Raw genomic sequence first — 57,671 nt, 5'->3', positions numbered from 1 at the left:
ATGAATTATTCCTTAATTGCGGTAACTCGAATAAAGATGAATTATCAGTCTGGCCACCAGGATTACATGAAGATGTAAAGAACGGAGCTGTTCTTCTTGTTGATGATGGAGCAGTAGAACTTGAGATCACTGAGATAAATAAAACAATAATTAAAACAAAGGTTCAATTAGCTGGAAAAATAACTAGTAATAAAGCTGTTGTACCAAGAGGATTACCTTCAAAATTAGACTATTTTACAGAAGAGACTCAAAATGCAATTAATTTTGTAAATTCGAATGATATCGATTACTTAGGTTTATCTTATGTAAGAAATGTCAAAGACATAATTAGAGTAAAGGAAAAAATTAAAGATAAAAATCTAAAGATAATTTCTAAAATTGAACTACAATTAGCTTTAGATAATTTAGAGGAAATAATAGATCACTCCGATTCTATAATGGTTGCGAGAGGAGACCTTGGGGTTCATTTACCAATTTCTCAAGTTCCAGCAGCTCAGAAATTTATTATAAATTTATGTAATCAAAAAGGAAAAGAAGTTATTACTGCAACTCAAATGCTAGAATCTATGACTGAAAATCCTCAACCCACAAGAGCTGAGTCTACAGACGTTCATAATGCCGTTTTAGATGGATCAGATGCCATTATGCTATCTGGTGAAACCTCTATAGGTAAATATCCTATTAGAGCCGTTGATTTTATGAGAGAAATTTCAACAATTGCTGAAAAGGATATAAATCACAAAACTTTAAGAGGTATAAAATTAAATCAAGTAGATTCAAATAATAAAAAAATCATTGATGAATTAATAGCCTATGGTGCAGCAAATATAGCTGATCAATTAGATGCAAAATTAATAGTTGCATTTACTGAATCTGGTTCTACAGCAGCTCGAGTCGCAGCATATAGACCTTCTCAGCCAGTAGTTGCTATATCTCCTGATAGTAATGCAGCAATAAATCTAGGCTTAAGATGGGGAGTTAATACAATAAATGTAGAAAGCTTTGATCATATTGAAGATATGTTCACTTTCTCAGAAAACTTTGTATTAGAGGAAAAACTTGCTTCAATAGGAGATACTATAGTTGTTGTTGCAGGTTTACCAATAGGATTTAAGGGAAACACAAACCTAATAAGAGTTATAACAATAAATTAAACCTTAATAACTTTGTTTACTAATGTTCCAATATTTTCTATTGTGATAGAGATTTCATCTCCTTCTTGCAAAGTAAAGTCTTCAGGTGGTATTGTTCCTGTACCCGTCATAACAGTTGTTCCGTCTGGTATGTCATTACTTCTATGAAGCCAATCATTTAACTCATCACACTTTCTTTTCATTAAGCTAGTACTACCTGATCCTGAAAAGACTTTTTCTGAAATCCTTGTAATAATCATCTCTACTTTTAGGTTATTATAATCAATCAATTCAATAGGAACCCAGCAAGGTCCTATTGATGCAGAATTATTAAATATTTTGGCTTGAGGTATATAGAGAGGATTTGCACCCTCAATTGACCTACTAGACATATCATTACCAACTGTAAAACCAATAATTTTTCCTTGATAAATAATAAAAGTTAACTCTGGCTCAGGCACATCCCAAGTTGAATCTAATCTAATTCCAACTTTATCATTTGGGCCCTTCAATCTTGCAAGGGTACTTTTGAAAAAGGCTTCAGGCCTATCAGCTACATAAACTTTTCCATAAACATCAGGTGTATCAGATTCAGCTTGCCTTTCTTTCATTGAATCTTCATAAGTTACACCAAAAGCCCAAGTTTCTGGTGAATCTATAGGGATTCTTGCATTAATAAGTTCGGACTTAGATAAATTTTCCTTATTTTTAGTTATAGTTTTTCTAATATACTCAGAAACAGTTATATCATTACTCAGAGCAACTTTAATTAAATCTAAGGACGATTTTATAGAAGGTCTTAATTTTGTAATATCACTTATTTTTTCTCCATCATCTACAACAACTTTTTCATCTATTTGATAAATTTTCATCTTATACCCTCTATACTTCTTTGTATTCTCCATCAACAGTATCATCATCACTTGGATTGTCACTATCATTTGGAGGGTTAGTATCATTATTTTCCTGTTGTGGTAAATTTTGTCCAAATGCTTGCAAAGCAACATTCAATTTTTCTAATCCTTCATTGATTACTTCTGCTTCAGATTCTTCATTAGAAATTATTGATTTCAGGTTATCTATTTCTGTTTGCAAGTCAGCGGTTATATTTTCCGGAACTTTGTCTGAATTTTCAGATATTAATTTTTCGGCCTGATAAATAACTGCTTCTGATGAATTTTTTGCTTCAATTTTTGATCTTAATTTTTTATCTTCTTCAGCATTTTTTTCAGCATCTTTGACTATCTTATCTATTTCATCATCAGACATTCCTGATCTTCCAGTTATTGTAATTTGTTGTTCCTTATTAGTTGCTCTATCTTTGGCTTTAACAGTTACTATACCATCAGCATCAATATCGAAAGTTACATCTATTTGAGGAATTCCTCTAGGGGCAGGTTGGATTCCATCTAAGGAAAATCTTCCTATTGAAACATTATCATTAGCCATATCTCTTTCACCTTGAACAACATGAATTTCTACACTAGGTTGATTATCAGCAGCTGTTGTGAATGTTTCAGTTTTTGATGTTGGGATAGTGGTATTTCTTTCAATCAATGGAGTCTTAACCCCTCCAAGGGTTTCTATGCCTAATGTTAGAGGAGTTACATCTAGTAAAAGAACATCCTTAACATCGCCTTGCAATACCCCTGCTTGAATAGCTGCACCTAAAGCTACTACTTCGTCAGGATTAATTGTTTTATTAGGTTCTTTTTTGAATAATTCCTTAACTTTTTCAGCAACTAATGGCATCCTAGTCATTCCACCAACAAGAACAACTTCATTTATTTCTTCAGGTTTCACACCAGCATCCTTAAGTGCATTAAGAGTTGGTTTTACTGTTTTTTCGACTAAAGTTGTAGTAAGTTCTTCTAACTTGGATCTAGATAGAGTCATCTGAAGATGTTTTGGACCATTTGAGTCAGCTGAAATAAAAGGAAGATTAATTTCAGTTTGATTTAATGATGATAATTCAATCTTAGATCTTTCGGCTTCAACCCTAATTCTTTGTAGTGCTGCAGCATCTTTTTTAAGATCTATACCATTTTCACTCTGAAAGTCATCACAAATAAAATCTACTAATGTGTTATCAAAATCATCGCCTCCTAATTGAGTATCTCCATTGGTAGATTTGACTTCAAATACACCTTCTCCAAGTTGCAATATTGTAACATCAAATGTTCCTCCACCTAGATCATAAACTGCTATAGTTCTATCACCTTCTTTATCAAGTCCGTAAGCAAGTGAAGCAGCAGTTGGCTCATTAATAATTCTTAGTACTTCTAATCCTGCAATTTGGCCAGCAACTTTGGTAGCTTCTCTTTGAGAATCATTGAAATAAGCAGGAACTGTAATAACCGCTTGATCAACCTTTTCACCTAACTTATTTTCAGCATCTTCCTTAAGTTTTCTAAGAACCATCGCAGAAATTTCGGCTGGGGCATGATCTTTCTCACCTAACTTTATACCAACGTCTCCATTTCCTCTTTTATTAATGCCATAAGATACTCTAGAAATTTCTTTTTTAAGATCTCCGTCGTTAAATCTTCTTCCCATAAATCTTTTGGCTGAATAAACTGTATTTTCTGGGTTTGTTATTGACTGTCTTTTTGCTGTTTCACCGACAAATCTTTCGTTAGATTTTGTGTTTAATGCAACAACTGAAGGAGTGGTTCTTTTTCCTTCATTATTTTCAATTACAGAAGGTTCTCCTGAATCCATTACAGCCATCGCTGAATTTGTTGTACCTAAATCAATTCCAATTACTTTTGACATTATTATTCCTTTATATTATTTATATTATTTATTTTTCTTATTTATTGCTATCTCAACTAATATTGGCCTCAAGAGATAATCTTTGTGCTTATAACCAGGGGATATTTCTCTAACAATTTCTCCATCTTTATGATTTTCTGAATCAACTCTTGAAATAGCTTCATGTATATTTGGATCAAATATATCGCCTGATTCATAATGTATTTCAGTCATATCAAAACTTGAAAGCATAGAAATAAAATTTCTATTTATAGATCCTATTCCTTCTTTCCAGGATTTATAGGTTTTTGTATTAACTTTTGCTGACATGGCAATAGTGAATTGATCAAGTACTAGTATAAGCTGATGAAAAATTTTTCTGTAAGAACGTTCTTCAGATTCTATAAGGTCTTGAGATGATTTTTTTCTAAAGTTCACTAAGTCTGCTTGTGCTCTTTGAGCAATGTTTAAGTATTTATCTTTTTCAGAAATAAGTTGAGATATTTCATCTTCTAATTCTTTAATTTTCTTAGCCATAATTATATTTTTATCCCTAAATCTAAAAAAAGTTTTCTTAATTCTTTAGAGGCAACTTTTGCAGAATTCTTATAGACTTGGTTACTTACTCCCTGCTCAAGTAAATTTACAACTTCCTTAATTTTCATTGACAATGCTAAAACTAATTTAGCACCTTCTAGGTTTAATCCATATTTTTCTGTTAACAATTTTACAATTTGCAACCTAAGAAGATCATTTTCGGAATACAATCTACGTTTCCCATCAGTTCTTGAAGGTTTAACTATACCATTTCTATCATATTTTCTGAGAGTATTTGGATGCATAGATATAAGTTCAGAAGCAACACTAATTGTATAAACTCCTAGAACAGGGTCGTAATTAAATTGTTCACTTTCAAAACTTTGATCTTGCTTAGTTGAAATTGAAACAGTTTTAGAAATTATCCAACCTCTATTACTAATCATAAAACTCCCTTAAGTTACATAATAATAGTTAACACGCATCATGTCAATTATATAAGAATTGATTTCGTTCAAATAAACATAAAAAAAATTATTGTTTACATTTTGTTAACGATTAAATTATTATTATGCTTGACTTATTACGATAAATGAAGTTATTATATCTTTTGAAAATATTAAATTTTAAATAAAGGAGTACAAGTGATTTATTCTAAGTGCTGCCCATGCAAAGCAAAAGGGGACGTTGAAATAAACACAGACTCGCAAGGAAAATATCATCTTACTTGTATACAATGTAGCCGAGAAATTACTAAGGTAGAAGCTTTAGGCTTATTGAAAAAATTACAATCAAGCAAGGTTGCTTAACAAATAATATAGTTATATATTAGCTAGCTTTTCTATTATTATTGTCAATGTATCATTTGAATTCTCAATAAACCCTGAATCAATTTCGAAATCCGTAACTTTATCTATTTCACTTGTCACAGAAATTTTCCCTTTATTCAAAGTTGAAAGAATCGCGGCGTGGCTGGGTAATATTGTCATTTGGCCTAGCGAGCCGGGTACCTGAACACTTTTAGCTTCACCCGAAAAAACTTCTCCTGAAGGAGACACTATATTTACATTGAGATTATTTGCCATCTATTTACTTTCTATTTGCTTATTCATTTCTTCAGCTTTAGCTACAGCTTCTTCTATACCTCCAACCATATAAAACGCTTGTTCTGGCAGATCGTCATGTTTTCCATCAATAATTTCTAAAAATCCTCTTACGGTGTCAGCTACAGGTACATATTTTCCTGGAATTCCTGTAAAAACTTCTCCTACAAAGAAGGGTTGAGTTAGAAATCTTTGTATTTTTCTTGCTCTTGCAACTATTATTTGATCTTCTTCTGACAATTCATCTATTCCTAAAATAGCTATAACGTCTTGGAGATCTTTATATCTTTGTAGAACTTGTTGGACTCCTCTTGCTGCATTGTAATGATCTTCTCCAACAATTGCTGGTTCCATTATTCTAGAATTAGAAGCTAGAGGATCTACTGCTGGAAATAAAAATTGAGCTGCGAGAGATCTATCTAAAGAAACATTTGCATCTAAGTGACCAAATGTTGTAACAATTCCAGGATCTGTGTAGTCATCTGCAGGAACATAAACTGCTTGAAAAGAAGTAATTGAACCATTTACAGTAGTAGTTATTCTTTCTTCAAGATCTCCCATTTCAGTTGATAGAGTTGGTTGGTAACCAACAGCTGAAGGCATTCGACCTAGTAAAGCAGAAACTTCCATACCAGCAAGAATATATCTATATATATTATCAACGAAGAGCAAAACGTCTTGTTTTTGTTCATCTCTAAAATACTCTGCCATAGTTAAACCTGTAAGAGCTATTCTAGCACGAGTTCCAGGAGGCTCATTCATTTGACCGAATACAAGCGCAGTTGAATTTAGAACACCATAATCTTGCATCTCATGATAAAGATCATTACCTTCTCTCGATCTTTCTCCCACTCCGGCAAATACGGAAACACCAGAGTGCTCTTGAGCAATATTTCTTATCAATTCTGTAATAATTACAGTTTTACCAACTCCTGCACCGCCATATGCTCCAATCTTTCCACCTTTTGCAAAAGGAGTTATAAGATCTAAGACTTTTATACCTGTTTCTAGAACTTCAACAGAACCCGATTGTTGATCAAAATCTGGTGCTTTTCTGTGAATTGGCCACCTTATTGCTTCCTTATTTATAGGCTCTCCATCATCTATAGGGTCACCAATTACATTAAATAATCTTCCAAGAGAATCTTTTCCCACAGGAACAGAAACAGGCGCACCAGTATCAAGAACTTCTACTCCTCTTGATAAGCCTTCAGTTGGACCTAGAGCAAGGCATCTAGCCCAAGAGTTACCTACATGCTGTTCAACTTCTAAAACTAATCTTTCACCTTCGTTTTCAAGTTCAAGTGCGTGAAAAATTTCAGGAAGCTGATTTTGGTCGAACTCAACGTCCACAACAGTTCCAATAACTTGTACAACTTTTCCTTTATCACCTTTAGCCATAGTAAATCTCCTTTATTTGCCTTCTAATGCAGAAATTCCACCTATTAGATCTAATAATTCTGCAGTTATAGTTTCTTGCCTTGCTTTGTTTAGGTCTAATGTAAGTTGACCTATTAATTCATTTGCATTATCGGTTGCATTTTGCATTGCAACCATTCTTGCAGAATGTTCACTAGCAAAAGCTTCCAAAATAGATTGATAAATTTGAGATCTAACATATTTTGGAGTTAGATCAAATAGAACTTCATATGATGAAGGTTCATAAATATAATCAAGGTTTTCATTGATTTCATCATCTGAATCATTTTTGATTGGTAAAATTGTTTGAGATTTAGGAATTTGCGATGTTGTCGTGAAAAATTCACTAAAAACTATATCAACTTGATCCCATTTACCATCAATGAAACCATCAATTGCAATTTCAGATATCTTATATGTATCACTAATTTCTGGTCTATCTGGAATTTCTAGTTGCTCTAAAATTTTTTGACCTCTAGAATTAACAAATCTGTAGCCTTTTTTACCAACAGATAAGATACTATACTTTACATCAGATGAACTAATTATTTCAAAAGCTTTTCTGGTAATATTTCCTACTAATGCTCCCGCTAAACCTCTTTCAGGAGTGATTAGAATCATGAGCTTATTCTTTACCTCACGCTTTTCTAGCAAGGGAATATTACTTTGATCTTGATCAAGAGAACTTGATAAATTCATAAGAAGTTTATGAAGAGTTTCTGAATATTTCTTACCTTTTAATACATTCTGCTGAGCTCTTCTCATTTTTGAAGCTGCTATAAGTTGCATAGCTCCAGTAACCTTTGAAGTGTTACTAACCGATCTGATTCTTGCTCTTAATTCTTTAGTACTTGGCATTTAACTACTTCCCAAATGTTCCTTTGAATGTCTTTAGTGCATCATCTAAGCTCTTTTTGGATGAATCAGAAAGTTCACCTTCTTCAGATATACTTTTCATAACCTCTGGTAAATTTGCAGATACAAAATCATACCATTGATTTTCAAAATCCGGAATTTGGTCTATTTCAACATCATCAAGTGCTCCTTGGTTAGCAGCATAGAAAATTGATACCTGATTTTCAAATGATAGTGGTTGATTTTCATTTTGTTTAAGAAGTTCTGTTAATCTTTCTCCACGAGCCAGTTGTTGTTTTGTAATAGCATCCAAATCATCAGTACCAAACTGAGCAAAAGTTTTTAAGGAATCATACTGCGCCATCTCACCTTTTAATGAGCCTGAAACTTCTTTCATTGCTTTTCTCTGTGCAGATGATCCAACTCTAGTTACTGATAATCCAGCGTTAACTGCAGGCCTTACACCTGAGTTAAACAAGTCTGGTTCTAAATATAGTTGCCCATCAGTAATAGATATAACATTTGTAGGGATGTAACCTGAAACATCACCTGCTTGAGTTTCAATAATAGGCAATGCAGTTATAGATCCACCTCCATATTTTTCATCTAATTTAGCTGCTCTTTCAAGTAATCTTGAGTGAAGATAAAAAACATCTCCTGGATATGCTTCTCTACCTGGAGGCCTTCTAAGCAGAAGTGACATTTGCCTATATGCCCATGCATGTTTACTCAAGTCATCATAAACTATCAAGACATCTTTTCCTTGAGACATAAAGTACTCAGCCATAGTCACTCCAGCATATGGAGCAAGATATTGTAATGCTGCAGAGTCTGATGCGTTAGCGGTAACAATAATTGTATTTTCCAAAGCTCCTTGTTCTTCAAATCTTGTAACAACTTGAGAAACCTTTGAAGCTTTTTGACCTATAGCAACATAAATTCCAATAATATCTGAATCTTTCTGATTGATTAATGCATCAACACATAAAGAGGTTTTTCCAGTAGTTCTATCTCCGATAACAAGTTCTCTTTGACCTCTTCCAACTGGTACCATGGCATCAACAATTTTTAGACCAAATTGAACAGGTTGATCAATTGACTTCCTTTCAACAACACCTGCTGCTATTTTTTCAACAGGCAGTGAATCTGATGTATCTATATCACCTTTCCCATCTAGAGGTCTTCCTAATGGATCAACTACCCTACCTAGTAAATTTTCTCCGACCGGCACTTCAACTATTCTTCCAGTTGAACGCACTTCATCACCTTCCTTAATTCCAAGATAATCACCAAGTATAACTGCTCCTACACTATCTTCCTCTAGATTTAGGGCTAGGCCAATAATATCATTTGGAAATTGAAGTAATTCATTGACTTTAACCCCTGATAATCCATGAATCCTGACAACACCATCTCCTGCTTCTACAACGGTTCCAATATCTACCATTGAGAAGTCCCCTCCAAATTCCTCAATTTGTTTTTTAATTATTGATGCTATATCTTGACTATTTGGTGACATAATATTTCTCCATTATTACTTTAATGTCGTTGATCTTAATAAATATTTTTCTAATCCATTAAGTTTATTTTTTGTTGATGAATCAATTATTGTATCTCCAACCTTGATTATGAATCCTCCAATTATTGACTCATCTTTATGCTCAATTATTTCGACTTCATTTACTTCAAAAATATCACATATTTTCTTGGTCAATAAGTCTTTTTGAGTCCTATCTAATTTCACAGAAGTTGTTATATTTGCTAAAACTTTGCCCTCAAGGATCTTATTCTGATCAAAGAACTCTTCCTTTATAGGCAAGAAAAGCTCAACTTGCGACCTAATTATTAAAACTTTCAAAAAATTAATAAATAAAGTCTCATAATCATTCATCAGAGTGTCAATTGAATTTAATTTCTCTGAAATAGGAACCTGAGGAGAGCTTAAGAAAGAAAATAAATCCTCGTCTAGAATTATTTCTTCAGAATCTTCAAAATTTTTTATCCAACTATCAATTTTTTTAGATTCTAATGCAATTTCTAATATTGCTTTTCCATATCTTTTGACTACTGAACTTACCATATTAATTCTTTTTTATTTCTTCCTCTAAAGCGCTATCTATTATTTTTTTATGATCTTTTTCATCAATTGATTTATCTACTACCTTTGATGCTGCAGAAATAACTAGAGAAGAAAATTCTTTTCTAACAGACTGAATTGCAAGATCTTTCTCTTTTTCAATAGCTTTATTCGCTTTATCAATAATTTCTTGTGATTCTTTTTGAGCTTTATTCATTTCTTGCTCTTTAAACTTTTCAGCCGCTTCCCTAGCGTCACTTATTAGCTTTTGACCTTCTTGCCTAGCTAAATTGATTTCTTTTTCTAATTTCTCGGCAGATTCATCAGCTTCATTTTTAACTCTTTCTGCGGCTTCAAGACTTTCTTGAATTTTTGTAGCTCTACTTTGTAAAACAGAACTTATAGGGCCAAAGAGCAACTTTCTTAGTATTAAAAATAAAACAGTAAAACTAAGTAGTTGGGTTATCAACCCTGATAAGTTTATACCTAATGCATCCATATTTTTATTCTCCTTTTTCAGCTGATAGAATCAGCTGAAAACTTTATAGTAAAAAAAATAATTTACAGTACAAATAATATTAATATGGCTACAACAAGAGAATAAATTGCTATAGCTTCTGTAAAAGCAATAGCTAAAATCATACTCTGTTGAATTGGACCTCTTGCCTCAGGATTTCTTCCTAGAGATTGTAAAGCTCCATTAGCTAGCATTCCTATACCTAATGCTGAACCTATCGCTCCCAGTCCCATGGATAATGCTGCTCCAATTGGTTGATATTCACTTGCCATTTCATGCTCCCTTCATTTGTTTTTTTTTAAAACTTGCTATTCATGCTCCTCATGCTCTGAGTGTGAGGTAATTGCCATCACACCAAAAACTAATGTTAACATCGAAAATATAAATGCTTGGATTACTCCGACAAAAAGCTCTAATCCCATAAAAGGAATCATCCCTATGAGAGGAAGTAAAAATCCCATGGATATTAAAACTATTTCTCCTGCAAACATATTTCCAAAAAGCCTAAAAGTAAAACTTATAGTTTTAGCAAATTCTCCAAATAATTCTAAAATGCCAACAAAGGCATTTATTGGTCCGTGAGAAAAATTGATAAATTTACCTCCGTAACCAGAAAACCCTAATGATGAAAATCCCCAAAATTGAATAGCAATCATAGAAAAAATCGCTATTGCAAGAGTTGTATTTACATCAGTAGATGCCCCTCTAAAAAATGGAATCAGTTCTCCTGTTTTCTTTCCTAGATAAGAATTAGGGCTAATACTTCCATCGTCAGGATTTTTGTAAAGTTTCAATACTTTACCATTCTTTATATTTTCTCTAATTATTGTCAGTTCTTGTACATCTTCAGGTTTAGTACCTGCTGTGATTTTCTTCTTAATATCAATTATATTTTGAACTTCGTAGTCACCAATTGAATGCAGAGGAGCTCTAGTTGATTCTCCTCTACCTAAAGGCATTAAGTTTATTGAACTAAAATCGTCAAAAACAACAAACCCATGGGATGCATCTTCCTCTAATACGCATAGTTCAGCCAATAAATACTTATCAATATTTTTATTTTCCGATCCTTTTGCAACATCATAACAATGACCAGAATGTGAATGATGGTGGACCCATTCTTCAATTGTTTCTACCTTACCGATTGAACCCACACCCGGTAGAATTCCCATCCAGTTGAAAGCCAGAACTCCGAGAAAAATAGTTATTACAACCGGTAGAAATCTTCTTGCTTTTTTACCACCAGCTTCATCTGCAGTATCGATAAAAAATTGGAATAGTAATTCAAATATATTTTGAAGACCTGATGGAATTTCTTTGATATTTCTTGTAGCTCTCCAAGAAATTATTATCAAAACTATCATAGCTATCCAAAGCATCACTGTTGAATTTTTTAGATTATATGAAAATGGAGAAGAAATACTATAAACAGATTCTGCCGCTATTGAAATGAAAGGCATCGGACCGCCTAGAAATCCAAAGCCAAAACTGGCTCCAAGAGCACCACCTAAAACAGATAAAACAAATATTACAGAAATTGAAGAAAATATAATTATAAATTTTGGTTTCAAAAACATACTTTATTACATTTAACTTTTTAAAATTCTAACCGTTCCAATAATACCTATAATTAACCCAATCATCAAACCCATTAAGGTCATTAAATAGCCAAGATTTAACATATTATCCAAAAAATTACCTCCAAAAGTGAAGATTATAGTAGGAGTAATAATTATCCAGCCTAATCCTAAATATTTACCGACAAGAAAAATTGTGGAAAAAATTAATTTTGTTGAAGTTTCATGAGGTTTTATTTTTTTACTCATCTATGTCCAGGGTATCAATAAAAGATTCAAATACTGAAAGACTCTTTCTTTCTTTTTCACCTAATGGTGAATAGTTATCTTTTTCAACATTACCTTCAGAGATTGCATCCGATTCAATAGGATTATCAATATCAAGTTTAGATTTTTTAAACCCAGCTTTTTCCAAAACAGATTTATCACAGAGAATTGGGATATTTAATTTAAGAGCAATAACCATAGCATCAGATGGTCTAGAATCTAAAATCAATTCATTATTTTGAGAATTTTGTTGAATAATTGATATTGAACCATAGAAGGTGCCATTATCAACTTTTTCTATTTGAACTGATTTTATTTTTCCACCTGATTTTTCAATCGCATTGCAAAGCAAATCATGAGTTAAGGGTCTAGGTATTTCTACCTTCTGCATTCTTATTGCTATAGCATCTGCCTCAGCTGCAGCTATCCAAATAGCTAAAAATAAGGAGCCTTTTTTTTGCTTTAATATTAATACTCTCTGCCCCATTGTATTTATTTTTAAGCTGTCTATTATCATTTCATCCATAATAATAGAATATATAATTTAGAATTTAGGTCAATAAATTTTATGACTCTTAAAACGAATATATTTTAGAAATTTCATTATTTATTTCCAAAACTTTAGTCCTTGCCTTTTGTCCGTAATCTCCAATTTTAGATGAAGCATAAATTATTCCTCTAGAGGAATTTAATAATATTATGGGTTTATCCAATATTGACTTATTAAGTACTTCAGCTAAATCTCCCTTTTGATGACCTATACCTGGTATCAGAAAAGGTAGACTAGGAACTAAATTTCTTATAATTTCTAGTTCTTTAGGATAAGTTGCTCCCATTACTAGACCTACATTATCTTTTATATTTAGCTCCGAAGATATTAGTGCAACTTTCTCGTATAAAGTTAGTTGCTCTTTTTCAGAAAATAAGTCTTGAAATTCACCAGCTGATTTATTTGATGATCTGCATACAATGAATACACCTTTGTCTGATCTATTAATGAAAGGTAATATTCCATCTCTTCCGAAGTAAGGAACAATAGTTACAGAATCAAAATCCCAAAATTCAAACATTGCTTTAGAATAAGCTTCACTGGTTGAATCAATATCAGATCTTTTGCAATCACCAATTATAATTTTTTTTTCTGGTAAGTTCTTTATATAGTCTATGGTCTTTTCTAGCGCCTTGAGTCCATCAAAACCATAAGATTCATAAAAAGCCATTTGAGGTTTATAACCAACAACTAAATCATAAGTATTATCAATAATTTCTCGATTAAAATCATATATGTTCTTTGTGGGCATTTTAGCTAAATTAGGATCTAATCCAACTATTAGAAAAGATTTTTTATTTTTTATATTATCTAGAAGATTTTCATTAAAAGATTTCATATGATTAAGTTTTTATAAACAAAGCATTCTACTTGAGAACCTTTAGATAAGTCTAAACTATTAAGTATTTTGTTATCAATTGAAATAAAGTAATTTTTTTTACAATCTATATTTAGTAGTGAATTATTTTTATTATTTATAATTTGATCAATTATTCCAGAAAAATAAAATCCGTGATTGGTATGATCAAATTTCTTTTTTGAAATCATAACAGAGTTTGAATTAAAAAATTTCCCTTCAAATTCTGCGTTATCAACTATTTGATTTAGTACATCTTCTTCTTCCCAATGATTAAAAATATCTTTTTTATTAATTTTTTTATTAGCAGTTCCATTTTCCACTAGCAAAATATCGTTAGATATTTCGAAAATATCTTCTATGTAATGTGTTACAAATAATAAACATAAATTTAGTTCATTGGTTATCTTTTCTATTTTTCCTAAGATATCTTTTCTTGAAAAAGCATCAAGAGAATTAATTGGTTCATCTAGCAAAACAACTCCGGCATTTCGAGAAAAAGCTCTTGCTAATGATACTCTCTGCTTTTGTCCTCCTGATAATTCATTAGGGTATAAATTTAATAATTCTTCTACGTTAAAATAACTAGCACACTCATTTGGGGTTATTTTTTTATCTTTCTCATTAAGAAATTGATACCCAAACTTAAGATTTTCATAAACAGTTAAGTTACTAAAAAGTAGATCATTTTGTTGAACATATGAAATTTTCCGCTTTTCTGGAGGAAGAGACTTTTTATTTTCAGAAGAAAAAATTATTTCATCATTAACATTTATAAATCCCTCACAGTTTTTTATAAATCCTGATATTGAATTTAATAGAGTAGATTTTCCCTGACCGGATCTTCCCCAAATATAGTTTAAGCCTTGAGAAAAATTAGATTCAGATCTAAGCGTAAAATTAGGTAAATTTATTTTTAGTTTAAAATCTATTTTATTCATAAAAATTCAAAGCCTTTTGATTTCTTCTGATTATGTTAAATATTATTATTGAAAATAGAGCCAAGAATATAGAAGATAAGGTCAAAATAAATAGACTATTATCATCACCATTAAGTATTGCAGTGTAAATACCAGTTGAAAGTGTTTGTGTTTCACCTGAAATATTTCCAGAAACGATCATAGTTGCTCCAAACTCTGAAATTGATCTTATAAAGCCTAAAAATATTGAAGTAAAGATACCAATTTTGAGTGTTGGTAATACTACCAAAAAGAATGTTTGTATCCTACTCGCACCAAGAATTCTTGAGGTATTTACTATATTTGCATTAATAGAAGAAATAGAAACAAAAATTGTTCTATATACAAGTGGGAGTGAAATTATTGCACAAGCCAAGCTACCCCCTAGCCAATTAAAAGTAAGATAACCGTTACTTATATATATTATGAAGTACCCAGTTAGTACAGGGGGCAATGCAAGTGGTAAAGTTGTTATTACATCAACTATTAGAATAATTTTTCTATACTTCAGCACTAATAAAGATAGGATTACAGATGAAAGAAAACTGATTAGTGTAGATAAAATTGTGATTTTGAGAGTAGTAAAAATTATTCCTATAATATCCATTTACTTAACTATAAATCCTAATTCTCTCAAGTTATTTTGATTTTTTTTGGATTGCAAAGTCAAAATAAACTCTTCAACGTATTTGCTTTTATTTGATTTAAGAATACCTACTTTATATTCTATTTTATCGTGAAAATTATTTGGTATATTAAATACAATATTAAGATTATTCTTTACCGCTTCAGTCTTGTAAACAATTCCAAACATATTTTTGTTAGTCCTAATAAGATTAGAAACAGAACTTACATCACCTGAAGTCAATATATTTTCTTTTATATAATCATATTCAAATAATTTTTCTACAGCTTGCTTTGAGTAAATGCCAGCGGGAGCAACTTTTGGATCAGCAATTAATAATTTATTTCTAGAACTTTTTACATCTTCTAGGGAATTAAATTTTTTTTCAGAAGAAACAATAACTAGTGAATTATATGCTAATGTAGAAATTGAATCTTCTTTAATAATATTCATATCTTTTATGACTTGAAATGATTCATTAGATGAAAAGATAACTGCCCCTATTTTATTTTGGTTAGTTTCAATTCTTCTTGCTAGACTCAATGACCCTCCATAATTTAAATAAATTTGCTCACTATTAATAAATTCATCTTTGTGATCGTTTAATATTTCTTCTAAAGATGCAGCAGCCATTATTATTTTACTATCTTCATCACATGAAATTATAAAAAATAAAGTCAGTAATATTACTAATGGAATTTTTATCAGTTGATTTATTTTCATCTATACTTTGTTTGAAATATTGATTAATTTAGTCTACTTGGGATACATTAATATATGAAATTATAATATATTTTAATAAAACATAACTAATTTATAAAATGGCAAATCAAACTCAAAGTGAACAATATGCATTTAATGCGTTTGCAAATTTACCCTTCTATAGTTCAATTAACTCTGAATTCATTGAGCTGGCCAATATTTATGATAAAAAATCAATAGTTGATTTAGGTTGTGGGACAGGCAATATTACAAAACTTATTTTAGAAAAAATAATATCAGCTAAAGACTCTGTAATTTATGCAGTAGATAGCTCAAAAAGTGCGCTCAAAACTGCTGCATCTGAATTAGAAAATAGTCCTATTGTAAGATTTATTCATTCTGAAGTTCAAAATCTTACAGATGCTGTTAGGGATAAAGCTGATGCAATGATCTATTGTAATTCCATTCATTACGTACCAAATAAATTAAAATTACTTGAAGACATTGGTGGAAAACTAAATAGTAGAGGTGTACTTGCATTTAATACTTCTTTTTATGATGGTTCGCACCCTGAGGAGTCTCATGAATTTTATAGAAAATGGATGTTTAGGTCACTTAGACTCTTAAGTAAAGATCACAAAATGAGACCTAAGAAATCTGAAAAGGTATCTTCAAGGCAACAATTAAGACCTGAAGATTATGTTTCTCTACTAGAAAAAACAGGCTATAAAATCGAACACATAAAAGCTAAATCATATCAAGTTCCAATAGATGGTTTTCATTACATAAGTGAGTTTAGAGATTGGATTGAAGGAGTTCTACCTGGGGTACCTTTAGATATAGGTAAGAAAACTTTGCAAAAAGCCCTCAAAGAAGTATTTAGTGAGATGTCTCTCACAACAGTACCAAGAAACTGGTTGTCTGTCAGGGCTATAAAAGCATAAATCAATCTAAGTAATCATCAAAGGTACTAACCTTCAGACTTTTTGAAGAACTATTCATAATAGTCGCATAAGCCGTGTCGATAGAAGTATAGCAAGGAATTGAAAATTCTGTAGCTTTTCTTCTTATATGATATCCATCTTGAATTGAATTTCTATTTCCAGTAACTGTATTAAGAACCGCTCCTACTTTTCCTTCATTAATAATATCAATTACAGTTGGTGATTCAGAAAGGATTTTGTTAATCTTAATGGAGTCAAAACCTTTAGATTTTAGAAAATTATAAGTTCCTTCAGTTGCATAAATAGTATTTCCATTAGCTTTTAATTTCTTGATAAAATCTAATGAATCTTCTTTATCTCTATCAGCAATAGACAGTAAAAAACTTGTCTTTTCATTTACTTCTAACCCCGAAGCAATCATTGCTTTTTTCATAGCGTCTGGTAAATTATCATCTATTCCCATAACTTCACCAGTTGATTTCATTTCAGGACCCAAATATGTATCTACTCCTGATAATTTTGACATAGAAAAGACTGGTGATTTTACCGCAAATAATTTTTTTTCTGGTACCAAATCTATACCATAACCAAGATCTAATAGTTTTTTACCATACATTACTTTTACAGCAAGTTTTATCATTGGTATACCAGTTATTTTTGAAATAAATGGTATGGTTCTACTAGATCGAGGATTTACCTCAATAACATATAGCTTTGATTTCTCGTCATTACTATTATGTGAATTATTATCAAAGAAAGATTTTTTTGACCTTTTGACTATAAACTGAATATTCATTAGACCTTTGATTCCCAATGTTATTCCTAGTTTTTTGGTTGCTTCAACTATTTCGCTTTTTTCATTTTCTGACAGATCATAAGCAGGATAAACTGCTGTACTATCTCCAGAATGCACACCTGCTCTCTCAACATGCTGCATAATTCCAGGTATTAGTACATTATCTCCATCACAAATAGCATCAATCTCTATTTCAATACCTGAAATATATTGATCCACTAAAATAGTCTGACCAGGAACATAATTTTGGGCGCGAGTAAAATATCTCTTTAATTCATTCTCTGAATGAACTATTTCCATTGCTCTTCCGCCTAAAACATATGATGGCCTAACCATAACTGGATATGAAACTTTTGATGCGATTTTTAGTGCATCATCTAAATTTCGAGTTGCGGCCCCTGATGGTTGTAATACATTCGCTTTCTTGGCTATATTCTCAAATCTTCCTCTTTCTGATGCATCATTTATAACTTCTGCTGAAGATCCTAAAATTGGCATATTATATTGACCTAAAACTTGAGACATATTAATAGCTGTTTGACCACCAAATTGAACCATAGATTTTATATTTGACTTTCCATCAAACTCATTTTCAATAATATCCAAAACACTTTCAGAATCTAGTGGTTCAAAATATAATCTTGAAGAAGTGTCAAAATCTGTCGACACTGTTTCTGGATTTGAGTTTATTAGTATGGACTTAATATTATCTTCAAGTAAACTCCGAGATGCATGAACAGAACAATAATCAAATTCAATACCTTGACCAATTCTAATTGGACCAGAGCCCAAAACAATAGCTTTATCACCTTCTAATGCAATTGCCTCATTTTCAAATTCATAAGTGCTATAAAAATAAGTAGTGATAGCTTCAAATTCTGCAGCACAAGTATCAACCATTTTATAAGTTGGAATAATTCTATTTTCTTTTCTAAATTTTCTTATATCAGATTCACTGCATTTCTTTAGTTTTGCAATATAGTTATCTGAAAATCCTTTAGTTTTAGCATCAAGAATTATTTCACTTGATAAATCGCTATCAATTAATAACTTTTCAGTCTCAATTATTTTTTCTATAGCATTTGTAAACCAGTAATCTATAAATGTTCTTTGGGTTTCAAGCAAAGCATTCGAACCGTTTCTAATTCTCTTTGCGATATCCCATAATCTATCATCCATTGGCAAATTAGTATTTTCATTATCAGGAGATGATAGTAAATCTGGTTTATTATTTTCTAATGATCTAATAGACTTTAGAAGAGCTGCTTCAAAAGTTCTTTCGATGCCCATAACTTCCCCTGTGGCTTTCATTTGTGTACCTAAAGTTCTATCTGCATCAGGAAATTTATCAAATGGCCATCTAGGTATTTTTACAACACAATAATCTAAAGAAGGTTCAAAAACAGAAAATGTTTTTCCAGTCACAGGATTAGTTATCTCATCTAAATTCTTCCCAACAGCTATTTTTGATGCAATTCGAGCTATTGGATATCCAGTAGCTTTTGATGCTAAAGCAGAAGATCTTGATACCCTAGGATTTACTTCAATTATGTAGTAGTCTGGGTCATTATTAAAGTCATTCCCTAATTGATCTTTCACTATTTGTGAAGGTTTTAGTGCTAATTGAACATTGCATCCTCCTTTTATTTCTAATTTAGAAATTATTTCTAGACTCGCAGTTCTTAACATCTGATATTCTTTATCATTCAACGTTTGAGATGGGGCAACAACAATTGAATCTCCAGTATGTACTCCCATAGGATCTAAATTTTCCATATTACATATTGTTATGACATTTCCTGCGTTATCTCTCATAACTTCATATTCAACTTCTTTCCAACCTACAAGAGATTTTTCTACTAATACCTGACCAACTCTTGATAAATTTATACCTTGATTTGCAATATCTAATAATTCTTCTTCATTTTTGGCAATTCCACCACCTGTTCCACCTAATGTATAAGCAGGCCTTATTACAACTGGAAAGCCGATTTTGATTGCTGCTTTTTTAGCATCCTCTAAATTATTTACAGCTATAGAAGGAGGAGTTGGTTGATTTATATCCAACAAAAAAGACCTGAATTTATCCCTATCTTCAGCTGTTTCAATAGAATTAATATCGGTACCAAGTATTTCAACGTTATGTTTATCTAATATTCCTAGATTATTTAACTCAGATGTTAAGTTTAATCCTGTTTGTCCTCCTAAAGTCCCCAAAATTCCAAAAGGTTTTTCTTTCTTGATAATTTTTTCCACAATTTCAGGAGTAATTGGTTCTATATATATTCGATCTGCCATTTCAGTATCTGTCATTATTGTTGCTGGATTAGAATTTATAAGAACAACTCTATAGCCCTCTTCTCTAAGTGACTTACAAGCTTGAGCTCCTGCATAATCAAACTCAGCAGCTTGTCCAATTATAATTGGGCCTGACCCTACAACTAAAACTGTCTTGTTCATTAATTATTCCTTTTCATCATTTATTTTTTTTATAAATTCATCAAATATATATTCTGAATCTTTTGGCCCGGGAGAAGCTTCTGAATGATATTGAATTGAAAACACAGGCAATTTTTTATGTGATAGTCCTGAAACTGTCCCATCATTCATATTGATATGAGTAACTTCTAGATCTTTATGTTTCTTTATATTAGAAACAGCATATCCATGATTTTGAGCAGTTACATAAACTCTATTTTTTTTGATATCTTTTACAGGCTGATTCCCTCCCCTATGACCAAAAGGTAATTTGAAAGTTTCTACACCCAAAGATTTAGCTATTAATTGATGCCCTAGACAAATTCCTAAAATGGGTATTTGGGAGTCAATTAATTCCTTAATGCCAGGTAAAATATTTTCAAGATTATTAGGATCACCTGGTCCAGGTGATAAAACAATTCCATCAGGATTACTAGATAAAATATCTTTTGAAGTTGATGTGTAGGGAAAAATCTTTACAGAACAATTTCTAGATTCTAGCAACCTAATAATATTATTCTTAACTCCTAAGTCTAATAATGCTATATTAAATTTTGAGTTATTATTTCGTTGGTATATTATTTTTTTAGTTGATACTTCAGAAACAAAATTTTGATCATCATAGGATTCAATTGAATTTATTTTTGCTATAATTTCATCAATATTATTACCAGAAGAAATTGATCCCATCATTACACCTGCATTTCTGATTTTTTTAACTATTGACCTAGTATCTAGACCAAATATTCCAGGAATTTTATTTATCTTCAGATATTCATCAAGATTCATGATTGAATTATTATGAGATGGTTCTTCACAAAATTGTCGTACAACAAATCCCTCAACTTGTATATTTGAAGATTCAACATCAGTAGAACTTATTCCATAATTACCGATCAAAGGGTAAGTAGGTATTAATATTTGCCCCCTGTAGGATGGATCCGTTAGCATTTCTTGATATCCTGTCATAGATGTATTAAATACAACTTCTCCATATACATCCTTTTGAAATCCAAAAGAAATTCCAGAATAAAAAGTTCCGTCTTGTAGAACTAAATTTATATTTTTAACCATGGACTATTTTACCTCCTAATATGGTCATTTTTACCTGACCAATCATTTCATTTCCAATAAGTGGAGAATTTTTACTTTTTGAAATAAAAAAATCTTCTGTTATTTTATTTTTTTTATCATTATCAATTAATGTAAAATCAGCTTGAAAATTTTTCTTTAATTTTCCTATATTTACATCAAGCAATTTATTTAAGATTTTTGCAGGATTATTACTCATAGTTCTTATAACGTCAGTGAGATGTAACTCTCCTTTATTAACTATAGTAAGCAGTGTAGGCAATGCAGTTTCAGCACCATTTATTCCAGCTGGAGCTGAATCAAATGTATTTAATTTGTCTCCATCTGAGTGAGGAGCATGATCAGTTGCGATAATATCTATGGTTCCATCCTTAATACCCTCCAATAAAGCTAGTCTATCCTCTTCTTGCCTAATTGGAGGATTAACTCTAAAGTTAGTATCATAAGAATCTAGATCTATAAAATCTGGAATTATACCGTTTTTCCCATAGACCCAATTTTCGTTTAGAAAAAGATGATGCGGAGTGACTTCACTAATTATTTCAACTCCTTCTTTTTTTGCAATTCTGATCAAATCAACTGATTCTTTAGTGGATAAATGTTGAAAATATAACTTTAAATTATTTTCTTTTGCTATCTGAATATCTCTTTTTATGATTGATATCTCAGCATGTCTAGATCTTGCTGCTAATCCCATTCTAATAGCTGGAGGTCCTGAATTTGCAGATCCATCATCAATTAATTCTTTTGCCTCTGCATGCTGAAGTACAAAGAATTTTTTTTCATTAGATTTTTTTAACCCTTCTACCATTAAGTCTTTATCATCAACTACGTCCCCATCATCACTAAAAGCAACAATTCCAGAAAGAGATAATTTATCAATATCAACTAAGTCTTTTCCTTTTCTTGATAAAGTTAGGGCTGATGTTTGTAAGGCTCTAATTTTAGAGAAATTCTCAATTGTTTTTCTTTGTTCAATAACTTTATCAACCGAATCTATTGCAGGGTCAGTATTTGCCATCATAACAACAGTTGTAAAACCTCCTTTGGCAGAAGCATTTGACCCAGATTCAATATCTTCTTTATAAGTTTCCCCTGGATCTCTGTAATGAACATGGAAATCAATTAGACCAGGAAGTAAAATTTTATTATTAGCATCGATAATTTCTTCATTAGTAATTTCTATTTTTTTAGAAATTTTTTTAATTTTTCCATCGGATATTAATATATCTGATACTAAATCTAAATTTTCAGATGGATCTATCAGATAAGCGTTCTTAATTATTAGGTTTTTCATGATAATAACTCACCGATAATTGTTTGTCTTAAGAAAACTCCATTTTGAACTTGTTGATTTATTAATGAATTATCTGAATGAGCAATATTATGAGAAATTTCAGTCTCTTCATTTACTGGCCCAGGATGCATTATAAAGATTTTTTTATCTATATTTTTTATTATTTTTTCATCTATTTTCCATAGTTTTTTATATGTTTCAAAATTTAGATTAAAATTACTGGTGAATCTTTCTTTTTGTATCCTAAGAGGCATTACTATATCGGAATTACTTAAGGAGTTTTCAATATCTTCACTTATTGAAATTTGATCTTTAGAAATATTTGGTAAATTTATATAAGCTTCGATAATATCATTTGATACAAGTTCTGATGGCCCAATTATATTAACTTTTGATCCCATAATTGCAAAACCTATAATTGTTGATCTAGCAACTCTGCTAAATATAAAATCTCCAACTATAGAAATTTCAAGATTTGTAAAATCAATATTTTTTTCATAAATTGTAAAAAGATCAGTTAAAGTTTGAGTTGGATGAGCATGAGAACCATCTCCAGCATTTAAGATTGAAGAGCTGGTATGTTTTGCAGCAAATATAGCTGCACCAGATGATGGATGACGAATTATTATCAAATCCATTCCTATAGAATCAATAGTTTTGAGAGTATTATAAAAAGATTCCCCCTTGTTAACACTTGATTTTGATACTTCTAAATCATGAAATTTAACATTCAAATTATTGGATGCTTTCTCAAAACTTAACTTGGTTCTTGTAGAATCCTCATAGAAAAGTGCACAAACATGTTTATTTGAAAGGTTGATTTTATTAGTTTGATTTTGTTTTAAGCTTTTTGTTTTTTCAAGTATTTTGTATATGAAGTCTCTATCTAAATGATCTATATCTAAAATATGTTTTTTGAGATTATTCATTATTTATCGCTTTTCTCTAATCAATTCAATTTTGTCTATTCCATCTTCCTCTTTCATGAATACCTTAATTCTTTCAGTGTTTGAGGTTGGAATATTTTTTCCAACAAAGTCTGGCCTTATTGGAACCTCTCTATGCCCTCTATCAACTAAAGCTGCTAATTTAATACTTTTTGGTCTACCTAAAGAGAAAATTGCTTCAAGAGAAGCCCTAATTGTTCTTCCCGTATATAGGACATCATCTACGAGTACCAAATTTTTTTCATGAACAGTTGCATCAATAAATAATTCACTAATTCTTTTAGTATTTTTTAAATCATCTCTAAAATTTTTTATATCAATATTGAAAGATTCAATATTTGTGTTTTCGAATAAATTTATAGAATTTGATATTCTTTTTGCAATATGTTCACCTCTAGTCCTTATACCTAATAGGATCAAATCATTAATGCCTTGATTAGATTCTATAATTTCATGAGATAAACGAGCTATAGCACGCCTAATATCGTTCTCGTCGAACAGAACTTTATTATATTGAACTAGGTTATTATCCAAATGTATTACTTCCTTTAGGTTTCTCTGAACCCTATTAAAGAAAATTGATCAACCATGATCTTATCAATTTATTTAATTATTACAATAGATAAACTTTTGATATATTCTCAAATAGTGTCTATTTTCAATCTAACAATATATATTAAATATCAGATAATAAATTAAAACGTATAATCGATTGAGAGGTTTATAAATGACATTAAATGTTGTCAAAGGTAAATTTATGTGGGCTAAACTCACAAAAAGAGAACAGCTAACTGAAGATCTATGGAAAATGTGGTTGAAACCTGAAGAAAAATTTGATTTCAAACCTGGTCAATATTGTACTATTGGATCTGGAGGTATTGAAAGAGCATATTCCATAGCTTCTTCACCTGACGAAGAACAGATTGAATTATTTGTTGAACTTGTACCACCACCAGATGGAAATTTAACACCACTTTTAAATAATTTGAATGTTGGGGATGCAGTTACTATGAGACCAAGGGCAAAAGGAATATTTGTGCTAAAACCAGATTTTAAAAACCATGTAATGGTAGGAACAGTTACTGGAATCGCGCCTTATGTGAGTATGATGAGAAAACATCTATTAGATCCAATTCAAAAACAAAGTAATTTTTTTGTTTTAGAGGGAGCTTCTTATTTAGATGAATTTGGTTATGATGAAGAATTAAGTAACTTTGCTTCTAATTATGATAATGTTTTATTTGAAACATCTGTAAGTCGACCAGGTGAAGATAGGAATAATGGATGGACCGGATTAGAGGGAAGAATTAATAATCTTGTTGAAGATAGATTAAAAGAATGGGGGCTAAAAGCTGATGAGACCATTGTTTATGCTTGCGGTCATCCAGGAATGATTGAGGATGTAAAGGAAAGATTAGAAGGCACAGAATTTACATTCTTAGAGGAACGATTCTGGAAAGATTAGGAAAATTATCAAAAGAAAGGGAGTTATATTATGGCAGAAAAGATAGCATTTGTTGGTTTAGGAATAATGGGTAAACCAATGGCAAAAAACTTGATAGAAGGAGGTTATGAACTTTATGTTTATGACCTATTTCCAGAACCAGTTATAGAACTTGAGAAAGTAGGAGCAACAGGATGCAAATCTGCAGCAGAAGCTTCTTCTAATGCAAACATTACAGTTACCATGGTTCAAGATGGACCTCAAGCCGAATCGGCTATTACTGGAAAAGGGGGAGTCATAGAAGGAGCCTCTAATGGCCATTTAGTAGTTGATATGAGCTCTATAGCACCTGGAGTTTCTCAAAGAATTGGAAAAGCTTGTGATGATAATGGAGTAAACTTTTTAGATGCTCCTGTATCTGGTGGAGAGCCTTTTGCAATATCTGGAGAATTAGCAATTATGGTTGGAGGATCAGCTGAGCATTTTGAACAAGCTAAGCCATTATTTGATATCCTTGGTAAATCAGCTATATTATGTGGGGCGCATGGAGCAGGACAAGTTACAAAATTAGCTAATCAAATATGTGTTGGAGCAAATATTCATGCATTAGCTGAAGCACTAACATTAGCTGCAAAATCAGGAGTGAACCCAGAAACAGTTTATAAAGCTATAGCTGGAGGTTTAGCAGGCTCAAACGTGATAAATGCTAAAGCCCCTATGATGGTTGACAGAAACTTTGAACCTGGATTCAGAATTGAGCTACATTACAAAGACATTAATAATGCTATGGAAGCTGCTAGAGATCTAAATCTTCCTCTACAGGTGACATCAAATCTCCAACAAGTCCTGACTAGCTTGATGATTCAAGGAGAAGGAAAAAGTGACCATTCTGCTATTGCTAAGTATGTAGAACAACTTGCAGGAGTAGAAATTAAGAAACACTAGTTACTTGGTAAATTTTTACTGAAAGCCAACTTAGGCCATAGAGTTGCCTTTAGACTTAGATTCCTTCCCAAAATTCTACCCATGTTCCAGGTCCATCGGAATGATCTACCAATTCATTCAATTTTGAATAAGCACTTGAGGTTGGGATTTTATTTCCTTCTCTGTATGGAGAATCAATCACATCAGCAGTCCATTGCATATAAACTCTATGTAGTTCATTTTTTGGACATGGTAATGTCCCTCCATTAAAATAAACTAAAGATTTATTTCTTTGACCTGCATCTGAATAATCATTAGCTATTTCATTAACTAATTTGGCTGCACTTCGAGCCTGACCTGTTTTAATTTTCCATACTCTTCTTATGTGATACATATTAAACCTTTCATATATTTTGAACCTTTTTTATTGCATCTACCCCCAACTTAATTACATCTTCGGGTGGAGATTTAGATAATCCATTAAAATTTGTAATTTTATTTTGAGATAACAGTTCATTAGAATCTAACCATTTCCATTGATTACTTAACTTGACTGCATTTTCTATGGGAACTGCAAAATAAACAAAGTCTATATGTTGATGCTTACCAATATTTTTATCAAATACAGATTCTAATAATATTACTTCAGGAGAAGGAATATTATCTATTTCAAAAAAATTATATTTAGAACGAGAGATAATTCTAATGTCAATTCCCATTTCTTCTTTTACTTCTCTTTTGGCTGCTTGAACAGGATTTTCATTTTTTTCGACATGACCTCCGGCAGGTAGCCATTCACAAACTTTGCTGTGCCAGTGCAAGGCTATTTTATTATTTTGGACAACAAAAGCTGTTGCTGTGAAATGCTTGATCATAAAAAACTCTTCTTAAGTAAACTAAGGGTGAAATTATCGGGTAAGGATTTTCCTTACCGGATAATTTCACCCTTAGTGGAGGTATCTTAACCTTCTAGGCGCCTTAGATTAGGACACCCCGCTTATAATTAATATCCAATTTAAAATATCCTCCTTTCATATAAATAGTTTAATGAAGTATTATTACTTCTTAATTTAAATAATAAAATGAAATACCAATTATTTCAATGTATTTTTATCTAAATAAATTTAGTCTATTTATATATTTTATTAATATAAGATTGTAGAATTTATTAATAAACATAGGATATTTCAAATATTGAATAAAGAAGAATTTGATTTAAATATACCGATTTCGAGTTATAAAGATAGTCATTTTATAACTATTTTAAGGCCTTGGATAAACGTTGGAAATGTTGGACATAACGCCATCAGTAGACTTGTAAAAGTTTTTGATTTAGAAGAGTTAGGAAAATTACGAAGGCCAAGTAAATATTATGATATGACTCGTTATAGACCAGAAATACTAAATGATAATGGTAAACGGAAAATAAGAATTCCTAATTCTGTTGTATTTGGTAAAAGATTACCTTCAGAAAAAAATATTTTCTTGATTTATATGTTAGAACCCCACTCTTTTGCTGAAGATTTTAATGAAGCAATAATTGATCTCATCAAAAAATTAGACGGTAAAAGATATATTTCTATAGGAGGTATGTTTGATTCAGTGCCTCATACTAAGCCATTACCAGTAACGGGCAGTTATAAAGGATGGATCCCTCCAAGTCCCTTAGATGAATCTTTGAAATCTAGTTCTAATTACCAAGGCCCTACAAGTATGACGTCTCAACTTTCCCAATTTTTACATGAAAAATTATCAATTGAAACCTTGTCATTAATGGTTCATATTCCACTTTACATAAAACTTGAAGATGATTTTTTAGCTACCTATAGACTTCTAGAAATTTTATCAAAAATATATGAATTTGATACCAATTTACCTGAAAAAGAAAAAGGGGAAAGCCAGTACAAGGACATACACAAAAATCTTGCAAATAATAATCAAGTATCTGATATGATAAAACAATTTGAAAAAGAAAATAAATACCAAGAAGACAAATTAGATTTACCCCCAGAAATTGAAAATTTTCTAAAAGATTTAGAGGATAATTAGTTTCTCTCTCTTAGATTCACGTTTATTTCAAGTTTTTCTAAATGTTGCTCTAGTTGTAGCTTACCTTGAGAAATTCTTTCTTTTTGATTAAAAAAGTTATTTATTTCATCCATATATTTTCTATGATTAAGTGACCTAATACCTGAAAGCATCCTAACAATTGAATTTTCTGGAAATTTTTTGGTTAAGATTTCCCAATTTTTAATGATAAATTGCCATGTCAACCATCCACTATTTTCATTATTTAGTGCCCCAGCTAGCAAGTAAGGTGCATCTTGAGTACGAATTTTATCTTCTAAGATAAGCTGATGAACCTTCTTAATTTGAGTTTCTTCCCTGAAAATAACTAATGCTCTTTGGAATCTAACTTCATCTTGAGGTGTTTTGGCATTTTCCATCAGCTCTAAATAATTATTAAAAGTTTCAGAATTTCCAAAATGAGCTGTAATGGAAATCGCACTAGAAACTATATCTGGTTCATAATTTAAAGATTTATTTTCTGTAAAATCTTTAAATATTTGCTTAGAAAGCAATATTTTACTATCATCATTGATAAGTATACTTAGGGCTCTAAGAGATGTTGCTAAAGATTGAATTTCTCTAGTTGATCTATTTTTTATTTTGTCTAGCTCTTCAAAAGAATTCTCAAAAATAGGTCTAACTATACTTTGTAAATGTGTTTTATTTTCTGTAACCCTATTTATACTCGAAAAACAAGAGTATAGTAATGTCAAAATGTCAGGATCAGTTTCTTTTTTAAAAATAGATGAAAAATTTAAGAATTCATCCTTATTTTTTGATCCATTGAGTACCATTGACCAATAATCATCTATCATAGAATATTTTTCTTCAGAGGAAAATTCGTCAATATCATTAAAACTATTTTCAAAATTATTATTTACTTTATAGAATCCATAAGCATTTGCATTTAGAAAAATTTCTTTAGTTTGAGATTTTAATTTAATTTCACTTTTTTCATTTTCTAGCAAATATTTTTCATATTCTATAGAATCTTTATTCTTATACTTAATGAATATTGGAACACTCCAAATTAATTCAGATTCACTATTATTTAAATACTTAAATACACTCTGATTTAAGACTATATTTTTTCCATTTAGATTATATGAAATAACTGGATGACCTGGTTGAAAAATCCAAGTATCCATCATGCTTTTTACAGGAAGGTTAGAGGATTCTTCTAATGCGTTCCAAAGGTCATCAGTTTCAGTGTTAGAAAATGAATGTTTTGTTAGATAATCTGATACTCCTTGTCGAAAAGTGTCTTCTCCTAAAAATTGTTCAAGCATTCTTAGAATAGAGCCACCTTTCTCATAAGTTATTAAGTCAAACATACCATCTGCATCTGATGGTGATATAACTGGATATTCTATAGCTCTAGTAGTGCTTAGTGAATCAATATCCATAGCCATAGATTTTTCTAATGAAAATTGTGCCCATCTATCCCAATCCTCATTATAATCTGCTACAGCTTTTGTAGCCATAAATGTTGCAAATGCTTCATTTAACCAAATCCCATTCCACCATTTCATTGTGACTAAATCTCCAAACCACATATGAGCTATTTCATGACAAATGACATCTGCAATTCTTATCAATTCATTTGATGTGGCTTGTTTTTTATCAACTAAAAGTAAAGCTTCTCTATAAGTAATACAGCCAAGATTTTCCATTGCACCAGCAGCAAAATCAGGAATTGCAACCATATCCAATTTATCTCCAGGATAAGGAATTTTGTAGTAGTTTGAAAAATATCTCAATGCATATTCACCTAATTCAAGAGCAAAATCACATAAATGCCCTTTTCCTTTTGGATAAATAATTCTTAAGTTAATTCCATCTACGTTCACTGCTTTAGAAGCCTCAAAAGGTCCCACAACAAAAGCTACTAAATAAGTAGACATAGGAATTGTATCTTCAAATTCTACAATTTTAATATTATTTTTTTCATCTTCGTTTTGATTCTTTATTTCAGCATTTGATAAACAAAATTGATTCTTTTCAACGGATAGTTTGACAGAAAAAACTGCTTTATAATCTGGTTCATCAAAACAAGGAAAAGCCCTTCTTGCATCTGTTGATTCAAACTGAGTTGTAGCTATAGATTGGATTTGACCTTTGTCATCAGTAAATGAAGAATGATAAAATCCTCTAAGTTTATCATTCAAAATACCATTATATTTTATAAACAAGTTATACTTACCTATAGGAATAATATCTTTGAAATTGATTTTTAGGATTTCATAGTCCTCATCAATTTCCCAATTGGAAATCTTTTCGGAATCTTTTTCAAGAGACATATCTAATATTTCTATATCAGCAACATTTAGTGAAATATATGATGTATTCTCTAAAATACTTAATTCAATATTTACAGTTCCTTTGAATACTTGATTCTCTAAATTTGGCAATAGATGAATTTCATATCTTATAGGTCTAGCTAAATTAGGTAGTCTAAATTTTTCTTTATCTAAAACTTTACTCATAAAACTCTCCAATAATATATAAAATAATGAAATAGTATATTTTTATGATTCAATAGGGTCATATACTACCTTAAAATAATAAACAGAAAATTCATTAATTCATATGCTCGAGGAGAACATGAAAAAGAAATTAAAAGAAAAAAGACAATTAGGAAAGTGGAGAAGCTGGGAAACAACGGAAGGAGTAGCAAGAGCACCTCATAGATCAATGATGAGAGCCATGGGTTTAAAAGATGATGATATAAACGCACCATTCATAGGCGTGGCATCAACTCATAATGAGGTTACACCTTGTAATTCTGGCATAAGACCACTAGCTGAAGAAGTAAAAATTGGCATAAGTAACTCCAAGGGTACTCCTTTTGAGTTTGGAACAATAACAGTCTCAGATGCAATATCTATGGGAACTGAAGGTATGAAAGGTTCATTAGTATCAAGAGAAATAATTGCTGATTCTATTGAAACCGTATGTTTTGCTGAGAGATATGATGGCCTAGTAGCAATAGCAGGCTGTGATAAATCCTTACCGGGTGCGATGATGGCAATGGCGAGATTAGATATACCAAGTGTTTTTGTTTATGGTGGTTCAATTTTACCTGGTCACCTTAATGGTGAAGATCTTACTATAATCAGTGCTTTTGAGGCTGTAGGCAAAAGACAATCTGGAGAAATTAATGACGAACAGCTAAAAGAAATTGAAATCAATGCCTGCCCTGGTCCAGGTTCATGCGGAGGAATGTTCACTGCAAATACTATGTCAAGTATAGGTGAAGCACTTGGATTAAGTCTACCTGGGTCAGCATCAGAAGCAGCAGTTGATCAAAGAAAAAAAGATTCCTCTAAAGAAGCTGGAATAGCGGTAATGAATCTAGTTAGAAAAAATATAAGACCATCAGATATCTTAACCAAAAAAGCTTTTGAAAATGCAGTTACTTTAGTTGTGGCAATGGGGGGGTCAACTAATACAGCTCTACATTTACCTGCTATAGCTAATGAAATTGGAGTAAAACTTAGTCTAAAAGATATTCATGAAATCTCAATGAGAACGCCTCTTCTAGCTGATATGAAACCTGGTGGTAAATACGTAATGTTTGATTTAGATAAAGTAGGTGGGGTTCCACTAGTAATGAAAAGACTTTTAGATGCAGGACTTTTACATGGTGACGAACTTACTGTTACAGGCAAAACAATTAAAGAAAATCTTATGGATGTCGATCCTAATTTATCTGAAAACAATATTGTAAGACATGTAGACAATCCAATTTCTAAGACAGGAGGTTTAGTTACACTTTTTGGCAATTTAGCTACAGATGGTTGTGTACTAAAAGTAGCAGGACATGATTTTGGTAAAAAATTTACTGGACCGGCCAAAGTTTTTGATCAAGAAGAACAAGCAATGGAAGCTCTTAGAAAAAGAGAAATAATTGCAGGTGATGTAGTAATCATAAGATATGAGGGACCAAAGGGTGGCCCAGGTATGAGAGAGATGCTTTCAATTACAGGTGCTCTTGTCGGGCAAGGATTAAGTGAAAGTGTTTATCTTGTGACAGATGGAAGATTTTCTGGAGGATCCACAGGTGCAATAATAGGCCATTTAGGTCCTGAAGCTGCTATTGGAGGTCCTATTGCAGCAGTTAAGAATGGAGATTCTATAGAAATTAATCTAGAAAAATTTGAGTTAAATTTATTGGTAGATGAAAATGAAATAAAAAATAGACTTTCTAAATGGAAGCCTAGACCTCCGCTATATAATAGAGGCACTCTAGGTAAATACATTAAACTTGTTCAACCTGCTTCAAAAGGAGCAATAACTATGTAACAGGATCGCATAATTCCCAAATGATTCCAAGCATTGTTTTTGAAGAACTAACTAGCGATTTTACTCCATAATTTTCATCAGTACCATGAACATTCTCAGTATTTGGATCATCATCAGGATGAGTTCCTCTAAAGCCATAAGTGATTACCCCTAAATCTCTTGTAAATCTTGAATCAGTAAAGCCATTTGATACAGCTGGTATCCACTGAATATCATCTCTTTCAACACTTAATGCTTGAGATTTTTTTATTGCTTCTAGAAGTTCGGTATCAAATGGGGAAGAATTGGGTCTCGCCATATAATCTATTTCATATGTAAGATTAGGAATATCCTTAAGTAGATTATCAAGTGCTACTGAAACATCAATATCATTTTGATTAGGAAGAGTTCGCACATCTAGAATCATTTCAATACTTTCTGGCACTGAGTTAGACTTAATTCCACCCTTAATAATTGTAGGAGTAATAGTCATTCTTGATAGAGCTTTTAGCAGAGATCCTAAACTAGGATTTTTTTCATAAGCTTCAGAAATAATTAGGTCAATATTATTTATAGAAGGTTTCGTCTCAATACCAAATAAATTTAGATAATTGAATATATCAGTAGAGCAATCGAGTTCAGGTGAGTAATTTAATATTTCAGTTATAGCATTAGCAGTGGGTCCCATTGCATTAGTTCCCATCCAAGGCACTGAAGCATGAGAGCTTTCACCTTTAATAGTGATTTTTATCTCAAGTCTTCCCTTTTCACCAGTTCCTAATAAATAATATAAATTATTTCCTATAGTAACTGGAGATCCACCACCTTCGTTTACTGCGTACTCATATCTTAATTGTTCTGGATGGTTGTCTACTAACCAGCCAAATCCATATCTTCCTCCATGCTCTTCGTCAGATCCGCATACTAAAGTTACCTTCTCATTAAGTTTTATTTTCTTTTCCGCTAATATTGAAAGTGCCATCATTTGTGAAGCTAATAATCCTTTACAATCTGATGAACCTCTACCCCAAATTTTTCCTTCGATAAGTTCTGCACTAAATGGATCTTTATCCCATTTATCATAATTTTCCACTGGAACAACATCTGAATGAGACATCAATAAAAGTTTTTTACTACCTTTTGAATAAGGATATTCTGAAATTAGATTTCCTCTATTAGGATCTCTAGAAAGAATAGTAGAGTCTATACCATAATCATTGAGCCAGTTTGAACAAAAATTAGCAACTTCAGTTTCATTTCCAGTAGGCATATATCCTGAATTCACAGATTGAATTTTTATTAAGTTTTGATGCAGTAAAATTAGTCTATCTAAATTATTATCTATTTCAGAATATAGATTTTCAACAGTTATCATTTTATCTATTTATGAAAAGATTTGATTTATGTTCTCTTAAGTTTGGAGTAGAATCTTTAGATGATAAACTTGGTATTTTATTATTTTTTCTATCATTCTTTGTTAGCTCCCAAGCTTTTTTGATTGATTTTGAATGACCCTTAAATTCAGGCATAACATACCTAGCAAAAAGTTCTAAAGAATTATTTATTGCATTCTTATTAGTCCATTCATGAGTCGTGAACATTAATCCACCTAATCCATCTGCTTTTTCATTCATTTCATTAATTTTCTTAATAGCATCTTCAGGAGTTCCCACTATCCAATTTCTAGACTCTACGATCTCTTTAGCAGTAAGAGAATAAGGATCTTGATCCTGATCAATTAACCAACTTTCATGCCCTCCAATTACATAAAAGTATTCATGAATATCCCTTTCAATAGCTTTTTCAACTTCATCCCATGCTTGCTTTGTTGTTTCAGCTAAATGAACATAAGTAACCACTCTCGAATCTTCTTTTGACGGAGATGTTCCTAATCTGTTAGCAAATTCTTCAACTTTCTTCCATTGTTTTGACCAATGAATTGCTTTGGGGGGAGTAATTTCTAAGGCTAATGACCATATATGCATATCGTACATTGAGGCAAATTCTAGAGATCTTTCAGAACCTACTGATGCTGTAGCAAATGGTAATCTAGGCTGCTGATAAGATTTTAATTGTATAAACATATCTTCTATATTCCAAAATTTCCCTGAATAGCTAACTGGTTCGTCAGACCTTAATAATAAATCTATAATTTCTAGTGACTCTCTCATCATCGGATTTAAGTCTTGAGGAGGAATATTATATAATTTTACATCCGGAGGTAAACTACAAGGACCAACTCCTAGCACCGCTCTTCCTTCGGTCAAATGATCTAAAAACGCAAATCTTTCAGCAACGTTAAATGGATGATGAAAAGGTAAGCTTACCAAAGATGATCCTAATTGCATTCTTTTAGCATATGCTGAGGCTTTTGATAAAAATATTTCAGGAGATGGAATATTTTCCCAGGCTGCAGTATGATGTTCACCAACAAAAAAACCATCGTATCCTAAATCATCAGCTAATTTTATTAAATCCATATCTCGTTTAAATGCCAATGATGGATTTTCGTTAGGAAGATGTAATGGCATTGAAAAAAAAGAAAATTTCATTTTATCCTCTTATTATGTAAATTATATAAAATGCTATCAAATTTGATTTTTGATTATAATCGTTAAACTACAAAAAAAAACTTTTTATGAAAAAACATATTATAAAATTTAAGATAATTACATTATTTCTATTATGTTTGATCTTTTTGACTTCGTGTCGATCAAGTCTAAATGAGCACATATTAGCTGAAGAAGTTATTGAAGGCATTTCTAGGATAGTTCTTATTCAAAAAGAAAGAGATCCAGGATTTAAGTATATAACTAACTTAAGTACTAACTCTTATAATCCAAAATGGTCCCCAAATAAACAATACTTTAGTTTTATATCAGAGAAAAATAATACTAAAAATTTATGGATAAGTGATAATGAGGGAATAAACTTAAGATTAATTAGTAATAATTTTGGTAATGTTATACATTACGACTGGTCCCCAGATTCCAAAGAAATAGCAATAGAATTCGAAAGTAAAAAAAAATATAGTAATATTTATCTTTATAACTTGGAATCAGAAACTTTCTTGCCTATAACAAGAGCAGATAAAAAAGCGAATTTAGGATCTTGGTCGCCTAATAATAAATGGATTGTTTATACCATTGAAAATTCTATTTATATATCAAATCCAAGGGGAGTAAACGAAATTTTTCTATCAGAAGGTTTAAATCCAGTTTGGAGTCCAAATGGTGAGTATATACTTTTTTCTAAAACTAATAATGACATTAGAAGTATTTATATTTTTCAAGATATCCATAAGATTTTAGAAAACTTTACAAATTATTCAGAAATGAGTAAAGAAAATATAAAAAAAATACATCCAAAAGAAGATATTAATATTATTGAGGCTAAATGGGCCTACGGAGGAAATAAAATTTTATATATAAGTGACTCAAATGGAAATAATGAAATATATATACATGAAATCAGAAATAGTAAAAATAATAGACTTACTAATAATGAAGTTAATGAAAAAAATCTTTCTTGGTCTGAAAGAAATAAAAGTATTATTTTTACTTCTGACGCATATGGAAGAGGAGATATTTATAAAATGAATGGAGATGGATCAAATCAAAATATAATCTTAAACTCAAATGAAAATTTTAATCAATTAGATTGGTAGAGCTCTTAAATTTAAGAGTATAAAAATATAAGCACAAAAAAATCAAAATTAAAGAAAATATATATCCGTATTGAACACCTAAATATATTCCTATAGTGTATCCAATTATTGGTCCAAATGCTGCTCCTAAATCTTGCCATGTAGAGTACCTAGAAAGAATACTTGATTTTTGTTTATTTGGAGAAATATCACCTAATTGTGAATCTAGTGAAGTTTCAAGTGAAACACTCAGAAAAAACATCATTACTATGCAAAAAATACTTAGATAAAATTCTATACCTGAGATGGAAAATATTATAGCAACTATCATTATAATAGAGCTAGTAATTATATTTTTTTTCCTTCCAAATTTATCCGATAAATAACCAAATATTATTCCTGAGATAATATCAGCAATCCATCGGAATCCTACAATTAGACCAGCTATTAGAATAATAGATTCAACAGAATAAGATTTATTAATACTAATTAAGAAAGGGATAATTGTAGCTATGGCTAAGCCATTGGAGGTGAAAGATGATGAAAACTTAAAAAAAGATAAAAGTAAAATATTTCTTCTTAATAAATCAGAGTAATCAAAAAATAATAAATTCCAGCGTAATTTATTATCAGAAACTCTAGCAAGATCTATTTCTTTGATTTTTGTAATAATAATAAATGCTGGTATTAAGAATATAGATAGCAGAAAAAGAATATTAAAAAGCCCAAATACAGTAGCTAAGTAAACCCCAAAAGTGACTGCTATAAAACTACCCAGTCTTTGAACACTCAAGCAAAATCCAATATTTATACCAAAATTTGATGAATCATACGAAAAGATTTTCAATTGATAACATAATCGGAATAATGAGTATGAAATCCCCCAAATTATTCTCATGATTATAATTAAGAAAACTCCCTTAAAAACTGCATATCCAAATGTTGATCCTGCTCCTAAGATTGAAGCAAAATACATAGTATTTTTAAAACCTAATGATTTAATTACTTTCACAGAAAAAATATTAGAAAAAAATCTAATAAATCTATTTATTGATAATATAAAACCAACCCAAAAACCTCCATCTATTCCCAAAAATTCTTTTATTTGAAAATATTCATAATTAGATGGAAGAATTATATACAAAATACTATCTCCCATAATTATTAATCCTAATGGGATGATAGTGAATACAATTTGTGAAGGTATATTTAGATTACTTAACTTATTGAATAACATAGAATAATGTCGTTACAAAATTTTCCTTCTTGAAGAATTAGTTCTCTGTATTGAATTAGATTTACTTCTATTTGAAGAAAAAGAAGAATTTATTTTTTTTGAAGTTTTTCTTTTACTGTAAGTTGAATTTCTAGGTTTTCTTTTGGGCATCCAAAGACCCATAAAATAAGACTTATGTAGTTTCAAGACTTTATCTGCAGATTCACTTGCTTCTTTAGAAATGTTGGACTCAAAAGCAGCAACTTCTACTTTTTTACCTTCTTTTTTAACGGTTTCTATTGCGGGGAAAAAATCTCCATCACCACTGACAATTATTGCACTATCAAAATTATTCTTTACTGCATGTAAAACAAGATCAGTAGCTAGCATAACATCAACACCTTTTTCTACAATTGATCCATTTTGCTCTTTCCAGATACCTAGTTTGACTTCAAATCTAGGAATTTTACGAAGACTGTTTAGAAATTTTTTTTGTTCCTCAGGTATCTTAATTTTTCCTTCTAATTCTTGTCTGACGTTGTAATAAAATATTTTTTCTAATTTTCTTTTTGAACCTGTAAGCTTTTTTGCAAAATCATAAAATTTCAGATCACTTCTACCACAATTCTTCAAGAGTACGTGGTAAAGATTTGATCCATCAATGAAGATCATTACTTTTTTATTTTTTTTAAAAAAAGAAAACATTTTTAAATACTTTATAAAAATTAATTATTGTTTGTATAATTATTGCATTATTTTTATATAATCACATGAATAAACTAAAGCGAGGTTATGGGTATGTTGAGCACTGAAGTATTTAAATCCCCTTGTAAACATCCTAATGGACTTCAATGGACTAAGGATGGATTGTATGTAATAGATCAAGAATTAGATGACATTTATTTACTAGAAGAATCAGGGAAAATCTTAAATAGATTATCCACAATTACTGAAAATGGGTCAGGTATAACTGTTGGAGGAGGATATATTTGGACAGCTTCAAATGGAGAGACCCAAGCTAGACCATTCAAGAAAACTGATACACATAAAGGTCTGATTTATAAACTTAATATTAATACTGGGGATTATATTGATAAATTTGAAACTCCTGATGGAGGAGGTGTACATGGACTAGAGTGGGATGATGGAATAATTTGGATTACTGCTTTCAATCCTAAGGCTATATATAAGGTAGACGCAGAAACATACAAGATTCTTGGTAGATTTCTTGTTAGAGAAGAAAGATTACATGGACTTGCTAGACAAGATCAAGGAATATGGTGTGCTCATACATCAACAAAAAAAATTATTAAGTATGACATTACCAATGGATCAGTAATTAATGAAATCCAACTAGAAGAAGATGATCCTTTCCCTCATGGAATGTCTATCAAGGGTAATAAAATGTGGATTTCAGACGCAAATTTTGGGGGTAAAATGCATAATAATACTCTTATGGGGAAACCAAGTTTTAATACTATAGAACTTTAATTAGCTAACTATATGCTTTTCTAAAACTTTAGGATCAAATTCAACACCTAGTCCTGGTCCTTTCGGAATTTCTATAAAACCATTTTCAAATACAACTGGTTCCTTAAATATTTTTTTATGAAGAGGACCTTGATTTGCTTCTGCAATCATAAAATTAGGGGCACAAGTTGCTACTTGTAATGCTGCAGCTGCTGCAACAGGACCACAGTACATATGAGGAGCAATAACAGCATAGTTTGCTTCAGCCATAGCTGCTACTTTTTTACCAACTAAAATTCCTCCTGCCTGTCCAATATCAATTTGAATTATTTGGGCAGCTTGCTTTTTTAATAATTCAGAAAATTGAAAAATAGTTGCAAGTCTTTCTCCTGTTGCTATAGGTATACTTGTATGAGCAGCTACTCTAGCCATTTCGTCTATATTTTCTGGTGAAACTGGTTCTTCAAACCAAAAAGGTTGATAAGGCTCAATAGCTTTCGCAACTCTTATCGCACTATATGTAGTTAGTTGTCCATGAGTGCCTAATCCTACTTCTAATTCATTACCTACTGCAGACCTAATACTCTTAAAAATATTTTCTGTATATGTTATTTCTTTCAGGCTAATATCTCTTGGGACACCAGTAATTGGGTGGAAAGGATCAAATTTACAGGCAGTATTCCCATCTTTCAATAATTGTTCAGCTACTATCCCTGCATTATCTGGATCTCCTTCGGGTATTGGTGGCATATATGCATAAGCTCTTAATTTATCCCAACATTTACCACCAAGTAAATTATAAATGGGTTGATTAGTTGCTTTACCAACTATATCCCACAATGCCATCTCTATTCCTGATAAAACCATTCCAAAGTGTAAACTAGGTAGCCTATAATCGTGCCTACCAGCGTACATATCATAATAAATTTTTTCTATATCAAAAGGATTTTTACCTATTACAAATGCTTCCACTGTTTCGTGTACCAATTGTATTTGAGATCTAAAATCTTTCCAGCTCATATCGCCAGTGAATGAACTTCCAGTTAGCTTTTCACCTAAACCAATAATTCCTTCATCTGTAGAAAGTTCAAGAATAAGAAAATACTTTCCACCTACATACCAATTACCAGTTTCTTCACCCCCACCTGATCTTGGCGCAGACTCATTTTCAATAACATATGTCTTTACTCCTGTTACTTTCATATTTCACTCCATATTATTTTCGTTGGCCAGAATTCCATTCCCAATTATCAGGAGGCCATATGTTTTTTCCTCTTATTCCGTTTTGACCTTTTCTAGATTCGTCATACATATCCTTAACTGTCTCCTGCCATTTTTTTATATGTGGTGTTCCTCTGTGATACTCAAATGCATCATCATTAGAATAAACTTCATAAAGATATATTTCACTAGGATCATTTATATTTTGATATACATCAAATCTTAAGCAACCAGGTTCCTCATTTGTAGATCCAATACTATCAAGGGTTATTGAGTCAATAAATTGATTAATATTTTCTTCCTTAACATATTGTGGTGCTGCAATAACCATAAGAGATGAATTTGAAAAATATTCATGGTCTGAATAATTTTCTCTGAGAGAATCCCAAATAACATCCTTATTGGGGTATAAAGGTTTACAAAAAGAGACTTCAGTTTCAGCAGAATATACATCTTCAGTTTTTTTAGCCCAAACCTTAAAATGTTCATAAGTTGTATGCGCTTTGAAAGCTTCTTCATCGTCATAAACTTCACAAAAAGCAAATTTAGTTGGATCAGACGCATCTTGAATAATATCAAATCTTCTACATCCAGGCTCATTTATCACTGAACCTTTGGCATCTCCAATAGATTCATTAATGAATTCCTCTATTTTATCTTCCTTTACCGAAAGCCTTACAATCAAAATATACATATAGACCCCTCTCATTTTTTTTATTATTATACGAATTTATTTGCTAACCTCTACCAATAAATTCTTGTTTTACAGGTAAAACTGTCGCATCAAGCATATTTGTACCTTCGGGCAGAGTTGCCATCAGTAGTGCTGTTCTTGCTATATCATTTGCATCAATCAATATTTCAGGACCTTCATCTCTACCAGTCCCTGATCGACCATCTGACCTTCTTTCTACCATTGTATTTCCTGGATTTAAGCAACTGACCGAAATTCCATATTCCCTACCATCAAGTGCCGCAGATTTTGTTAATCCTCTAATCGCATGTTTACTTGTTGTGTAAGGAGATGAAAACATTCTAGGAGAATCTCCAGCAATTGATCCAATATTTATAATCTTACCTCCTCTAGATTTCATATACTTAAATCCTTCCCTAGTGCACTTGAAGGTTCCTGTTACGTTAACTGATATAACATTTTCCCATTGCTCATCTGAAACTTGATCAATAGGATTACCATCCATTACCCCACTATTGTTAACTAAAACATCAATAGCTCCATATTTATTAAACGTAAATGAAAAAAGATTGGCTACATCTTCAGTATTTGTTACATCAGTCTTGTAGTAATCAATTATTTCATTCCCTGTTTGCCTAATATCATTTACAGCATTAATAAGATTTTCTTGATTTCTTGAAGCAATAATAACTTTAGCTTTTTCGAAAGAGAATAGCTTTGCAATAGCTTTTCCTATTCCTGTACCACCTCCAGTAACAATTGCTACTTTATTTTCTAAACTACTCATATTTAATCCTTTTCATTTTGTTTTATATGAAGCAAAAGCAGATATAAAAACTATGATACTAGAAATAATTAAAGTTGTTGTCCAACCATTTCTAAATAAACTTAATATTTCATCAGAAGATTCTGGATTTATATCACTAAGTTGAATTGATACTGAACTAGAAGCTAAATAAATAATTATAATTGAAGCAGCTAAACTTTGACCAAATGTAGTTCCGATATTTCTAATAAGATTTAGATAAGCGCTTACTGAGCCATATTGATTTTCTCTAACACTACTAAGTACAGCACTCATATTTGGAGCCATCCACATACCTATACCAATACCATTAATTACCATTAGTATCGTAAATATAAATAAGCTAAAATCAAAAACAATAAATGATAAGGATAAGTTTGCAGAAGCTGAAAAAATCATTCCTGATATTGTAAAAATTTTATGCCCAAATTTATCTGACAATCTTCCTGATATAGCTGATGCAATAACTGTTCCTGTTCCAGAATATAATAAAGTTATACCTACAGAAGTTTCACTTAGGCCAATCACTTTTTGTAAAAAGATAGGATTTAGGAACATCAATATAGAAAATCCAATAAAACCAAACATCCTTGAAATAGAACCCCAAAAATAAGCTGGACTTTTATAATTACTAAAATCTAATATGGGTCTAGGGTGCCTATTTTCATATATATAAAATAATAAAATCAAACCTAAAAAAGTAATTATTTCAATAATATGAAATACTGAAAAAAATCCAAAAGAAAAAGGATCATTTATTATAAAAACAAATAATGTCATTATCATCATGAAAAATATCATCCCTAATATATCTAATGATTTGATATCTACTTTAGGTTTTTTCATTTTTGGCACAAAAAGTAATGCCATAAATACAGTAAAAATACCTATAAATCCAATCAATCTAAATGCGAATCTCCAACCGTAGTTGTCTAAAAGAATTCCTGCAATAAATGGAGTTATCATCATTCCTAAAGCAACTGAGGTAGTAATAAAACTCAATCCTAATCCTTGATATTTTTTTGGGAAATTTTCTGTCACAATCACAAACATCATAATAGATGTACCGGTAGTACCTATAGCTGAGATACTTTTACATAAAATTAGGATATAAATATCAGATGCATAGCTGGCTGAAAATATACCAACTAGAGAAATAATCAAAGCAAATATATAAAATAGTTTCCTACTGATAAAGTCAGCAAATCTTCCTATCGGCATCAATAAAGCAGTCGAGATTATTGAGGCAGAAAGTATTATCCAAGAAGCAACTTTGAGAGATAGATCAAATTCATCTGTAATTGAAGGGATTGCTATTATTGTAGTATTAAAATCTAATAGAAAAATATTAGCTGTAAAAACTACAGGAAAAATAAGAAGAAATAATTTTTTATCCATTGAAATCTTTCTTTGAAAATAAAGAATATAACGTTATTCCAGTTGCTACAGAAACATTCAGAGAAGATATTTCTCCTTTCATTGGAATAGACAAGACTTTATCTGAAATACTTAGAATTTCTCTAGATACACCTTTATGCTCTGAACCTACTACAAGAGCAATTGGTAGTTTTTTATCAACATTTAATTCTGAAATATTTTCTCCTTTCATATCTAAAGAAAAAATCTGAAAATTCATTTTTTTTAGATATTTTAGAGTATTCTGAATTGAATTAACTATTGTAAATTGAACGTGTTCTAAAGCTCCTGCTGATGCCCTTATTGCGCCAGGAGATATCTTTGCAGACTCTTTGGAAGGAACTACTAAACCATGAGCTCCAAAAACTTCCGCTGTCCTTGCAATTGCTCCGAGATTATGAGGATCTTGAATTCTGTCAAGAAAAATAATTAATGGTGCTTCATTTTTCTTGTCAGCAAAAAAAATCATATCTTCTATTGAGGATTGAAAGTTATCATCTAAATATAAAATAACTCCTTGAGATTTTTTGGTAGATGATTTTTTTTCAAGAGTTTTTTTAGATAAGAAATTTATCTTTATATTCTTTTCTTTTGCCAAATAAAGAATCTTTTCTATTTGTTTACTCTGATCATTTGAGTCAGAAAGATCAATAAATGAAACTTTTTTATTAGATAATAAAGCTTCAATTACAGCATGCCTTCCTTCTATTTGTCTTAGACTGCTTTTGTTTCTTGAATATCGTGACAAATTAGCCTTTTCGAATGAATTATAAACTGAATTCTATTATAAAATGTTCTCAAAAATATACATTTATTTTTATAAATTCATAAGAAAAAGGAATTATTATGAAAACAATAAATATAACTGCATCTAGACATGCTGTTTTTTATACACCACTTTTAGCTCTTGTGGATGGAGGTTTTTTAGAAGATCAAGGTCTAAAGGGAGTTTATCATATTCCTGAAGCAAATATTAATGTATACGATAAGATCAAATCGAATGAAATAGATGTAGCTCAATCAGCAGTATCAGCCAGTTGGAATTATTTTGAAAATAAAACAGATATATCAATAAAACATTTTGCGTTAATAAACTCAAGGGATGGCTTTTTCATAATTTCTAAAAATCAAAATACTTTTGATTGGAGAAATTTATACGAAAATAATTTTTATTATGTTAGAGGTGGGCAACCCCAAGCTATGTTGTCATTTGCATTAGCTAAAAGAAATATTAATTTAGATAAAATAAAAATTCTTAATAATAAAGTTCTTTCTACTCCAGAAATGATAAGTGAATACTTAAAAAGTGATAATAGTTTTTTTCATGAACAAGGAGCTTATCCCCATCAACTATCTATAGAAAATCAAGGTAAAATAGTAGCTTCGATTGGAGAATTGATAGGTCCTGTTGCTTTTTCTAGTTTATGTGCAGAAAAGAAATGGATTAATAGTACTGAGGGGAAAAAATTTTCTCAAGCATTTGAAAAATCAAAAAAATGGGTAAATTCAACTAAACCAAATGAGGTTGCAGAAACAGTTAAAAGATATTTCCCTGATTTTTCTATAGAAGCTATTTCAGGTGCTATAAATGATTATCAAAACTTAAAAACTTGGGAATCAAGTATAGAAGTATCAAATAAAGAATACGAAAAGGCATTAGAAGTATTTCATTATTCAAACTTAATTACAAAAGATCATAATATTAATAATGTTGTTGAATACGCTTAGGATCATATTTTGCAAAATAAAAATATAATAATTACAGGTGGCTTAGGATTTTTAGGCTTTTCCTTAGTTCAGAAATTTTATTCTGAAAATAACATTATGATTATTGATAATCTTTCATCCAATGTACATAAAGTTAATGATATTAATTATGATAAATCAATAAATTTATTTGAGTTGGATATTAATGATAATAAAATTCCAAATATAATTGAAAATTTCAAACCTGATTTAGTAATTCATACAGCAGCTCAAACAAGCGTATTAGATTCAATAAAGAATCCCCAAAATAATAACTTAACCAATATAGATGGAACTGAGAATATTATTAAATCAATCCAAAACTTAAGAGACTGTTTCTTTGTATTAATTTCATCAGGGGGTGCAGTCTATGGAACCCCAAATTATTTACCAGTAGATGAAAACCATTTGCTTAATCCTATTTCTCCATATGGAATTTCAAAAATGGAAGCAGAAAAATTAACTATTAAGTATCTCAAAAATGAGGAAAATAAATTTTCTATAATTAGACCATCAAATATATATGGTCCAAATCAAAAAAACTTAAATGTTATACCTAAATATATAAACTTAATGAAAAGAAATGAAGATATCTCAATTTATGGAAATGGTTCATCAACTAGAGATTACATTTATATTAAGGATATTGTAAAAATAATCTACGAAATTTGCTCAAGAAAATATGAAGGAACATATAATATTTCTTCTAATTTAGAAACTAAAATAATTGATATATTCTTGAAATTAAAAGAGATATTACAATATAAAAAAAATCCAAAATATTTACCAAATATAAAAGGTGAAATAAACAATATTTATCTTGATAATTCTAAAATAATAAATCTCATCCCAAATCTTAATTTTACAAGTATTGATGAAGGATTATTAAAAACTGTAAATTCTTAATTCTTTCTAAGAATTTCTTCTAGTGCTACCCAGGAAAGCATAGCGCATTTTATTCTAACAGGAAATTTCTTAACACCTGACAAAGCAGATATATCTCCTAACCTATCTAACTCTTCTTCAGATAAGGTTTCACTCTTGATAAGCTTTCTAAATAAATCTACATTTTCTTGAAGCTCAGAATATGGAATTGAATTTATTTGTTCGGCCATTAATGAACCTGATGCTTGGGAAATTGCACATCCTCTTCCACTTACACAAACGGATGTTTTATTATCTTTGTCTAGAGAAATTTGAATTTTAATTTCATCTCCACAAAATGGATTATTTTTTTCTACTTCAAAATCTGGTTCAGGTAATGCATCTGTGTTTCTAGGATTATGATAGTGATCCATAACTATTTCTTCATACATATCATTTAAATCATGGCTAACCATTTTTTACATAACTCCTTGAATATCTAGAATATTAATTTTATTTTCTAATATGCTTTCCAAGATAGAAATAATATTTATATCATCAAATTCATCAATGATTTCTTGAGCAAATCCCTTAATGAGCATGGACATTGCTTCATCTTTATTGATACCCCTACTCTCTAGATAAAATAGCATACTTTTATCCATATTACCTGCCGTAGCTCCATGACTACATTCAACATCATCTGCGTAAATTTCTAAGCTTGGCTTAGTATCCACTTCTGCCTCCTCAGATAATAGAAAGTTTAAGTCTTTTTGAAAAGCTTTAGTTTTTTGGGCATCTTGCTTAACTAGAACCTTACCACTGAAAACAGCTCTTGATTTTCCTGCTAAAATACCTTTGAACATTTGATCACTTGAACATCTACCTACTGAATGAGTTGTTGATATTTCATTTTCTTGATGCTGATTTTTATCAGTTATATATAATCCATGGAATGAACACTCTGAATTTTCTCCAATTAAATCAGTGTGAATATCAAATCTTGATAACTCACCTGAAGTTGAAAATGAAACCGAATTAAATTTTGAGTTTTCATTTTGCTGTACTCTATCGAAATTAAAAAAATATGAACTTTCAGAAGATAGTTGAATTCTTTTGTGATTAATTTCAGAATTCTTTTGAAGCAAATACTCTAAAACTGGAATTTCTAAAGTTTGATTTTTTTCAGAGGATAGATTTATATGAATTTCATTTATTACATAATTTGAATTTTCTGATGCTTCAATAAAAAGTCTTGGAGTAGAAGAAAAGGTAATTTTATCATCAGTAGATATGATAAAAATATTTGTACTAATTTCAGTTGAATTATTTTTTAATGAAATAAATATAGGATCACTCATAAGAGAGGAATTTAAGGCAAGCATTTCGTTTTCTTCATTCTTTGCTATTGTACCCATGTGAGAAACTAAATAATCTAATTTATTAATATTTTTCTCATTCTCAATAATAATATTTTTTGAAAAATTAGATTTTTCTGAATCATAGAAACCATTAACAATGTATATATTATTTGAAGATAAATTTATCAAATCGTTAAGATTATTTGATAAATCAAAAGTTGATTTAGATGGTTTAGAAAAGTTAAGATTTTGAAGTTTTGAAAAATTTGTATATTTCCACAATTCTTCTGTATGTTTGTTGGGAGGCATACCAAAATCACTAAAATTCTTCCAGCCATCTTTTTTAAGCTCATTTATTTGCATATTTGATATTTCATTTTGTTCAAATATATTATTTGCACTTCTGATAAAATCTTTTGTTGTCATTATTATTTTTCTATCCCTGATATAATTTTTTCATATCCATTATTTTCAATATCTAAAGCTAAATTCTTATCTCCTGACTTGACTATAGAGCCATCAACTAAAATGTGAACAAAATCAGGTTCTATATAATTTAATATTCTTTGATAGTGAGTAACTATTATGAAAGACCTGTTAGAAGATTTAAGAGCATTAACCCCCTCAGAAACTTCTCTCAAAGCATCAACATCTAATCCTGAGTCAGTTTCATCAAGTATAGCCAGACTAGGTTCTAAAACAGATAATTGAAGAATCTCATTTTTTTTCTTTTCACCACCTGAGAAACCAAAGTTTAAGGATCTTTTAGTTAGATCAACATCAATACCCAAGTCTTTAACTTTTTGATCGTAGAGTTTAGAGAATTCCCTTACTGATAATTTTTTTTCATTATGATAATCTTTTTTTGCGTCTAGAGATGACTTCAGCATTTGGAAGGACCTCACTCCTGGAATTTCCGATGGATATTGGAACGCTAGAAACATTCCTAGATGAGATCTCTCGTCAGGAGGTAAATCATTGATTAATTGTGTATTGAAATGTATATCTCCATTAGTTATTTCATAATCTGGTCTTCCTGCTAATACGTTAGCTAATGTACTTTTCCCAGAACCATTTGGCCCCATTATGGCATGAATCTCACCTTCGTTAACCTCAAGATTTATACCATTCAATATCATCTCATCATTATCGATGACTTTTGCTTTTAAGTTACTGATTTTTAACAAATTATTATCTCCAATTCAAAAGTATTTTTAGTTTTTGGCTCGCCAAATTTTTATCCCACTGCGCCTTCAAGACTAACTTTAAGCAATTGAGAAGCTTCAAGCGAAAATTCAAAAGGTAGTTCCTTAATAACATCTTTACTCCAACCTGTGATAATCATATGATTAGCCTCTTCTTCAGACAATCCTCTTGACATCAAATAAAACAATTGATCCTCTGATACTTTTGAGGTGGATGCTTCATGCTCTAATCTAGCAGAAGAATTCTTAACTTCAATATATGGAACAGTATGTGCTCCACATTTATCACCAATTAAGAGAGAATCACATTGAGTATGATTCATAGCTCCGTCTGCTGAGGGCATTATTTTTATTTGCCCTCTATAAGTATTTTGACCTTTTCCTGCTGATATACCTTTGGATACTACTGTAGATTTAGTATTTTTACCAATATGAATCATCTTTGTTCCTGTATCTGCTTGCTGGTGATTATTTGCTAAAGCAACTGAATAAAATTCTCCCGTTGAATTATCACCTTGTAATATTACAGACGGATATTTCCAGGTTATGGCAGATCCAGTCTCTACTTGAGTCCAAGATATTTTTGAATTTTTACTAGCTTTACCCCTTTTTGTTACAAAATTATATACTCCTCCTTCTCCTTCTTTAGTTCCGGGAAACCAATTTTGAACAGTTGAATATTTAATTTCTGAATTTTCTAGAGCCACTAATTCAACAACTGCAGCATGTAGTTGTGAAGTTTTTCTAAAAGGAGCAGTACAACCTTCAAGATATGAGACATAAGCATTTTCATCAGCAATTATCAATGTTCTTTCAAACTGACCAGATCCCTCAGTATTAATTCTAAAGTAAGTCATTAATTCTACGGGACACCTTACTCCAGGGGGAATATATGCAAATGATCCATCTGAAAATACAGCTGAGTTTAGTGATGAAAAGAAATTATCAGAATATGGTACAACAGATCCTATATACTTTTTCACCAAATCAGGATGGTTCTTTACTGCATCATTGAAAGAACAAAAAATTATTCCCATATCTTTCAGTTGATCATCTAAAGTATTAGCAACTGAAACCGAATCAAAAACTGCGTCAACTGCTACACCGGCAAGTTTTTCTCTTTCATTAATAGGGATACCTAATTTATCAAAAGTTTCTAGCATTTCAGGATCTACATCATCTAATGATTTGGGCGTTTCAGTCATAGATTTTGGAGCTGCATAATAGTATATATCTTGATAATCTATTGGAGGATAATTTACTTTAGCCCAAGTTGGCTCTTTTTGTTGTTTATGTATTTTTTCCCAATGTTTGTATGCTCTCATTCTCCAATCAAGCATCCATTGTGGCTCTCCTTTTTTTGTTGATATAAGCTCAACTATCGATTCATTAATACCTTTGGGTGCGAGTTCTGTATCAACATCAGTTGTAAATCCCCATTTGTATTCCATTCCTGAGAGATCTGTTTCTCTTGATATACTGTCTGGTGTAGGCATAAATAGTTACTCCTGAAATATTTTTTTATCTACCTATTACTATTATAATCTTATAATAACTAATATAAAATGATTTCTTAGACTAAATATTATCTTTCAAAATTTATTATGGAATACGAAGCAGTTATTGGCTTAGAGACTCACGTTCAACTAAATACAAATTCTAAGATGTTTAGCATGTCAAGTGCTAAGTATCAAAATTCTGAACCGAATACTTTAGTAGACCCTACTTCTATGGGATTACCTGGTGCTTTGCCGGTTGTCAATAAAAAAGCAATTGAAAGTGCAGTAAAAATTGGACTAGCACTAGATTGCCATATCTCAAAATTTACCAAATTTGATAGAAAACAATATTTTTATCCAGATTTAATGAAAGGTTATCAAATTTCTCAGTTTGATCAACCAATATGTACAGAAGGTAGTCTATTACTTTCAAATCATAAGAAAATTAGAATTAATAGAGTTCACATGGAAGAAGATGTTGCAAAATTGACCCATATTAACTCAAAAAATGAAAATTATAGTTTATTAGATATCAATAGATCTGGAACTCCATTGATGGAAATTGTTACTGAACCTGACTTAAGTTCTTCCAAAGAAGTAATCGAATACATTGAGAAACTTCAGCAGATAATTAGATATATAGAGGTAGGTTCTGCAAATATGGAAGAGGGATCATTTAGGTGTGATGCAAATATAAGTATTAGAGAAAAAGGCTCTGAAATTCTTGGAACAAAAGTAGAAATCAAGAATATGAACAGAATTTCAGCAGTTGCCGAAGCAATTAATTATGAAATAAATAGACAAATAGAATGTATAAAAAATAAAGAATCCATTATCCAAGAAACAAGAGGTTGGATTGAAGAAAAATCTATCACAATATCTCAAAGAACAAAAGAAGAATCTAATGATTATAGATATTTCCCAGAGCCCGATATCCCCCCGCTACGATTAACGGATAACTGGATTAATAACATAAGAGAAAAATTACCTGTTCTTCCTGAAAAAAGGAAAGAAAAGTACATTAAAGTATTTGAGTTAAGTGATTATGATGCAAAATTACTTAGCGATGAAATAAATTTTTCTAATTTTTTTGAAGAAACAATTAGTAACATTTCTAAGAAATTTTATAATAATGAAACAATAAAATATATTGCAAATATTATGAATGGAGAATTTAATAGGTTATTAAATCTAGATACAGATATAACATTTAAAAATATAAAATTCGAACCCAAAGATTTATCAAAATTGATTGATATTTATAATAAAAATACTATAAATAATAAAATCCTTAAGTCAGTATTTGAAGAAATGTGGAATACTGGAAAAAAAGCTGAAGATATTATTTCTAACCAAAATTTAGGAATAATATCTAACTCAAATGAGCTAGAAGATAAAATTAATAATATAATTGAAAATAATCCGAAAGCTGTAGAAGACTTTTTAGCAGGTAAAGAACAGTCTAAAAAGTTTATTCTAGGACAAGTAATGAAAGAAACAAAGGGACAAGCTGATCCTAAAATTTCAATGGAATTGATATCAAAAAATTTAGAACAAAAAAAACAATAAGGATGTAATTTGGACCTAATATTTTCAATACTAATGATGGTTTTTGCAGTTATTATTGTAATTGTGATTTTACTTCAAACGAGAGGGAGTTCAGCAGGTTTGTTCGGTCAATCCGACGGCTCATTCAGATCAAGGAGAGGAATTGAGCAAATATTATTTCGGCTTACAATCCTTCTTATAATAGTATTTGTAGGAATTGCAGTTTTGAATGTTAGATTTTAGATTTTTCTATAAGATGAGCCTTCTCTAGAATCTAAAATTTCAACATCCATTTCTAATAGATAATCTCTTATTTTGTCTGCTTCTTGATAATTTTTTTCGTCTCTGTATTTGTTTCTTTTTTCTAATAATTTATTTATTTCTTCATCTTCAATATGATTTGTTTTGGTATCAAATCCTAAAATATCTAACATTTTTTTTAGCAAAATTACTCCCTCATAAATACCTTGTTTTTTTGAATTACAAACGTTAATTTCATGAACCAAATTAAAAATTGTTGCTATTGCAGAAGGTGTTCCCAAATCATCATCCATTGAGGATTCAAATTCATTCAAAAAATTTTTAGAATTAAAACCTTTTGATCCATCTAATAATAATGCTCTTTCTATTCTTTGATATGATTTTTGGGCAATTAATAATGAATCATCATCTAGAGTACTGGGTTGCCTGTAATGACTTTGTAAAATCCAAAGTCTTATAGAATTACCAGAATATTGGCCTAGAGCATCCCTAACATCAAATGAGTTTCCAAGAGATTTACTCATTTTTTCATCACCTGATCTCTTTAGTAATCCATTATGAACCCATATTTTTGAAAAAGGTTTTAGCCCTGATGCAGACTCACTCTGAACAATTTCATTTTCATGATGAGGAAAAACCAAATCTAAACCTCCCCCATGAATATCTATAGTATCTCCTAAGTGTTTTTTTGCCATTGCTGAACATTCAATATGCCAACCTGGCCTACCGATTCCCCAAGGACTTTTCCAATGAGGCTCACTAGCTGGAGCCTTTTTCCAGAGAGCAAAATCTTCTACATTTTTTTTATCAGGATCATTTTCAATTCTTGTTCCGTCAATCTCTTCTTCAATATTACGTCCGGATAATTTACCATAGTCGGATGCAAAAGAAACATCAAAATAAACACTACCATTAGAACTATATGCTGCTTTTTTATCTATTAAGGAAGATATAAGTTCAATTATTTCATTCATATCTTCTGTTGCTCGTGGATGAACATCAGCTCTTCTGACTCCTAATGCATCCATATCTTCAAAAAAAGTTTCAATATATCTATCAGCAACTTCTTGGGCAGTTATACTTAATTCTTTAGATTTATTAATTATTTTGTCATCAACATCTGTAAAATTTTGAACCCTAGTTACCTTATATCCTTTATATTCTAGGTATCTGTGTAGAACATCAAATGTAACAGTAGATAAGGCATGGCCTAGATGAGGTCTGTCATATACAGTAACTCCACAAACATACATTTTTACATTTTTTTTTATTAGTTTTTCTTTTTTTCTAGTAAGTGAATTATACAAAAACATAAATTATTTATAATTTTTCTTGATAGTTGCTATTGTTTGACTTGCAATTGCTTTTTCAGATCCAATTATACCCATATTATCTGTACTAGTACTTTTAATATTTATATTATTTACACTAATATTAAGAATATTAGAAAGGCTTATTTTCATTTTCTCTGTGTAATTTGATATTCTAGGCTTCTGAGCAATAACTGTTACATCCAAATATATAAGCTCAAAACCTTTCTTATAAACAAAATCTGAAATCTCAGCTAGCATTTGAGTAGAGTCTATGTTCTTAAGTTCTTTTTTAGTTGAAGGATAGAACTTTCCTATATCTCCTAGATTGCATGCACCTAGTAAAGAATCAATTATGGAATGAATTAATACATCTCCATCAGAATGACCTTCTAGCTTGAAAGGAAAATCTATGTCTATACCTCCAAGTCTCAATTTTTCAAAAGGGATAAGTTTATGCAAATCATATCCAATACCATAAAAAGTAGAGTTCATTACATCATTTTGAGTTGTAATTTTTATATTATTTATATCCCCAGGTAATACTTTTACCTTGTATTTTGTATCATCTAAAAAAGAAGAATCATCTGTAACCAAATTCAAGTCTTGATTGAATTTAATGCTTTCTATAAGAACTTTATCCTTGAAAAATTGAGGAGTTTGAACATTTATTAATTTGTCTCTAATAAGAGTTTTTTCAACAAAATTATCATCGGTAATTTTTTTTATAGTATCTGTTGGTGTTAGTCCAAATATTACCGAATCATAATCATTTATATATCTCAGTCCTTCATTAAAAATTTCTTTTTTAGCAAAAGGCCTAGCTCCATCATGAATAACTAAAAAGTCAAATTTAAGTTTATTTTCATTAATAAAATTAATAGCACATACTAGAGAATCTGCTCTAGAATTTCCACCTGAAATAGAGTACACCTGCTTTTTTGATTTTATTTGATCTAATAAACTTTTAATATCGGATTTATTTTGTTTATTACCAACAATCAAAATTGACATAATTTCATCTACACCATTAATATTTTCAATAGTTCTTTGAAGTACAGGTTTACCATCTATTTCAAAAAAAAGTTTGTTACTCTTAAATCTCTTAGACTGACCAGCAGCAAGAATTATCGCTAATATTTTTTTTGAAGGTTTCATATATTTTTATAATTTCTTAGATATTATTATCTGATCTTCCTTAAGTCTGAGAGAAATTGTGTCTCCATTCTTTACTTCTTTTGCTATTATCATTTTAGAAATTTTATTTTCTATTTGTTTTTGAAGTAGTCTTTTCAAAGGCCTTGCACCATAAAATTTATCAAATCCTTTTTCGGCGACCCAATCTTTAACTTTTCTACCAGCTGTTATTCTTATACCTAATTTTGATAATTTAATTGATAATTCAGAAAATACTTTATCAACGATCTTATATAAATCAGCTTTAGATAGGGAGTCAAAAATAATAATTTCATCAATTCTATTCAAGAATTCTGGTCTGAAGTATGATTTTAGGGCTTCATTTACTGCATCAGATATTTCTTCTTCAGATTTTTCAGATTTTTTATTAAAGCCCAAAGCTTCTTTACCTACAACATTTGTACCTATATTTGATGTCATTATAATCACTGTATTTGTAAAATCTACTGTTCTTCCTTGACCATCTGTGAGTCTTCCATCATCAAGTACTTGAAGGAGCACATTAAATATATCTTGATGTGCTTTTTCTACCTCATCGAAAAGTATAACACTGTAAGGATTTCTTCTGACAGATTCAGTTAACTGTCCAGCATCATCATATCCTACATATCCTGGAGGAGCCCCTATCAATCTTGCCATTGAATAACTCTCTTTGTATTCTGACATATCAACTCGAATCATACTATTTTCATCATCAAATAAAAACTCTGCTAGTGATTTGGCTAATTCTGTTTTTCCTACGCCTGTCGGTCCTAAAAAAATGAAAGAACCAATAGGTTTAGTGGGATCTTGTAATCCTGCCCTGCTCCTTCTTATTGCATTTGATATACTTTCAACTGCATTAGTTTGCCCTATAACTCTTTCATGAAGCCTTTCTTCTAGTTTTAATAATTTATTAGCCTCTTTTTCAACTAAGTTATCGACAGGAATACCAGTTTTATCAGCTACGATCTTTGCAACATGTTCCGCTTTGACAATCTCTATAAGACGATTATTAAATTTCCACTTTTCAAATTCTTTTTTCCTCTTTTCTAGTAGTAAAATTCGTTTCTTTCTTATCTCATCTGCTGACGAATCATCATTTTTTGAAAACAGGAAATCCTCTTCTTCTTGGAAAGATTCAATTTGTTTATCATAATCAATAATTTGTGATGGTATATCTGGATTATCAATATTTGCTCTGGATAATGCTTCATCCATAAGATCAATTGCCTTATCAGGCAAAAATCTATTCTTAACGTATCTATCAGAAAGTATAACAGCTGATTTTATGGCTTCATCAGAAATTTTTAGTCCATGATGATTTTCATATTTAGATCTTAGACCTTCAAGCATACTAATTGAATCAGAAATATTAGGCTCATTTATAGAAACTGGAGAAAATCTTCTCTCAAGCGCCTGATCTGATTCAATATACTTTCTATATTCATCAGGTGTTGTCGCACCAATTGTTTGGAGTTTACCTCTTGCTAGTGCAGGTTTCATCATATTAGATGCATCAAGAGCACCACCACCAGAACCAGCTCCAACAACAGTATGAATCTCATCAATAAAGAGAATGATTTCACCTTTGGCCTCTTCCATCTCTTTTAAGATAGATTGAAGTCTTTCTTCAAACTCCCCTCTTACGCCAGTTCCAGCTAATAATTGACCCAATTGTAATGAAAGTAGCCTTTTTCCTTTCATAGAATTTGGCACATTACCTCCTACAATATTTAGTGCTAAACCTTCTGCTATAGCGGTTTTACCTACACCTGCATCACCAATTACAACTGGATTATTCTTAGTTCTTCTTGAAAGAATCTGCTGCACTCTTTTTATTTCTTTTTCTCTCCCTATTATTGGATCTATAAGATTTTCACGTGCTAAAGCAGTAAGATCTATAGAATATTTATCTAGATTTTCATATTTAGGCTTATCTTCTTCTGAACTATTTTTTACATCGTCAAAATTAACAGATTCTTTTTGATCATTATAATGTGTACTATCAGGTCTTTGTGAATTTACAACATTAATTGCTGCAGCTAAATTACCAACAGTCAAGCGAGATCCTAGAATAAGATTTTGTGTTTCAAATGGAAGTTCATATGGATAATTCTTGACTACCTGAACTATACCCATTAGCACTAAATCTACGGATATTTCTTGCATGTGGTTAAACTCTGCTTGCTTAATTGAAAATTCATAAATAGGATTCATTATATTTGGAATAAAATCTAATTGATCATAGTTACCCATAGATTTTATTTTTTGACCAATTCTAGATTTATAAGAAACTAAAAACTTCTTTTTTCTATCCTCAGGTGCATTTATTGCAGTCATTAAGATCTCCACAGCTCTTTTATTATCAAGTAGAGCAAGCATTAGGTGATCTAATGTGTAGTAATGACTATTATAAACTTGATCCACATAATGCCTACCTATGTCGTAAACTTCTCTTAGATTTTCATCCATTGAATCTTTAGACCATATTTCTGAAGTTATCATAAAAATCTCCTATTTCTTTCTGGTAGTTCTTTCATTGACCCTCTACTCTTATATCGAATAAGCTCTGATTCTAAATAGCTAATTTTTTCTTCTAGATCACTTATTTCTTTCATCAAATCAGTAATTATTTCAATTCCAGCACGATTAATACCAAATTTTTCAATCCAATCCTTAACTTTCTCAATTTTTTCAATATCGATTATTGAATAATATCTAGTTCCACCCGGAGATCTGTAAGGAATAACTAAATTCCAACGTTCATAATTTCTTAAGGTTTGCTGATGCAACCCTACAATTTTTGCAACTATTCCTATCCCATATACTGGATCTTCTCTTGAAAAACTAATTTTTTTAACCTTTCTTATATAGTTTTTATTATAACATAAAATTAATATAATATGATACCTTATATATATATTATCTTATAACTTATTTATAAGATATATTATTATTTTATATTATTAGTCAATATTGTTATAAAGGTAATATGAAGGATATAATTTACTTATAATTAGAATTCATATGAATAAGTTGTCATTACCGAAAATTTTTGATCAATATCAAAATGAAATATTTACTTACACAAAGTCTTTCTATAAAGACCTGCAAGATGATTTGTACTTCAGTCATAAGTACTTTTTAGGTTGGATAGATGAGAATGGAAAGAAATCACAAAGCTTCGGTAAGGCATTTAGGCCTTCATTAATGATGTTAGTAAACGAATCATTAGGTGGGGAAAAAAATAACGTTTTACCATTGGCTATGTCAATTGAATTATTCCATAATTTTTCTCTAATTCATGATGATATTGAAGACAGAGATGAAATTAGGAGAAATAGAAAAACAGTTTGGAAAATTTGGGGAGAATCTAAAGGTATTATTTCAGGAAATTCTATGCACGCACTAGCTAGTAAATCAATAAATTTATTACCTAATAAACTTGATCACAAAAAAATATTCCTCAGAAAGTTAATATCCAGAACTTGTCTATCAGTAATAGAAGGTCAATTTCTTGATATTTCATATGAAAATGAGTTTGAAATCAATGTAGAAAATTATCTTGATATGATACAAAAAAAAACTGGTGCACTTATAGAAACATCAGCTATTTTAGGATCTAGCTTAGAAAAAACTAGCAAAAAAAATATCTCAAATTTTTCTCTTCTAGGCAAACTATTTGGTCAAATTTTTCAAATTAAGGATGATTACCTAGGTATCTGGGGAGATAAAGAATTAGGTAAACCTGTTGGTAGTGATATTTTGAAGAAAAAAAAATCTTTACCAATATTGCATCTAATTCAATCCGCTGAAAAAGATGACAAGAGAATTATTGAAAATATATTCTTATCAGAAAATATTAACGAACATTCTAAAGATTTAATTCTAAAATTAATGGAAAAATATAAGGTTGAATTTTATTGTAAAGATATTCTAAAATCCAAGTTTAATGAATGCAATCGTACTATACGTAATCTAGAAATAGATCAAAATTATAAAAATATATTAGATCAAATAAAT

Annotated in this window: 56 protein-coding genes (2 of these 56 running past the window's edge); 13 read left to right on the top strand and 43 right to left on the bottom strand. The window is 30.5% G+C overall.

Going from position 1 to position 57,671, the window contains the following annotated elements; translation table 11 throughout:
* Positions 1-1,154, top strand: partial view of a pyruvate kinase gene (gene pyk, locus MK083_03915; protein MCH2673600.1) — the 3' portion only. Its footprint begins 268 nt before the window's first position; the window shows 1,154 of its 1,422 coding nt (coding positions 269-1,422); the start codon falls outside the window, past its left edge; the stop codon is at positions 1,152-1,154.
* On the opposite strand, the gene MK083_03910 is transcribed toward pyk, so the two are convergent.
* The 18 genes from MK083_03910 to modA all read right to left on the bottom strand — a co-directional run bounded on the left by MK083_03910 (position 1,151) and on the right by modA (position 15,952).
* The gene (locus MK083_03910) at positions 1,151-2,005 is read right to left on the bottom strand and encodes a fumarylacetoacetate hydrolase family protein (GenBank protein MCH2673599.1); all 855 of its coding nucleotides are present in this window, start codon (positions 2,003-2,005) and stop codon (positions 1,151-1,153) included. The genes pyk and MK083_03910 overlap by 4 nt on opposite strands.
* A gap of 10 nt (positions 2,006-2,015) precedes the next feature.
* Positions 2,016-3,908: a molecular chaperone DnaK gene (dnaK, locus tag MK083_03905; protein MCH2673598.1), complete on the bottom strand. Its 1,893-nt coding sequence runs from the start codon at positions 3,906-3,908 to the stop codon at positions 2,016-2,018.
* 24 nt (positions 3,909-3,932) lie between these two features.
* Positions 3,933-4,424 carry a nucleotide exchange factor GrpE gene (locus MK083_03900; GenBank protein MCH2673597.1) on the bottom strand — a complete coding sequence of 164 codons (492 nt, stop codon included), beginning with the start codon at positions 4,422-4,424 and terminating at the stop codon, positions 3,933-3,935.
* A 2-nt stretch (positions 4,425-4,426) separates the two neighbouring features.
* On the bottom strand, positions 4,427-4,870 hold the full coding sequence (locus MK083_03895) for a MerR family transcriptional regulator (protein ID MCH2673596.1): 444 nt from the start codon (positions 4,868-4,870) through the stop codon (positions 4,427-4,429).
* 375 nt (positions 4,871-5,245) lie between these two features.
* A complete protein-coding gene (gene atpC / locus MK083_03890) occupies positions 5,246-5,509 on the bottom strand; it encodes an ATP synthase F1 subunit epsilon (protein ID MCH2673595.1) in 264 nt (87 codons plus the stop codon).
* Positions 5,510-6,928 (bottom strand): F0F1 ATP synthase subunit beta, encoded by a 1,419-nt coding sequence (atpD, locus tag MK083_03885; GenBank protein MCH2673594.1) that lies wholly within the window; start codon positions 6,926-6,928, stop codon positions 5,510-5,512. It lies immediately after the preceding gene.
* 12 nt (positions 6,929-6,940) lie between these two features.
* Positions 6,941-7,804 (bottom strand): ATP synthase F1 subunit gamma, encoded by an 864-nt coding sequence (gene atpG, locus MK083_03880; protein MCH2673593.1) that lies wholly within the window; start codon positions 7,802-7,804, stop codon positions 6,941-6,943.
* 4 nt (positions 7,805-7,808) lie between these two features.
* Complete coding sequence (gene atpA / locus MK083_03875; protein MCH2673592.1) at positions 7,809-9,320, bottom strand: F0F1 ATP synthase subunit alpha; 1,512 nt, start codon at positions 9,318-9,320, stop codon at positions 7,809-7,811.
* A 15-nt stretch (positions 9,321-9,335) separates the two neighbouring features.
* Positions 9,336-9,881, bottom strand: a complete 546-nt coding sequence (atpH, locus tag MK083_03870; GenBank protein MCH2673591.1) for an ATP synthase F1 subunit delta — start codon at positions 9,879-9,881, stop codon at positions 9,336-9,338.
* A gap of 1 nt (position 9,882) precedes the next feature.
* On the bottom strand, positions 9,883-10,377 hold the full coding sequence (gene atpF, locus MK083_03865; protein MCH2673590.1) for a F0F1 ATP synthase subunit B: 495 nt from the start codon (positions 10,375-10,377) through the stop codon (positions 9,883-9,885).
* Between the two features lie 62 nt (positions 10,378-10,439).
* A complete protein-coding gene (gene atpE / locus MK083_03860) occupies positions 10,440-10,667 on the bottom strand; it encodes an ATP synthase F0 subunit C (protein MCH2673589.1) in 228 nt (75 codons plus the stop codon).
* A gap of 36 nt (positions 10,668-10,703) precedes the next feature.
* A complete protein-coding gene (locus MK083_03855; GenBank protein ID MCH2673588.1) occupies positions 10,704-11,966 on the bottom strand; it encodes a F0F1 ATP synthase subunit A in 1,263 nt (420 codons plus the stop codon).
* Between the two features lie 18 nt (positions 11,967-11,984).
* Complete coding sequence (locus tag MK083_03850) at positions 11,985-12,221, bottom strand: AtpZ/AtpI family protein (protein MCH2673587.1); 237 nt, start codon at positions 12,219-12,221, stop codon at positions 11,985-11,987.
* The gene (locus MK083_03845) at positions 12,214-12,765 is read right to left on the bottom strand and encodes a bifunctional nuclease family protein (protein MCH2673586.1); all 552 of its coding nucleotides are present in this window, start codon (positions 12,763-12,765) and stop codon (positions 12,214-12,216) included. The genes MK083_03850 and MK083_03845 overlap by 8 nt, the downstream gene beginning before the upstream one ends.
* A gap of 49 nt (positions 12,766-12,814) precedes the next feature.
* Positions 12,815-13,627 carry an orotidine-5'-phosphate decarboxylase gene (gene pyrF, locus MK083_03840; protein MCH2673585.1) on the bottom strand — a complete coding sequence of 271 codons (813 nt, stop codon included), beginning with the start codon at positions 13,625-13,627 and terminating at the stop codon, positions 12,815-12,817.
* The gene (locus MK083_03835; GenBank protein MCH2673584.1) at positions 13,624-14,586 is read right to left on the bottom strand and encodes an ATP-binding cassette domain-containing protein; all 963 of its coding nucleotides are present in this window, start codon (positions 14,584-14,586) and stop codon (positions 13,624-13,626) included. The genes pyrF and MK083_03835 overlap by 4 nt, the downstream gene beginning before the upstream one ends.
* Positions 14,579-15,211, bottom strand: coding sequence for an ABC transporter permease subunit (locus MK083_03830; GenBank protein ID MCH2673583.1), 633 nt, complete (start codon positions 15,209-15,211; stop codon positions 14,579-14,581). The genes MK083_03835 and MK083_03830 overlap by 8 nt, the downstream gene beginning before the upstream one ends.
* Positions 15,212-15,952, bottom strand: a complete 741-nt coding sequence (gene modA / locus MK083_03825) for a molybdate ABC transporter substrate-binding protein (GenBank protein ID MCH2673582.1) — start codon at positions 15,950-15,952, stop codon at positions 15,212-15,214.
* 98 nt (positions 15,953-16,050) lie between these two features.
* Between modA and MK083_03820 the strand changes: the two genes are divergently transcribed.
* Entirely contained in the window at positions 16,051-16,875 is an 825-nt protein-coding gene (locus MK083_03820; GenBank protein MCH2673581.1) for an L-histidine N(alpha)-methyltransferase, read from the top strand.
* Between the two features lies 1 nt (position 16,876).
* Here MK083_03820 and carB read toward each other — a convergent pair whose 3' ends face one another.
* Genes carB through pyrR form a run of 5 tightly spaced genes read right to left on the bottom strand, consistent with a single transcriptional unit; the run spans position 16,877 to position 24,019 of the window.
* The gene (carB, locus tag MK083_03815) at positions 16,877-20,131 is read right to left on the bottom strand and encodes a carbamoyl-phosphate synthase large subunit (GenBank protein MCH2673580.1); all 3,255 of its coding nucleotides are present in this window, start codon (positions 20,129-20,131) and stop codon (positions 16,877-16,879) included.
* A gap of 3 nt (positions 20,132-20,134) precedes the next feature.
* Entirely contained in the window at positions 20,135-21,223 is a 1,089-nt protein-coding gene (carA, locus tag MK083_03810) for a glutamine-hydrolyzing carbamoyl-phosphate synthase small subunit (GenBank protein MCH2673579.1), read from the bottom strand.
* Positions 21,216-22,538: a dihydroorotase gene (locus MK083_03805; protein MCH2673578.1), complete on the bottom strand. Its 1,323-nt coding sequence runs from the start codon at positions 22,536-22,538 to the stop codon at positions 21,216-21,218. The genes carA and MK083_03805 overlap by 8 nt, the downstream gene beginning before the upstream one ends.
* Positions 22,535-23,467: an aspartate carbamoyltransferase catalytic subunit gene (locus tag MK083_03800; protein ID MCH2673577.1), complete on the bottom strand. Its 933-nt coding sequence runs from the start codon at positions 23,465-23,467 to the stop codon at positions 22,535-22,537. Before MK083_03800 ends, MK083_03805 begins: the two co-directional genes overlap by 4 nt.
* 3 nt (positions 23,468-23,470) lie before the next feature.
* Positions 23,471-24,019 (bottom strand): bifunctional pyr operon transcriptional regulator/uracil phosphoribosyltransferase PyrR, encoded by a 549-nt coding sequence (gene pyrR / locus MK083_03795; GenBank protein MCH2673576.1) that lies wholly within the window; start codon positions 24,017-24,019, stop codon positions 23,471-23,473.
* A 193-nt stretch (positions 24,020-24,212) separates the two neighbouring features.
* On the opposite strand from pyrR, the gene MK083_03790 reads away from it, so the two are divergent.
* Positions 24,213-24,950, top strand: a complete 738-nt coding sequence (locus MK083_03790; GenBank protein ID MCH2673575.1) for an FAD-binding oxidoreductase — start codon at positions 24,213-24,215, stop codon at positions 24,948-24,950.
* Positions 24,951-24,980: 30 nt separating this feature from the next.
* Positions 24,981-25,874: a 2-hydroxy-3-oxopropionate reductase gene (locus MK083_03785; protein MCH2673574.1), complete on the top strand. Its 894-nt coding sequence runs from the start codon at positions 24,981-24,983 to the stop codon at positions 25,872-25,874.
* Positions 25,875-25,929: 55 nt separating this feature from the next.
* Here the strand turns inward: MK083_03785 and MK083_03780 are convergent, their stop codons facing one another.
* Together MK083_03780 and MK083_03775 are read right to left on the bottom strand one after the other, a co-directional pair.
* Positions 25,930-26,247, bottom strand: a complete 318-nt coding sequence (locus MK083_03780; GenBank protein ID MCH2673573.1) for a hypothetical protein — start codon at positions 26,245-26,247, stop codon at positions 25,930-25,932.
* A 10-nt stretch (positions 26,248-26,257) separates the two neighbouring features.
* The gene (locus tag MK083_03775; protein MCH2673572.1) at positions 26,258-26,728 is read right to left on the bottom strand and encodes an NUDIX domain-containing protein; all 471 of its coding nucleotides are present in this window, start codon (positions 26,726-26,728) and stop codon (positions 26,258-26,260) included.
* A gap of 319 nt (positions 26,729-27,047) precedes the next feature.
* Here MK083_03775 and MK083_03770 point away from each other — a divergent pair, with 319 nt between their 5' ends.
* Positions 27,048-27,902 carry a PAC2 family protein gene (locus tag MK083_03770; protein ID MCH2673571.1) on the top strand — a complete coding sequence of 285 codons (855 nt, stop codon included), beginning with the start codon at positions 27,048-27,050 and terminating at the stop codon, positions 27,900-27,902.
* Here MK083_03770 and MK083_03765 read toward each other — a convergent pair.
* A complete protein-coding gene (locus MK083_03765) occupies positions 27,899-30,409 on the bottom strand; it encodes a M1 family metallopeptidase (protein MCH2673570.1) in 2,511 nt (836 codons plus the stop codon). The two genes, MK083_03770 and MK083_03765, sit on opposite strands and share 4 nt — an antisense overlap.
* 118 nt (positions 30,410-30,527) lie before the next feature.
* On the opposite strand from MK083_03765, the gene ilvD reads away from it, so the two are divergent.
* Positions 30,528-32,228, top strand: a complete 1,701-nt coding sequence (gene ilvD / locus MK083_03760) for a dihydroxy-acid dehydratase (GenBank protein ID MCH2673569.1) — start codon at positions 30,528-30,530, stop codon at positions 32,226-32,228.
* Here the strand turns inward: ilvD and MK083_03755 are convergent.
* Both MK083_03755 and MK083_03750 read right to left on the bottom strand, forming a co-directional pair.
* Positions 32,221-33,582 carry a M20/M25/M40 family metallo-hydrolase gene (locus MK083_03755; protein MCH2673568.1) on the bottom strand — a complete coding sequence of 454 codons (1,362 nt, stop codon included), beginning with the start codon at positions 33,580-33,582 and terminating at the stop codon, positions 32,221-32,223. The genes ilvD and MK083_03755 overlap by 8 nt on opposite strands.
* Before the next feature lies 1 nt (position 33,583).
* Positions 33,584-34,759, bottom strand: coding sequence for an LLM class flavin-dependent oxidoreductase (locus tag MK083_03750; GenBank protein ID MCH2673567.1), 1,176 nt, complete (start codon positions 34,757-34,759; stop codon positions 33,584-33,586).
* Positions 34,760-34,905: 146 nt separating this feature from the next.
* Between MK083_03750 and MK083_03745 the strand changes: the two genes are divergently transcribed.
* Positions 34,906-35,874: a DPP IV N-terminal domain-containing protein gene (locus MK083_03745; GenBank protein ID MCH2673566.1), complete on the top strand. Its 969-nt coding sequence runs from the start codon at positions 34,906-34,908 to the stop codon at positions 35,872-35,874.
* Here the strand turns inward: MK083_03745 and MK083_03740 are convergent.
* Both MK083_03740 and MK083_03735 read right to left on the bottom strand, forming a co-directional pair.
* Entirely contained in the window at positions 35,855-37,012 is a 1,158-nt protein-coding gene (locus MK083_03740; GenBank protein ID MCH2673565.1) for an MFS transporter, read from the bottom strand. The two genes, MK083_03745 and MK083_03740, sit on opposite strands and share 20 nt — an antisense overlap.
* Positions 37,013-37,102: 90 nt before the next feature.
* On the bottom strand, positions 37,103-37,774 hold the full coding sequence (locus tag MK083_03735; GenBank protein ID MCH2673564.1) for an NYN domain-containing protein: 672 nt from the start codon (positions 37,772-37,774) through the stop codon (positions 37,103-37,105).
* Between the two features lie 93 nt (positions 37,775-37,867).
* Here MK083_03735 and MK083_03730 point away from each other — a divergent pair, with 93 nt between their 5' ends.
* On the top strand, positions 37,868-38,560 hold the full coding sequence (locus MK083_03730) for a hypothetical protein (GenBank protein ID MCH2673563.1): 693 nt from the start codon (positions 37,868-37,870) through the stop codon (positions 38,558-38,560).
* Here MK083_03730 and MK083_03725 read toward each other — a convergent pair whose 3' ends face one another.
* From MK083_03725 to rlmB, 5 genes are read right to left on the bottom strand one after another with little or no spacing between them, the layout of a single operon-like run.
* A complete protein-coding gene (locus MK083_03725; GenBank protein ID MCH2673562.1) occupies positions 38,561-39,742 on the bottom strand; it encodes a mandelate racemase/muconate lactonizing enzyme family protein in 1,182 nt (393 codons plus the stop codon).
* 13 nt (positions 39,743-39,755) lie between these two features.
* Positions 39,756-40,454, bottom strand: coding sequence for an antibiotic biosynthesis monooxygenase (locus tag MK083_03720; protein MCH2673561.1), 699 nt, complete (start codon positions 40,452-40,454; stop codon positions 39,756-39,758).
* Between the two features lie 43 nt (positions 40,455-40,497).
* Positions 40,498-41,241, bottom strand: coding sequence for an SDR family oxidoreductase (locus MK083_03715; GenBank protein ID MCH2673560.1), 744 nt, complete (start codon positions 41,239-41,241; stop codon positions 40,498-40,500).
* Between the two features lie 12 nt (positions 41,242-41,253).
* Entirely contained in the window at positions 41,254-42,657 is a 1,404-nt protein-coding gene (locus tag MK083_03710) for an MFS transporter (GenBank protein ID MCH2673559.1), read from the bottom strand.
* The gene (gene rlmB / locus MK083_03705; protein ID MCH2673558.1) at positions 42,650-43,423 is read right to left on the bottom strand and encodes a 23S rRNA (guanosine(2251)-2'-O)-methyltransferase RlmB; all 774 of its coding nucleotides are present in this window, start codon (positions 43,421-43,423) and stop codon (positions 42,650-42,652) included. Before rlmB ends, MK083_03710 begins: the two co-directional genes overlap by 8 nt.
* 98 nt (positions 43,424-43,521) lie before the next feature.
* On the opposite strand from rlmB, the gene MK083_03700 reads away from it, so the two are divergent.
* Positions 43,522-44,403, top strand: coding sequence for a hypothetical protein (locus MK083_03700; protein ID MCH2673557.1), 882 nt, complete (start codon positions 43,522-43,524; stop codon positions 44,401-44,403).
* Between the two features lie 9 nt (positions 44,404-44,412).
* Positions 44,413-45,327, top strand: a complete 915-nt coding sequence (locus MK083_03695; protein MCH2673556.1) for a GDP-mannose 4,6-dehydratase — start codon at positions 44,413-44,415, stop codon at positions 45,325-45,327.
* On the opposite strand, the gene MK083_03690 is transcribed toward MK083_03695, so the two are convergent.
* Genes MK083_03690 through sufB form a run of 4 tightly spaced genes read right to left on the bottom strand, consistent with a single transcriptional unit; the run spans position 45,324 to position 49,347 of the window.
* The gene (locus MK083_03690; protein MCH2673555.1) at positions 45,324-45,761 is read right to left on the bottom strand and encodes an SUF system NifU family Fe-S cluster assembly protein; all 438 of its coding nucleotides are present in this window, start codon (positions 45,759-45,761) and stop codon (positions 45,324-45,326) included. The two genes, MK083_03695 and MK083_03690, sit on opposite strands and share 4 nt — an antisense overlap.
* A 3-nt stretch (positions 45,762-45,764) precedes the next feature.
* Positions 45,765-47,072 carry a Fe-S cluster assembly protein SufD gene (gene sufD, locus MK083_03685; GenBank protein MCH2673554.1) on the bottom strand — a complete coding sequence of 436 codons (1,308 nt, stop codon included), beginning with the start codon at positions 47,070-47,072 and terminating at the stop codon, positions 45,765-45,767.
* Positions 47,073-47,074: 2 nt separating this feature from the next.
* Positions 47,075-47,833, bottom strand: coding sequence for a Fe-S cluster assembly ATPase SufC (gene sufC, locus MK083_03680; GenBank protein ID MCH2673553.1), 759 nt, complete (start codon positions 47,831-47,833; stop codon positions 47,075-47,077).
* A gap of 50 nt (positions 47,834-47,883) precedes the next feature.
* Entirely contained in the window at positions 47,884-49,347 is a 1,464-nt protein-coding gene (gene sufB, locus MK083_03675; GenBank protein MCH2673552.1) for a Fe-S cluster assembly protein SufB, read from the bottom strand.
* A 108-nt stretch (positions 49,348-49,455) separates the two neighbouring features.
* On the opposite strand from sufB, the gene gatB reads away from it, so the two are divergent.
* Together gatB and secG are read left to right on the top strand one after the other, a co-directional pair.
* The gene (gene gatB, locus MK083_03670) at positions 49,456-50,919 is read left to right on the top strand and encodes an Asp-tRNA(Asn)/Glu-tRNA(Gln) amidotransferase subunit GatB (protein ID MCH2673551.1); all 1,464 of its coding nucleotides are present in this window, start codon (positions 49,456-49,458) and stop codon (positions 50,917-50,919) included.
* A gap of 9 nt (positions 50,920-50,928) precedes the next feature.
* Entirely contained in the window at positions 50,929-51,141 is a 213-nt protein-coding gene (gene secG, locus MK083_03665; protein ID MCH2673550.1) for a preprotein translocase subunit SecG, read from the top strand.
* Here the strand turns inward: secG and cysS are convergent.
* The 4 genes from cysS to MK083_03645 are packed head-to-tail and all read right to left on the bottom strand — an operon-like array spanning position 51,138 to position 56,440.
* Positions 51,138-52,472: a cysteine--tRNA ligase gene (cysS, locus tag MK083_03660; protein MCH2673549.1), complete on the bottom strand. Its 1,335-nt coding sequence runs from the start codon at positions 52,470-52,472 to the stop codon at positions 51,138-51,140. The two genes, secG and cysS, sit on opposite strands and share 4 nt — an antisense overlap.
* A 3-nt stretch (positions 52,473-52,475) precedes the next feature.
* Positions 52,476-53,627: a 2-C-methyl-D-erythritol 2,4-cyclodiphosphate synthase gene (ispF, locus tag MK083_03655; protein ID MCH2673548.1), complete on the bottom strand. Its 1,152-nt coding sequence runs from the start codon at positions 53,625-53,627 to the stop codon at positions 52,476-52,478.
* Positions 53,628-53,633: 6 nt separating this feature from the next.
* Complete coding sequence (locus tag MK083_03650; GenBank protein ID MCH2673547.1) at positions 53,634-56,153, bottom strand: AAA family ATPase; 2,520 nt, start codon at positions 56,151-56,153, stop codon at positions 53,634-53,636.
* Positions 56,150-56,440: a MerR family transcriptional regulator gene (locus tag MK083_03645; GenBank protein ID MCH2673546.1), complete on the bottom strand. Its 291-nt coding sequence runs from the start codon at positions 56,438-56,440 to the stop codon at positions 56,150-56,152. The genes MK083_03650 and MK083_03645 overlap by 4 nt, the downstream gene beginning before the upstream one ends.
* A gap of 235 nt (positions 56,441-56,675) precedes the next feature.
* On the opposite strand from MK083_03645, the gene MK083_03640 reads away from it, so the two are divergent.
* Positions 56,676-57,671, top strand: the 5' portion of a protein-coding gene (locus MK083_03640) for a polyprenyl synthetase family protein (protein MCH2673545.1). Its footprint extends 27 nt past the window's final position; 996 of the gene's 1,023 nt are visible here — the first part of the coding sequence; the start codon lies at positions 56,676-56,678; the stop codon falls past the right edge of the window.

Source organism: Dehalococcoidia bacterium, assembly GCA_022451965.1.
In the GTDB taxonomy this organism is placed as follows: domain Bacteria; phylum Chloroflexota; class Dehalococcoidia; order Lucifugimonadales; family Lucifugimonadaceae; genus TMED-70.
Note: the sequence above shows the minus strand (reverse complement) of the source record. Positions and strands in the feature narration are given on the sequence as shown.

Coding starts and splice junctions, on each gene's coding strand:
- MK083_03725 (MCH2673562.1), bottom strand. CDS start 39,742: ATGAAAGTAACAGGAGTAAAGACATATGTTATTGAAAATGAGTCTGCG.
- ilvD (MCH2673569.1), top strand. CDS start 30,528: ATGAAAAAGAAATTAAAAGAAAAAAGACAATTAGGAAAGTGGAGAAGC.
- MK083_03835 (MCH2673584.1), bottom strand. CDS start 14,586: ATGAATAAAATAGATTTTAAACTAAAAATAAATTTACCTAATTTTACG.
- atpG (MCH2673593.1), bottom strand. CDS start 7,804: ATGCCAAGTACTAAAGAATTAAGAGCAAGAATCAGATCGGTTAGTAAC.
- sufB (MCH2673552.1), bottom strand. CDS start 49,347: ATGCCTACACCAGACAGTATATCAAGAGAAACAGATCTCTCAGGAATG.
- pyrF (MCH2673585.1), bottom strand. CDS start 13,627: ATGAAATCTTTTAATGAAAATCTTCTAGATAATATAAAAAATAAAAAA.
- atpC (MCH2673595.1), bottom strand. CDS start 5,509: ATGGCAAATAATCTCAATGTAAATATAGTGTCTCCTTCAGGAGAAGTT.
- MK083_03650 (MCH2673547.1), bottom strand. CDS start 56,153: ATGATAACTTCAGAAATATGGTCTAAAGATTCAATGGATGAAAATCTA.
- MK083_03730 (MCH2673563.1), top strand. CDS start 37,868: ATGTTGAGCACTGAAGTATTTAAATCCCCTTGTAAACATCCTAATGGA.
- MK083_03830 (MCH2673583.1), bottom strand. CDS start 15,211: ATGGATATTATAGGAATAATTTTTACTACTCTCAAAATCACAATTTTA.
- cysS (MCH2673549.1), bottom strand. CDS start 52,472: ATGTTTTTGTATAATTCACTTACTAGAAAAAAAGAAAAACTAATAAAA.
- MK083_03720 (MCH2673561.1), bottom strand. CDS start 40,454: ATGTATATTTTGATTGTAAGGCTTTCGGTAAAGGAAGATAAAATAGAG.
- MK083_03765 (MCH2673570.1), bottom strand. CDS start 30,409: ATGAGTAAAGTTTTAGATAAAGAAAAATTTAGACTACCTAATTTAGCT.
- MK083_03785 (MCH2673574.1), top strand. CDS start 24,981: ATGGCAGAAAAGATAGCATTTGTTGGTTTAGGAATAATGGGTAAACCA.
- MK083_03900 (MCH2673597.1), bottom strand. CDS start 4,424: ATGGCTAAGAAAATTAAAGAATTAGAAGATGAAATATCTCAACTTATT.
- atpH (MCH2673591.1), bottom strand. CDS start 9,881: ATGGTAAGTTCAGTAGTCAAAAGATATGGAAAAGCAATATTAGAAATT.
- MK083_03895 (MCH2673596.1), bottom strand. CDS start 4,870: ATGATTAGTAATAGAGGTTGGATAATTTCTAAAACTGTTTCAATTTCA.
- gatB (MCH2673551.1), top strand. CDS start 49,456: ATGGAATACGAAGCAGTTATTGGCTTAGAGACTCACGTTCAACTAAAT.
- sufD (MCH2673554.1), bottom strand. CDS start 47,072: ATGACAACAAAAGATTTTATCAGAAGTGCAAATAATATATTTGAACAA.
- MK083_03800 (MCH2673577.1), bottom strand. CDS start 23,467: ATGAATAATCTCAAAAAACATATTTTAGATATAGATCATTTAGATAGA.
- atpA (MCH2673592.1), bottom strand. CDS start 9,320: ATGTCACCAAATAGTCAAGATATAGCATCAATAATTAAAAAACAAATT.
- modA (MCH2673582.1), bottom strand. CDS start 15,952: ATGAAAATAAATCAACTGATAAAAATTCCATTAGTAATATTACTGACT.
- MK083_03790 (MCH2673575.1), top strand. CDS start 24,213: ATGACATTAAATGTTGTCAAAGGTAAATTTATGTGGGCTAAACTCACA.
- ispF (MCH2673548.1), bottom strand. CDS start 53,627: ATGAAACCTTCAAAAAAAATATTAGCGATAATTCTTGCTGCTGGTCAG.
- atpD (MCH2673594.1), bottom strand. CDS start 6,928: ATGGCTAAAGGTGATAAAGGAAAAGTTGTACAAGTTATTGGAACTGTT.
- MK083_03805 (MCH2673578.1), bottom strand. CDS start 22,538: ATGAAAAACCTAATAATTAAGAACGCTTATCTGATAGATCCATCTGAA.
- MK083_03750 (MCH2673567.1), bottom strand. CDS start 34,759: ATGAAATTTTCTTTTTTTTCAATGCCATTACATCTTCCTAACGAAAAT.
- MK083_03710 (MCH2673559.1), bottom strand. CDS start 42,657: ATGGATAAAAAATTATTTCTTCTTATTTTTCCTGTAGTTTTTACAGCT.
- carA (MCH2673579.1), bottom strand. CDS start 21,223: ATGGTTAAAAATATAAATTTAGTTCTACAAGACGGAACTTTTTATTCT.
- MK083_03780 (MCH2673573.1), bottom strand. CDS start 26,247: ATGTATCACATAAGAAGAGTATGGAAAATTAAAACAGGTCAGGCTCGA.
- atpF (MCH2673590.1), bottom strand. CDS start 10,377: ATGGATGCATTAGGTATAAACTTATCAGGGTTGATAACCCAACTACTT.
- MK083_03910 (MCH2673599.1), bottom strand. CDS start 2,005: ATGAAAATTTATCAAATAGATGAAAAAGTTGTTGTAGATGATGGAGAA.
- atpE (MCH2673589.1), bottom strand. CDS start 10,667: ATGGCAAGTGAATATCAACCAATTGGAGCAGCATTATCCATGGGACTG.
- MK083_03740 (MCH2673565.1), bottom strand. CDS start 37,012: ATGGGAGATAGTATTTTGTATATAATTCTTCCATCTAATTATGAATAT.
- MK083_03775 (MCH2673572.1), bottom strand. CDS start 26,728: ATGATCAAGCATTTCACAGCAACAGCTTTTGTTGTCCAAAATAATAAA.
- MK083_03690 (MCH2673555.1), bottom strand. CDS start 45,761: ATGGTTAGCCATGATTTAAATGATATGTATGAAGAAATAGTTATGGAT.
- MK083_03845 (MCH2673586.1), bottom strand. CDS start 12,765: ATGGATGAAATGATAATAGACAGCTTAAAAATAAATACAATGGGGCAG.
- MK083_03735 (MCH2673564.1), bottom strand. CDS start 37,774: ATGTTTTCTTTTTTTAAAAAAAATAAAAAAGTAATGATCTTCATTGAT.
- carB (MCH2673580.1), bottom strand. CDS start 20,131: ATGAACAAGACAGTTTTAGTTGTAGGGTCAGGCCCAATTATAATTGGA.
- MK083_03715 (MCH2673560.1), bottom strand. CDS start 41,241: ATGAGTAGTTTAGAAAATAAAGTAGCAATTGTTACTGGAGGTGGTACA.
- MK083_03755 (MCH2673568.1), bottom strand. CDS start 33,582: ATGATAACTGTTGAAAATCTATATTCTGAAATAGATAATAATTTAGAT.
- dnaK (MCH2673598.1), bottom strand. CDS start 3,908: ATGTCAAAAGTAATTGGAATTGATTTAGGTACAACAAATTCAGCGATG.
- MK083_03850 (MCH2673587.1), bottom strand. CDS start 12,221: ATGAGTAAAAAAATAAAACCTCATGAAACTTCAACAAAATTAATTTTT.
- MK083_03820 (MCH2673581.1), top strand. CDS start 16,051: ATGGCAAATCAAACTCAAAGTGAACAATATGCATTTAATGCGTTTGCA.
- MK083_03700 (MCH2673557.1), top strand. CDS start 43,522: ATGAAAACAATAAATATAACTGCATCTAGACATGCTGTTTTTTATACA.